Genomic DNA, 56,971 nt, shown 5'->3' with positions numbered 1-56,971 from the left:
ATTGCCCAGCCATCCACTTCCACCCAGCAATGAAAGTTTTCACCGGCTCCGGTTACAAAACCGTCCTCGCGGTGATCGGCAAAAAGGATGACGGTTCCGCCAAGATTATAGGCCGCCAAACCACCCTTCGGTGTCGCATCCAGCTTATAGTGCTGTTTTAGGATAAAGGCTCCGAATGTGCTGAAATACATGGAAGCTGTTGCGGGGTCAGCATTTTCATTAACAAGAAGGCTGTTGATGACCCTGTAGATTCGATGATAGTCGCTCTGCTTGATCAGCATTCGGTGGCCCTTCAAATCTGCTAATTCGGGGGCTGATAGCGTATCGCCCGACAATCGAATTCTCTTGGGAAATAAGACACTCAGGCCATCAGGCGCCGCAGTGTTCGTTGTGTGCAGACATCATCTACGACACAGCTAATGGGAAATGTATTCGCCCAATCAGCGGAAGGTCGACGTTCTTAAGCTCGCCGGGAGCTGAATATCTGAACCCGCCTTCGGAAATGATGCCGCGTTTTTGCACGCGACATCATCTATTCCGTCAAAGAATCCGCTTACAGCGGGTTGACGTTCTCAGCCTTCGACTTGCCGGTCTTGCGATCCTGGCCCAGTTCGTAGCTGACCTTCTGGCCGTCACGCAGAGCGGCGCCGTAGGCTACTGCCGAAATGTGCACGAACACGTCCGCGCCGCCATTTTCAGGCGTGATAAAGCCGAAGCCCTTGTCTTGGTTGAAAAATTTAACTGTGCCGGTCGCCATCAGAAATCCCTGTTCACTTGGGGAACTCGCCCCACCATTTTATATGGCGACGCTGAAAGCCTCGCCATACAGATACCACGCCGCAAGACGCTTAATCGTTACATATCCCGAACTGGGTGCTCAGGTAAACCGTTTGAACGCTTCCTCTAGCAAAATCCGTTCAGCTTCAGGATTTTATGCGCCTCGATTGACGCTCGAAGCAGGTCTTCTGAATTGCGATTGCCCTGATTTGCATCAGGATGGTGCATCTTCAGACGTTCCTTGTAACGGGTTCTGATTTCCTCAGGCGTCGCATCCTCCGAAAGTCCGAGCACCTCGAAAGCTTTTGCTTCGAGGACTTTCAGCTTGCGCGCTTGAGTTTGTCGTTTCTCAAGCAGGCGCTGCGCTGCGGACTTGCGGGCGTTGATCGACTTGGCCGAGCCGGACCGGGCGGTGGAAGGAAGCGGAGCCTCTTTCGCCTCGGTAAAGGCCGTGCCGGATGTTACCCGGCTGCCTGCCGCAGCTTCCTTTTGGTAACGGGCAACTTCAGGCGTGGAGAGGGCCGGGGAGTAATTATAGCCCTTGTTGTATTCCTTCACATGCTCGATACAGAAGGACAGATACAACCCATCTGCCGCGCCGCCGACAGGCGCGCGATGCGGAGCGACCTTGTCGCAACCATCCCACTGACACTTGGGGCCAACGGGTTCAGCAGGCTTGGCAGCCCGCTTCTTAGTGGACTTCAGGCTTACGAAAATTTTTGAATCAGACGTCATGGCCCGTATATGACGACAACAGGTCGGCATGGCAAGAATGGTCTTCCATGCCGACGCCATTGATCCGTGATCAACAGCTCGAGTGTTGCGAATGTGTTCGGATATGGTCAGCCCGCAGGGGTCGGCTCGCCGATCGAGAGCATCAGCCTGTTTGCCCAGTTGAAGAACGCGGCGCCATGAACGACGTCGGAAATTTCTTCGTCTGACAATCCGGCTTCACGTAGACGCTTTGCGTGGTCTGCAGTGAAGCTGGGCGGCGTGGTGCTGAGCGCCACCGAAGCCGAGACGATTGCGTTCCAGCGTTCGCCAAGATCGGCCCCCACTCCTTCGTCCAGCAGCTTCTGCACATCCGCTTCACGCTTGGAATATTGCGAGGCAAAGCGCGAATGGACCGAAGCGCAGAGAATGCAACCGTTCAGCCTTGAGGCAGCCGTTGCAGCAAGCTCCCGCTCTGCGCGCGGCAATCCATCCTTGGTGTTGTAGAAGATGTCGTTGTCCGTCTTGGTGCGGGCTTCGAGAATATCCGGATCGCGGACCAGAAGCGCGAAATAGGCAGACTTGGCGCGCGCCTTGTCGACCAGCGCCTCATAATGGCGGTCGGTGAGTTCGCCCTCTGCCAGTGGCTGAAGCCAAGCGGTCCAGCCAATCTTGTCCTGGGTGAAGACAACCGGTGGGTTTTCGACGGTGGGTTCAATAACGGTATCAGACATGGAAGGTTCTCCGTTAGGCCGCAGCCAGGACCCGAAGGCCGGCGACGACGCGGATCTGGAAGGCGAGGAAGGAGACGAGCTGGGATAGCGTGACCACGCCCGTCGTGCTCCATCCGGCTGAAAGCAGTTTTTGCAGTTCCGCGGGGCTGGCGTCCCGAGGGTGGTATGTCAGCAAATAGGCGTGTTCGAGCGCTGCGGAGAGCCGATCCCCGAGGATGGCGCGATCGGTGGGGCCGATATCAAGAGCCGGCCCATCGGTGTTTTCCGCGCTCAAAGGCCCTTCGGGATAATGACCATAGGGGCCTTTCGCCGCATTGAGCTCGGCCAGAGCCTTCACGGTCGCGAGAATGACCGTACCGTTTTCGAGCCCTGCCAGTTTTGTCCCGTAAAATTCCTTGATGCTTTTGTCGCCATGCAGGACTGTAACAAAGACTGCGACGGCAAAACGCTCGACAAGCGATGCCTGGCTTTCATCTACGGGTTCGAAAAGAGCCGTCCAGCTTTTCTGTGCGTGCTCCTTGGTGATCGGGCGCCGGCTGCGCAGCGCGTCGGCAGGCGCGCCCGGCGTGATCCCGACGAGGTGGTCGATAACGTCGATCGTATCGGTCATGAATGTCTCTTTCGATTATCGGCTATTACTGGGCGGCAACGAGCTGCGGCGCTGAAGACCGCGTCCAGCCCAGGGCCGGCGCGACTTCCGCAGCGATCAGTTCGATCGAGCGCAGGATTTCTGCATGAGGCGGGTCGATGGAATGGACCTGGAAAACGATGTCCGTCGCGCGTGCAAGGGCCGTGTCCTTCTTCAGCGATGCGATAACATCGTCCGGCGTGCCGACGTGGCTGTCGAGCGCCTTGATCAGGTCTTCGAGCCTGTCTCCTGCAATCCGGTGGCCGGCGGCTGCGAAACGATCGGCGACACGTCGGAGGCCGGTTTCGGCAAAGGCGAGCGCTCGTTTGCGATCGTCGGCGACGAACAGGCTGCGCGAGCCGAGAATGCGCGGTGCGCGGCCCTGAGGCAGGCCGGCAAGATAGGCGTCGATGATCGGGTTCTGGATGTCGTCCAGCGTCGCATCGGGATTGTCGGCCGGGCGGGGCTGGGTTCTCGACAGCATCAGGCCATCGCCGCTAAGTCCCGCGAGGCGTGCGCCATTGGCGGAGAAGGTGGCGAGCCAGACCCGATCGAGCAGATGCGGGGCATCGGGATAAAGGCGGTTGCCGCCATGCAGAACCTTTCCGGCCCAGGCATCGCGAACCACGGTGAGGTTTTCGGCATAGACTTCTCCGCGACGATCAGCGTCGATGCCGAAAGCCTCGAAGGATTCCTTCGTGCCACCGGTGCCGAAGCCCACTTCCAGCCGCCGGCCTGAAAGCAGATCTAGCACGGCAGTATCTTCGGCCACGCGCAGCGCATTTTCCATCGGTAGCGTGATCACGCCGGTACCGAGGCGGATGGTCGATGTGCGGGCAGCGACATGCGAGAGGAAGACCGCGGGGGAGGGAAGCCCGCCTTCTTCCGCGTGAAAATGGTGCTGCGCGATCCAGGCGCTGTCAAAACCGTTTTCTTCGGCATGGATGATCTGTTCCGCCGCCAGCCGATAACGTTCGCCGGCCGGAACATCGTCGAGTAGACGGGTGAAAAAGCCGAGACGTTTGGGGGCAATCTTGCTGGTCATGATAAAAGTCCTGTTTTTATAGGCTGGCGCGATATCTCGGCGCGTGGAAATTTCTGTCCGGGAATGGCTTCGATGAGTTCGCGCGTGTAGGCGGTCGAGGTTGAGGAGAAGACCTCGTCAACGGTGCCGTAATCGACCTGCCTGCCATTGTGCAGGACGGAAACCGTGTCGGCGATCTGCCGCACGACCGCGAGGTCATGGGAGACGAAGACATAGGTAAGGCCGAGATCCCGCTGCAATTCTGCAAGCAGTTCGAGGATCTGCGCCTGCACGGTCACGTCGAGTGCAGAGACGGCTTCGTCAAGCACCACGACCTCAGGCTCCAGAACCAGCGCGCGGGCGATTGCCACACGCTGGCGCTGGCCGCCGGAAAGGGCGTGCGGCAGACGGGAGAGAACCGTGGCGGGCAGGCCGACGCGCTCGATGATGGCGCGGACGCGCGCTTCTCGCTCGGCCCGTGGTAACGGGTCGAAATTGAGCAGCGGTTCCTCGACGATCGCCTGCACCGTCTGGCGCGGATCGAGTGATGCCCAGGGGTTCTGGTAGACGAGCTGCACCTTGCGCCGAAACTGCCGCAAGGCCTCGGAACGCAGGCTTGCGACATCGAGATCGCCGATGCGGATCTCGCCGGATGTCGGTTTCTGGAAACCGGCGATCGAACGGATCGTCGTGGTTTTTCCCGAGCCGCTTTCGCCTACCACCGCATGGGTCGTGCCACGCGCGACACTGAAGGAAATGTTATCGACGGCGCGAAAATTCTTAGCCGTCGGCAGCGAAAAATCCTGAACCAGATTGGTGACAGTCAGCGCGGCTGGCCGGCTCGGCTCGACCGGCGGGCGCGGCTTGGCAACAGAAAGCGATGGAGCATCGGAAAGCAGCTTGCGGGTATAGGCGCTTTGCGGCGAGGCCAGCACGTCTGCGGTCTTGCCCTGTTCCTGAATACGCCCGCCCTGCAGTACTATGAGCCGGTCCGACCGGTCCGCGGCAACGCCGAGATCGTGGGTGACAAGCAGGACCGAGGTACCGTGTTCGCGGCGCAGATCGTCGATCAGGTCGAGGATACGGCGCTGTACGGTGACGTCGAGTGCGGATGTGGGTTCGTCGGCTATGATCAGCGCCGGACGCAGAGCGATGGCAATGGCGATCAGCACCCGCTGCTTCATGCCACCGGAAAGCTCGTGGGGATATTGGTGTATCCGCAGTTCCGGCTGGGAGATTCCGACATTGGTGAGAAGCTCGATAACCTTGCGATCGGCTGTGCGGCGATCGAGCCGTCCGTGAATTTGGAGGATCTCGCGCACCTGCGCGCCGATAGTGAGGACAGGATTGAGGGAACTGCCCGGATCCTGCGGAACGAGGCTGACGACGGCGCCGCGGATCGATCGCAGGCGCCTTGCGCTCCAGCGGCTGATATCCTCGCCATTGAGGAGAATGGAACCGCTTTCGACCCGACCGTTCTCTGCAAGCAGGCCGATGACGGCCTGTGCGGTCGAAGTCTTGCCGGATCCGCTTTCGCCGACCAGAGCCACGACTTCGCCCGGCTCAACGGTGAAGGAAACGCCATGCACGACCGTCGGGCGCTCCTCGCCCTGGCTGTAGGAAATGTGCAGGTCACGGACGTCGAGTACGGAATTTGGGGAGGTGCTCATCGTGTGCTCCTTCCGATGGACTGGCTGATGCGGTTGGCCGACAGAACGACGGCAACGACGATCAGGCCGGGGGCGGCGGTCAGCCACCAGGCGGTTGCGAGGTAGTTGCGGCCTTCGGCAATCAGCAGGCCCCATTCCGGCGTCGGCGGCGGTGCGCCATAGCCAAGGAAGCCGAGGGTGGAGATCTGCAGGATCGCCCAGCCGAACTGCACGGCGGTATAGGCTACGACCGAGGTCAGCGAATTGGGCAGGATATGCCGCCACAAAACCTTGCCGAACGTGCCGCCGCTTCCGAAGGCCGCCTCGACGAATTCGGCATTGCGCACGCGTACGACTTCCGACCGCATGAGGCGGGCGAAACCGGCAATTGCCGTTGCGCCGACGGCGATTGCTGCATTGAGCGTGCCGAAGCCGAGCAGGATGATGATGCTGAGCGAAAGCAAGAGGGTCGGGATAGACAGGAGCACATCGACCAGCCGCATCAGGACTTCATCGACACGTCCGCGGACCGAACCTGCGATCAGGCCGAGCCCGCTGCCGACGACAAGCCCGACGCCGACGGCAGCAATGGCTCCCGAAAGCGAATGAACCGCGCCGTAGACGATGCGGGCGAAGAGATCGCGGCCAAGCGAATCCGTGCCCAGAATATGCAGGGCTGAGGGCGCCTTGAGCTGGCCGCCGGGCGTGCCCTGCAGCGGATCATAGCTGGTAAATACCCAAGGCACGGTTGCCCACAGAAGCACAAGGGCAAGCACCAGCCAGGCAAGCGCGAGACCATAAGGGAAGTTGCGCAGGACGCTCAGCACGTCGCGACGATTGCCGGGGCGGCTCGCGGTCTCGGCAGCCACCGTTGGAGTGAGGTGAACGAAAGTGTCGAGGCTGGTCATGCTGCAGCTCCCTGTCCGGTCCGGAGGCGTGGGTCGAGCAACGGATAGGCAAGGTCGACCGCGAGATTGATGGTGACAAAAGCGGCAGCGGAGATGACGACGACTGCCTGAAGCACCGAGAGATCCTGATTGCCGACCGCCTTTTCTGTAAGGCCGCCGATACCGTTGAGGCCGAAAACGGTTTCGGTGACGACCGCGCCGGCGATCAGTTCGCCGAAGAGCACGCCGGCGATCGTCAGCGTCGGGAGGATGGCATTGCGGGCGACATGCCGCCAGAGCAGCCGCGTCTCGCTGGCGCCCTTGGCGCGGGCGACGGACACGAAGGGACGAGTGCGGATTTCATCGATATTGCGGATAAGGATCTGCGCCAGCGGCGCGGCGATCGGAACGGCAAGCGTTGCGACCGGCAGAACAAGGCTTTCCCACGGGCCGGGATTGATGACCGACACCAGCCGGAAGCGAAAGGAGAATATCTGGATCAGCATGATCGCCAGCCAGAAGACCGGGACCGAGATGAACAGCGACGGCAGTGACTGGATGGCGTTTCTCAGCCACGCGAAAGGCGCCATCGAGGAGAGAAAGGCGATGAAGACGGCAAGCAGGGTCGCCGCAAGAAAGCCGAGGCCGGCAAGCTTCAATGTCGGTGGCAGGTTGGTGGCAAGCTGGGCTGAGACCGGAACGCCCGCCTGCAGCGAATAACCAAAATCGCCTTGCAGGAAATTGACGAGTGTGTGTCCGTATTGCACGACCACGCTGGAATCCACCGCATAGGCGGCGCGGATTTCCGCGACCTGATCGGCGCTCAGGCCGAATTCCGGATTGAGGAACTTGATCAGCACCGCATCGCCGGGCATGGCCTGCAGCAGGATGAAGGACAGCGTGAAGGCCGCCCAGAGAACGAGCAGCGCCTGGCTGATCCGTCCTATGACATATCGCGTCATTTCATATCTCCAGCAAAGGGTGGATGGCAGCCCTTAAGGCTGCCATCCGTGCGGCTTGGGAGGCCTGTTGGTTATCGGCGCTTACTTGTCGAGCCAGGTGCTATAGAAGGCCGGGCGACCGACCGCTTCGAAGGCGACGCCCTTGACGTAGGGTGCTCCAGCGAAGGCCTGCGGCTCCTCGAAAATCGGAACGGCATAGGCCTGATCGAGAACATAGGCCTGCGCATCCGCCACCGCCTTCAGGCGCTTTTCGCGATCCGGCTGCGAGGCGATTTCGTTCAGGATGGCGTTCAGCTTGTCGTCGGAGAAGGTCTTTACCTTGTCGCTGACGCCGCCCTTCTGCACCAGCACGTTGCGGTTGGTCGGATAATACTGGCTCTTGATCACGTCCGGATCTGCACGGCCGACCATGGCGACGGCGACCGGCGTTTTCAGCGGATCGAGTTCATCGACCACTTTGCTGCCGGCGTCACCGGCCAACACGTTCAGCTTGACGCCGAGTTTCGACCATTGCTGTGCAATCAGCTGCAGAACCGCACGGCTCTGCGGCTGTGGCAGCGATTCATAGGAAGTCAGGACGAGCTTCTGGCCATCCTTGGCGCGGATGCCGTCTGCACCGAGCTTGTAGCCGGCTTCGTCGAGCAGCGCTTCCGCCTTTTCCGGATCATAGCCGAGCTTGTCTTCCTGCGGTACGTAACCGATTGCGGTCGATGCGATGATCGAGGTCGCCTTCGGGTAGTTCTTCGAGAAGATCGTCGAGAGAATCTCGTCGCGGTTGACCGCGAGCGACAGCGCCTTGCGCACCTTGAGGTCTGCGACCAGTGGATTATCCGGGCGGAATACGATCGAGTTGTTCACGCCGCGCGTGCCGGGCGCATAGATGGTAAAACTCTGCGCCTCGACCTGGCCTTCGTCATAGGCCTGGATCTGACGAATGAAATCGGCCTGACCGGCGAGAAGAGCGCCGATACGCACGCTGTCTTCGGCGGTGATGATGTAGTTGATCTCGTCGAGATAGGCGCGGCCCTGATGTTCGAGCTTCGCCGGTCCCCAGTTATAGTCCTCGCGAACCTTCAGATCGAGCGACTTGCCCAGCGTCTCGGCATTGACCACGAAGGGGCCGGAGCCGATGATCTTCGTTGCATCGCCAAGCTGCTCGAAGGGCAGCGCCAGGGTCGAGAGCGAGACGATGCCGGAGCCGATCACCGACGTGCCCTGCAGGAAGCCGGGGGAGGGCTTCTTGAAGGTGAACTTTACCGTCAGCGGATCGATGACTTCGCTACGCTCGTAATTGTTGACCACTTCGGAAACCGGCTGTTTCAACTCCTTGTTGCCGAGGCCGTAGGTGTCGAAGTTCTTCGCGACGGCTGCGGCATCAACCGGTGTGCCATCGGAGAAGGTGACGCCGGGACGGAGCTTGAACGTGTATTCGGTGGCGTTGTCGTTGACCGTCCAGGATTCCGCCAGCCAGGGCTCGATCTCCAGCGTCTTCGGGTTCTGGTAGGTCAGTTTGTCGGTGATCTGGTTGAGAATACCACCGTTGGGGTAAAAGCCGCCCGCCGGCGGGTAGAGATTGGTGTGGGCTTGCTGCTCAAGATAGACGAGCGTGCCGCCCTTGACCGGCGCGTCTGCCGCGAGGCTGGCCGTTGCAAGTGTCGTGGCAGCCAGCAATCCGAGGCTGAGAGAAAGAAGTTTCCGATAGCGCGTCATAGGTCCGGTCTCGCGGTTGATCGATGACCATGAGCCTATCCAGTTGCTTCAGATTTCTATGGATTTGCTATTCTATTTTGAAGGCAAGCGCGGAAGTTTCTTTGCTGTCTGGAGGCTGTTAGAACAATCGCATTCCGGTCTTGCTGCCGCTGCGTTACATCCACTCAGGCGGACGCCGGACGAAAATCCGCGGTGACGACGTGGCGATTGCCGGGATAGGTCATGCGCACCCAGGTCACCGCTCCCGATGTATTCCAGGTGCGGCGCTCGATGACGAGGCAGGCATTTTTCGGGGTGAGATTGAGGAGCTTGTGTTCCTTGCGGTCGGCAGGCACGGCCTGGATGCGGTGCTGGGCGGTGATCCAGGGAATTTGCGAAGAGAGCCAGGGGCCGGGTGCGACCGAGATGAAATCGGTTTCGAGCGCGGCCGGTACGGTGACAAGATTGATTGCGCGCTCTTCGAGGCAGAACGGCTGGCCTGCGGCAAGATGCAGGCAGGTGACGAAGAGGACGTCGCCGGGCGTGCCGGTAGCAAACCATGCTAGCTCTTCCCCGATCGCCTTGCGGCGGGTGATCGACAACCGCTGATAGGAATATTCAAGGTTGAGGGAGCGCACCTCGTCGGCAATATCGTGGATCTCCAGCACGGCTGATTGTGCCTTGGGCTGGGATACGAAACTTCCGCCCTTCTTTCGGCGCTCGATCAGGCCAGCCTGTGCCAGTTGGCCCATCACCTTGTTCACAGTCATCCGCGAGACGTCGTAATGCGCGGCAAGATCGACCTCGAAAGGGATCCGGTGGCCGGGCGGCCATGTGCCGGAAACGATCTTTCCCTCGATATCCGCCAGAATCTTGCGGTGAAGGGTCAGGGTTTTGGAAATGCGGGCGGTCTCCGGTTGGGCAGTGTCGATGCAGGTCTACACTTCACGCCGAGCCCGTCAATCGCCGCTTATCTGCGCTCTCAACAGTTTCGGTTCGGGCGGCTTTGGATCTAGCGCCTTCTCCGGAGGTATAGGCGTTGGGAGACCATTTCGACACACCACTGTTTCACCATTCGGTCAACGCGCTCTCGTTGACAACCGAAGATGAGCAAGTGATCCCGGTGGCTTATAAGGTCATCGGAGCCATTGAGGTAATGGGCGATAAAATCTCACCCGAGCACATTTCCGTTGCCGGCGGGTTAAGGTCAGTCTATCTGCGCCGCTTCGCTTTTAGATAAGCGCTCGGATGCGGATTTTTTCTGAATAAATTTCTTGGCCTGTTGCCCTATAAGTTGGGCAACGAAGTTTTGCTCACTGCGCCGTATTATTCTGCCGCTCGGGATGTCTCAGGTTACTAAACAACATCAGCGCCAGTGCAGTATTTTTTGCAATTGCGGCTTCTCAGTCATCTCTTGCCACATTGCTGAGCGGCGATGCGCCGCCATCCGCAAAGCCGCGATAGCGCAGATGGCTTCGGTTCAAGTGCGCCCGCATGGCCTCACGCGCCTTTTCCGGGCTTCCGGTGCTGATCGCCTCGCAAATTGCACGGTGTTCGACAACGGTGTTCTGCACATAGTCAGACGTTATGAGCGCAGGGTTCAGCTCTTTGGAAAAAGCGGGCTGCGGCAGGATCTGCAGGCTCATGAGGCTGAAGAATTCGATGAAGGCGCCGTTGTTGGTCGCTTCCGCAATGGAGCGGTGGAAGATGAAATCGAGATGATCGAGTGCAGCCTCGTCATCCAATGAAGCCTCGAACTGACGCGCGGCATTCCATATGTTCGATTCCTGCGCCCAAGAGCGCCGGACGGCGGCGAGGCCTGCCGCATGCACCTCGAATGCCATCCTGAGTTCGAGAAGATCCATGAAGGATGTCTTGAGCCGAGATAAAGGGGCGAGGGCAACGTCAGCATCGAATGTGCCCGGGTCTTCGGCGCCGGCACGTGGGATATCGCGGACAAACACGCCGACGCCATGCCGTGCTTCGACGACACCTTCAGAACGCAGCGCCGAGACCGCCTCTCGGATAACGGTTCTGCTCACTCCGAATTGCTGTGACAGCTCGTTGAGTGAGCCGAGCTTTATGCCGGCCGAAAGCTGGTTGTCGCTGATATGCGTTTTCAGTGCCTGTATGGTTCGGCCCGTCAAAGTGTCCAAAAATCACCCGTCTTGTGAAGCGCTGGCGGTCTGCGCATGTCTTGATAAGCAGCAAGGTAGCACGACCTATCGTAGTGATGCTATCTCTTTAATGCATCTTTTGTTTGATAGAGTGCGCACACTGGATTTTTCCGTGTGTTTCGATCCCTGCGATAGCAGTAAAAAGAATCCGATAAATGCTTTAAATGATGCAATCTTCATGTCGTATTATCACGTCTAAATACATATAAATCAGATAGTTAGATTTGATAAATCGCCTGAATTCACCAAGTGATAGCATCACTAATTTTCTTATTGACAAGAGATAGTATTTCAATAATCTCAAACCATAAGAAGTGAGCAGGCGATCAGCCAAGGCCATCAAGCCTATGACGACCTGCTCCGGGAACATGGTTGCGCTTCTGGCGCATCTTTAAAAATCGGATGGAAAGTCGCTATGGGTGTCGTCTCCGCACGCCTCTCAGAGCTCGGTATCGTATTGCCTACGATTGCGCCAGCCTCTGGGAATTACATATCGCATCGCATCGTTGGGAGCCTTCTCTTCGTATCAGGTCAGATACCAAGGATCGATGGCGTCGAGCATTATGTCGGTGTCGTCGGCAAAGACCTCTTGCCCGAAGATGGCTACAAGGCTGCCCGGCTTTGCGCACTGAATATCGTGGCACGCGTCAATGCGGCGCTGGAGGGAAATCTGGATCGGGTCGTTGCGTGCGTCCAGCTGCGCGGCTTCGTCAATGCACCGGCGGACTTCAAAGGACATCCCGCGGTCATCGATGGTGCGTCCGATCTTCTCGTCGAGATCTTTGGCGACAAGGGTCGCCATGTACGCACGGCGCTCGGTGCCGGTTCGCTGCCGCGCGGATCATCCGTCGAAGTCGATGCGATCTTCGAAATCGCACCTGAAGCCTGACAAAAAGGGGAACTGGCCATGAACGAGACCAGCATTTCGGAAAAAGCCATCTCCATGAGCGGCGTCAACAAGTGGTACGGCCACCTGCAGGTGCTGAAGGGGATCAACCTTGAAGTCGGGCGCGGCGAGCATATCGTGCTTTGCGGCCCATCCGGATCCGGTAAGTCGACGCTGATCCGCTGCATCAACCATCTGGAGGAAATCCAGGAAGGCAGCATCGCCGTCAACGGCACGACGCTCAGCCAGAAGGGCTCCAATGCCGACCACATCCGCCGCGATGTCGGCATGGTGTTCCAGCAGTTCAATCTCTTCCCGCATTTGACGGTATTGCAGAACTGCATGCTGGCGCAGCGCCGCGTGCGCAAGGCTTCCGCAGCAGAGGCAAAGGACAAGGCGATGCGCCATCTGGAACGGGTGCATATTGCCGAGCAGGCACAGAAATATCCCGCTCAGCTCTCCGGTGGCCAGCAGCAGCGCGTCGCAATCGCTCGGGCGCTTTGCATGGATCCACAGATCATGCTGTTCGATGAGCCGACATCGGCGCTCGATCCGGAAATGGTCAAGGAAGTGCTCGACACGATGATCTCGCTTGCAGACGATGGCATCACGATGATCTGCGTGACGCATGAAATGGGCTTTGCCCGCGCCGTGGCGCACCGCGTCATCTTCATGGATCGCGGAGAGATCATTGAAAGCGCCAAGCCGGATGTGTTCTTCAGCAATCCGAGCCATGAGCGTACCAAGACCTTCCTCAGCCAGATCCTCAATCACTGAGGGGCGGGTGATGAATTACACATTCGACTTCGCCCCCGTGTTTGCAGCCTGGCCGTCGCTGGTCGATGGCGTGATCGGTACTCTGAAGATGTCGTCGCTATCGATGATCTTCGGCCTGTCGCTCGGCATCGTCTTCATGATGATGCGGATGAGCAAGAAGCCGGCGCTGAAAGCAATCGCCGTCGGCTACATCGAGATGATCCGCAACACGCCGATCCTCGTGCAGGTGTTCTTCGTCTTCTTCGGCATGCCGGCGATCGGCATTCGCCTGAGCGGCGAACAGGCCGCAATCCTTGCAATGACGCTCAACTGTGCGGCCTATGCGGCCGAGATCGTCCGCGGCGGCGTCCAGTCCATTCGCCCCGGCCAGATCGAGGCGGGTAGGGCGCTCGGCATGCATGCGGTCGACATCTACCGCTTCATCGTGTTTCGCCCGGCGATCCGCGCTGTCTATCCGGCTCTGTGCAGCCAGTTCATCCTCATGATGTTGAACTCCAGCCTGATGTCATCGGTTTCCGCCGAAGAACTGACCTATTTCGCCCAGACGCTCGATGCCCAGACATTCCGCAGCTTCGAGATCTATCTGACGCTCGGCGTCATATACCTGGCGCTGTCGCAGTTCTTCTCCATCGCTCTCGGCGTGATCGGCCGGGTCTATTTCTCCTATCCGGCAAAGTGAGGCAGCGAGATGATCCGTCAATTCGGTTGGGGTGAGTTCCTCTTTCTGCTCGAAGGCGCACGCTGGACGGTTGTCCTGTCGCTGCTTGCCTTCACCCTCGGCGGCGCGCTCGGGCTTGCCGTGGCACTCGGGCGAACCAGCAAATGGGGCTGGCTGCGCATCCTGATGGCGACCTATATCCAGATCTTTCAGGGCACGCCGCTGCTGATCCAGCTCTTCTTCGTCTATTTCGGCCTGCCGCTTCTGGGGCTCAAAGTGGATATCTGGGTGGCGCTGACGATCGGCCTGTCCTTGCACACGAGCGCCTTTCTCGGCGAAATCTGGCGCGGCAGCATCCAGGCGGTGCCGGATGGTCAAAGCGAAGCGGCGCGAGCGCTCGGCATCGGCTACATGCACCGGATGATCGATGTGGTCCTGCCGCAAGCCTTCCGCATCGGCCTGCCGGCGACCATCAGCTTCCTCGTAAACCTGATCAAGGGCACGGCGCTCGCCGCCCTGCTTGGCCTCACCGAGCTTACCCGATCGGGGCAGCTGATGGCCAACATCACCTTTCAGCCGCTGCAGGTCTATGGGGCGGTCGCACTGATCTACTTCATCATCTGCGTACCCCTGACCTATTGCAGCGCAAAGATCGAAAGGCGCCTCAACGCCGCTCGGTAAAACAAGAACGCATGAAAAGAAACCAACCAGAGGTGACCACATGTTCAATACAGCATTGACCCTTGCGCGTTCGAAAGTCATGGGCGGGTTCGCCGCCGTGCTTCTGGCTGCGACCTCCTTTGCCACAACGGCTTTCGCCGTGACGCCGGAAGAGATCAAGGCCAAGGGTACTGCCACGATCGGTGTGCAGATGGATCAGTTTCCATGGGGCTTCATCGATCCCAAGGGCCAGAACGACGGGTTTGACATCGAGATCGCCAAGCTGATCGGCAAAGAACTCGGCGTCGAGGTGAAGTTCGAGCGCATCACCGGCCAGAACCGCATTCCGCTGCTGGTCAACGGCAATGTCGATTTCCTCGTGCCGTCCATGACGATCACCGAGGAACGCGCCAAGGTGATCCAGTATGTCATTCCCTACTCGTCGAACGACATCACCGTCTGGGGTAAGAAGGACGCGGCCATAAAGGCCAATGAGGATCTCGGCAAATACGTGATCGGCGTCAATCGCGGCAGCGCCTTCGATCCGCTTCTCGTCAAGGTCGCCCCGCCGAATACGCAGATCAAGCGTTTCGATGATGACGCGACGACGGTTCAGTCGCTGCTGTCCGGCCAGGTCGACGCTATCGTCGGCAGCATTACCTACGGCCTCGTCATCAAGCAGGCTGGTTATGATGCGCAGTTCGAGCGCAAGTACAAGGTTGCCGACAACTTTCAGGGCATGGCAGTTCGCAAGGGCGACCAGGAAATGCTCGCCTTCCTCACCGATTTCGTGACCCGTCACACCGCTGACGGCACGCTCGACGCGCTCTACAAGAAGTGGATCGGCGTCGATCGCGCAAAACTCCCGACCACGCTGCCGGGCGTCGACTTTACAGGCAAGCAGTAACATCTCGATCCAGCGCGACCGCTGAAGGCCGCCGCGCCGGACAGAAAACATCAACAACTGAAGAGCTCTTGGCCCCCGCCTGTTCGCGCGGGCGGGGACAGGTCGCTGCACGCCGAAAAACGGGTTTTCGGGCAGCACGCAACAACAGCTCGCTTATGGAGCATGAGACAGACAATGGCGAAAGATGGCAAGCAGATCAGGGTCGGTGTCGATATCGGTGGCACCTTCACCGACGTTGCGATGGAGGTAGGCATCACGCTCCATTCGATCAAAGTGCTGACCGACTATTCCTATCCCGAAAATGCGATCGTCAAGGGCATTCGGCAGGTCGCCGAAGTCGCCGGTGTCGAGCTTTCCGAAATCGATACGATCATTCACGGCACGACGCTCGCCACCAATGCGCTGATCGAGCGGCGCGGCGCCCGCACCGCCTTCGTCACCACCAAGGGCTTTCGCGACGTCATCGAAATGCGCACCGAAAGCCGTTTCGAACAGTATGATCTTGATATCGTTCTGCCGGCGCCGCTCGTGCCGCGCAACGAACGGTTTGTCGTCGATGAACGTATCGGCGCCGATGGTCTCGTGCTGAAGCCGCTTGATCTCGATGAGGTCGATGCCCTGTGCGATCACATCATCGCCGCCGGCTATGAGAGCGTCGCCATCGGCTTCATTCACTCCTATCTGAACGGCACGCACGAGAAGATCGTGAGAGACCGGCTTCTCGCCAAGAAGGCAGACATTTCGGTTTCGATCTCCTCTGAAGTTTCGCCGCAGATGCGCGAGTTCCAGCGTTTCAACACCGTCTGCGCCAATGCTTTCGTCAAGCCGCTGATGGCGTCCTATCTGAATCGCCTCGTCGGTCGCCTGACCGAAGAGGGCACGCGTTGCCCGGTCTTCATGATCCACTCGGGCGGCGGCATCATCAGCGTTGAAAGCGCCATCGAATTTCCGGTACGCCTGCTTGAATCCGGCCCGGCCGGCGGCGCGATCTTCGCAGCCCATATCGCCAGCAGCTATGGTCTCGATCAGGTGCTCTCCTACGACATGGGTGGCACCACGGCAAAAATCTGCCTGATCGAAAAGCAGACGCCGAAAACCTCAAAGACCTTCGAAGTGGCACGTACCTGGCGCTTCAAGAAGGGCAGCGGCATGCCGATCTCTATTCCCGTCATCGAAATGGTGGAAATCGGCGCAGGCGGCGGCTCGATCGCAACGATCGACAGCATGCGCCAGATCCGCGTCGGCCCGCATAGTGCTGGCTCCGAACCGGGTCCGGCCTGCTACGGCCGCGGTGGCGCAAACCCGACCGTCACCGATGCCGACCTCATCCTTGGCCGTCTGGATGCCGACGAGTTTGCCGGCGGCGCGATGAAGCTCGACCGCCCGGCATCTGACAAGGCGATAGATACGGATCTTGCCTCCAAGCTCGATACCGATATCGCCACAGCCGCCTATGGCCTCAGCGAGGTGGTCGACGAAAACATGAGCAATGCGGCACGCATGCACGCCGTGGAAAACGGCAAGGAACTCTCCGAGTTCACCATGATCGCCTTCGGCGGTGCTGCCCCCATCCACGCCGCGCGCCTTTGCGAAAAGCTCGGCATGGCCGAACTTCTGATCCCGCCGGGCGCGGGTGTCGGCTCGGCTATCGGCTTCCTGCGAGCACCCTTCGGTTTCGAAAGCGTTCGCAGCGCTTATAGCCGCCTCAGCCGCTTCGATGCGGCCGCGATCAACCATACGGTGTCTGAGCTGATCGCGGAAGCGACATCCTTCGTGCGCTCCGGCGCGCCAGATGCCGATCCGGATCTCGAATGCATCGCCTACATGCGCTACGTCGGTCAGGGCTGGGAAGTGCCGGTGACGATCGAAGTTCGTGACTATGCGGATGCCGATGGCGACCTGTTCCGCAAACTGTTCGACGAGCAATACGAACACTTCTTCGGTCGCGTCATCGACGGGCTCGATGTCGAGATCGTCAGCTGGTCGCTGCGGGCCACATCCAAGGTCGCGCCGCCGGAGCGGATCGGAAAGACGGCAAAGGCCGGCGCGGCAAAGGTTCGTGGTACACGCGACATCTTCGATGTGCAGGAAGGCAGCTTCCAGAATGCTTCGATCGTCGACCGCACAGACATGAAACCGGGCGATTTCGTCTCGGGGCCTGCCGTGATCACCGAACGCGAAACCTCGACCATCATCACCGCCAGCCGCGAAGTCATCATGCAGGCCGATGGCTGCCTGCTCGTACGCGTCAAGCAGAGCGCTTGAACGGAGGATACTATCCATGAAAACCAATGCACTTTCCGACGTTCACATGCAGATCATGTGGAACCGGCTGATCTCCGTCGTTGAAGAGCAGGCCGTCACCCTCATCCGCACGGCATTCTCCACCAGCGTGCGTGAATCGGGCGACTTGTCCGCCGGCGTCTTCAACCGCGGCGGCCTGATGATCGCCCAGGCGGTCACCGGCACGCCCGGCCATGTCAACGCGATGGCGGAAGCCGTCGGTCACTTCATCCGCGATATCGGGCCTGAAAACATTTTCGAAGGCGATGTCTTTATCACCAACGATCCATGGAAGGGCACCGGCCACCTGCACGACTTCACCGTCGTTTCGCCGAGCTTCCGCAACGGCGCGCTTGTCGGTTATTTCGCCTGCACGGCACACGTGGTCGATGTCGGTGGTCGCGGTTTCGGGCCGGATGCGAACGAGGTCTATGAAGAGGGTATCTTCGTTCCGATCATGAAATTTGCCGAGCGCGGCAAGGTCAACAAGGATCTCGTCAACATCCTGCACAACAATGTGCGTGAGAGCCATCAGGTGGTCGGTGACGTCTATTCGCTGGCCGCCTGCAACGAGATCGGCCATCGCCGGCTGATGGACATGATGGAAGAGTTCGAGCTCGACGATCTGGAGACGCTCGGCGAATTCATTTTCAAGCGCAGTTATGACGCCACGATCGAGCGAATTGCTGCCTTACCGAAGGGCTCCTATTCCAACACGATGCGGGTCGATGGTTACGGTTCACCGATCGATATCGCGGTACGTCTAGATGTCGAAGGCGATCATATTCTCGCTGATTTTGACGGGACCTCGCCGCCGAGCCCGAAGGGCATCAATTGCCCGATCATCTATTCGGCAGCTTATGCATGCTACGGCATGAAGGTCGCGATCGCACCCGATATTCCAAATAACCACTATTCGCTCCTGCCGTTCCGCGTCGTGGCACCGAAGAATTGCATCCTGAATGCCCAGCATCCGGCGCCTGTCTCGGTGCGCCACGTACTTGGCCATCTGGTGCCCGATGCAGTGCTCGGCGCCGTGCACAAGATGTTGCCGGGCAAGGTGCCGGCGGAAGGTGCTGGCGCGCTGTGGAACCTGCATGTCAGCGTTCGCCCGCTTCAGGGCGACAAGGCTCCGGCTGATGGCGGCCAGCGTGCCGAGGTTCTGCTGTTCAACAGCGGTGGCTCCGGCGCACGCCCGACGCTCGACGGCATGAGCGCAACGGCATTCCCGAGCGGCGTGCATTCGATGTCGATCGAGGCGACAGAACATGTCGGTCCGGTCATCTTCTGGCGCAAGGAACTGCGCGACGGGTCCGGCGGTGCCGGTCAGTTCCGCGGCGGTCTCGGTCAGGTGGTGGAAATCTCGCCGACCGAGGGTCACGAGATGCACTTCAACGCCATGTTCGACCGTGTCGATCATCCCCCGCGCGGTCGCGAAGGTGGTGAAAACGGTGCCGCCGGTGCCGTGATGCTGGATGACGGAACCCGTCTCGCTTCCAAGGGTCGCCAGCATGTTCCGGCCGGTCGCAGGCTAATCCTGCAGCTTCCGGGCGGCGGCGGTTACGGGTCGGCTGACAAACGGGATGTCGCTGCGGCAGAACGCGATATCGCCTTTGACTACGTCGCTTCGAAATAACTCTCCCAAGAGTGTCGGGCGAGGCAGAGGCCCCGCCCGGTTTCGATCAAGTCAAATCCTCCAGGGAAGCCGAAAATGAGTTTCGAGAACCGCCGTGCCGCGGGCATCAAGTCGTCTCGGAGCATGGCGATTGCCATGGCGGCAAAGAAGCTGGCATCAGAAGGTCACGACATTATCGACCTGTCGCTCGGCGAGCCGGATTTCGAACCGCCGCCGCATGTTGCGGAAGCGGCCGTCGAAGCGATCCGCAAGGGCGGTATCCGCTATGGCGCGCCCGCGGGAATGGAAAGCCTGCGTCAGGCGATCGTGAAGAAGTTCAAGACGGAAAACGGACTGGATTATTCCACCGACGAGGTGATGGTTGCCAATGGCGCCAAGCAGATCCTGTTCGACGTGTTTCTCGCAACGCTGGAAGCGGGCGATGAAGTCATCATTCCCACACCTTGCTGGGTATCCTACGGAGACATCGTCTCGCTGCATGGGGGCACACCGGTCTATCTGACCTGCGGTGCGGATGCCGGTTTCAAGTTATCGGCCGAGCAGCTCGAAGCAGCGATCACGCCGAAGACCAGATGGCTGATGCTGAATTCTCCGTCCAATCCGACAGGAGCGATCTATTCCGGCGAAGAATATCGCAAGCTTGCAGATGTGCTGGCGCGCCATCCGCGTGTGCTCATCGTCTCCGACGAGATCTACGAGCATGTGCTGTTGAACGACACGCCCTTTGTCTCCTTCGGCGAGGCCTGCCCGCAGTTGCGGGACCGGACGCTGATCGTCAACGGCGTCTCCAAGGCTTACGCCATGACGGGTTGGCGGCTGGGTTATGCCGCCGGTCCGAAAGCGCTGATTTCGACGCTCAACAAGATGCAGTCGCAAAGCGTCTCATGCGTGTCGCCGGTCGCTCAGGCGGCAGCAATCGCGGCCCTCACCGGAGATCAGACTTTTGTCAGCGAGGGTGCCCGAACATTTGCCGGGCGCGCGAAGATCGTGGCCGGCCGGCTGGCCGAGATCGAGGGTATCGATTTCATAGCGCCCGATGGAGCCTTTTACGCTTTCATCGGCGTGCAGCAACTGATTGGCCGCAAGACTGCCGATGGTGTCGTTCTCGGCGACGATACGGCGTTTGCGGCGTGTCTGTTGCAGACATTCGGCCTGTCGAGTGTGCCGGGGGCTGCGTTTGCGGCGCACGGATTTATTCGGCTATCGATCGCGGCATCCGAACCTGAACTCGAAAGTGCCTGCGAAAGGCTGGCCAATATGGTGCGCTCGCTCAAACCTTGAGACGCAAATCCCCCGGATGGCGCAGATTGTGAAATGGTGGGCATGCCGCCCTTGATTGGTGTGGCGTAGCGTTGGCGAAAGAGGAAAGCTGACGCCGGGACATGATGATGCCTCGGGATGAGGCGGAATGAAGCGGGAGCGGCGACGGAGGAGGATACACCGCTCCCGCGAACCGATAGTTCAGGCTGCGATGCCCATCACGCCTGGAACCTTCGGCATTAACAGTTTGGCTTCCGACGCGGCGACAATTTGTTCGACTGTCACGCCCGGCGCTGTCTCGAGAAGCACGAGGCCTTCTTCTGTTGGCTGGATGACGCCCATCTCCGTGACAATCAGGTCAACGCGGCGAACGGATGTCAGCGGCAAGGTGCATCTCTTCAGGATCTTGGGTTCGCCCTTGGCGGTATGCGTCATCGCAACGATGACGCGCTTGGCGCCGGATACGAGATCCATTGCGCCGCCCATGCCCGGCACGATCTTGCCGGGCACCATCCAGTTGGCAAGGTGTCCTTCTTCGTCGACCTGAAGCCCCCCCAGCACAGTGACATCGAGATGGCCGCCGCGAACCAGTGCGAACGACATGGCGCTGTCGAAGGCACAGGCTCCCGGCAACGCGCCTGCAGGTGTCCCTCCGGCATCCGTGAGATTGCTTCCGGCAAGACCCGGATCAGGCAAGGCGCTCATGCCGATAATGCCGTTTTCCGACTGGAACGAAACGTCGAGCCCGGCAGGCAGGTAGGATGCGACCATGGTGGGCAAGCCGATCCCGAGATTGACAAGTGTGCCGGCCTTGAGTTCCTGAGCAACCCGCCTCGCGATGATCTCTTTGTCGTTCATATCGTGGCTCCCTTCGCAATCAGCAAGTCAACAAGAACATGCGGCGTGACGACGGCATCGGGCTCGATGCAACCAACCGGCACGATTTCGTCCGGCTCCGCGATAACGATTTCAGCAGCCATGGCCATCAGCGGATTGAAATTACGCGATGTCAGCGAATAGCGGAGGTTCCCGGAGTAATCCGCGCTGCGTGCCTTGATCAAGGCGAAGTCAGCCTTGAGCGCCGTTTCCAACAGATAGGGGATACCGTTGATTTCGATCGTTTCCTTGCCGATCGCCGCATCCGTGCCGACACCGGTTGGCGTCAACACGCCGCCAAGCCCGGAACCTCCGGCGCGTACCCGCTCGGCGAGCGTGCCCTGCGGAACCAGTTCGACCTCTATCGCTCCGCCGATCATCTGCTTCTGCGTGACCGGATTGGTGCCGATGTGGCTGACGATGGCCTTTTTCACCAGCCCGGCGTCGATCAGCTTGCCAACGCCCACATTCGGGCGCGCTGTATCGTTGGCGATGAGCGTCAGATCCTTCTTTCCCTGACGCACCAGTTCATCGACAAGATCCTGAGGCGTCCCGATGCCGACGAAGCCACCGATCATCAGGACGACTCCATCTGGTATCCGTCGCACGGCTTCCTCGGCGGTATTCACCTTGTACATTTTTGAGACCTTTGATTTCTAAAGAGCTGAAGCTTTGCAGCCGTGCTGGAACGCCCGCCCGAGGCAGCGCCTTGCGCACTTTCGAACAGGCACATTCCAGGAGAGGGCCGACTGCTGCCAGCCTGGCCCTCTCCCGCTGGATTACCGGGTGCCCGGCATTGGATAGTCGGCATCGTTCAAAACCCAGCCGGGCTTAAGCGAAAAGTCCACGCGCGGCGGGCAGAAGATATCGACCAGATCGTTGTTGCCGTCGCTGCTGGCCCGCGTCGTGTGAATGACCGGAGGCGGGATGACGAGCACCGATGGCGAGCCGACATCAATCGCCTTGTCCTCGCGCCAGTCGGCCATATCGGTCGTCCAGGCCCAGCGCAGGTAGTGGGTAAAGCTCCCGCCCAATGCCAGCGAGCACTGTTCGAAATCGTCGTGATGATGCGGCGACATCTTTGCCGGATCGCGCGGTCCGACCTGCGACGGAAGCGCATTCACCATGAATGTCGTGCAGCGGAAGATTCGCCCGAAACGACCCGGCTCATCGGGAACGTTCAGCGAATACTGGCGTACTTTCCACCCACCCACGGGTTCCGGCCAGGGCTCGAATGCGGGGATGTGCTGGCGCGGCACATCGTAAGCGTCGGCATTGGGGCATGCCTTGACCAGATCCTTCGAGGCCGTGGTGAAAAGCCGTGCGAGCTTGCCGCCAGACGGCAGGACGATCCGGCTGTCGCCCGGCGGTATGAAGGTGACGGAATAACCCGCAACCTCGACCTTCTGACCACCCCACTCGACGATCGCCCTGTCGGCCGGATTGGCAAGATAAAGAACGTATTCGTCAGCTTGTCCCTTGCGCTCCAGGGTCGCCCCGTCCTTCGTTTCGGAATAAGCGAGGACGAAATTACAACCCCTGACATACCAGGTGCGGCTTCCATTATGCTCATCCTGCGGTGGCGTATCATAGAAGGTCACCAGTTGCTCTTCTGCAACCAAACCCGTTGCCGGCGGCTTTGCCGCCGCGGCGAAGAGATCTGCGCGCGGATCCTTGTCGTTGTACATGTTTCACTCCTTCTCGGTTTTTGCTGTGATCATCATCTGGGTGGCGGATTTGCGCAGAAGCGCCTGATCGGAGCCGCAGACGAAGACGGTCACGCCAAGGGCGTGCCATTTGGCGATATGGGCGGGATCGCCGACGAACAGGCCGATTGCGATGCCCGCCTTCTTGCCGGCTGCGATGATCTGGTCGATGGCGGCATCCAGTTCCGGCGAGGGATAACTGACCCCCATCGATTGCGAGAGGTCTGCCGGCCCGATGAACAGTAGATCGACATCCGGCTCGCCGGCGATCTCATCGAGATGATCGAGCGCCGACTTGTCCTCGATCTGCACCATAACGACACTCTCCGCGTCGCATTTGACACGATAGTCGGCGATGCCGATGCCACCGTAATTGCCGGCCCGTGGTGATGGCGAAAGGCCACGTTTCCCACGAGAGAAACGCACTGCATCGCAGACGGCACGGGCACCTTCGGCATTCAGCACGTGCGGCACCATCACTCCGGCAAGTCCGAGGTCGAGCAGCGGAGAGATCCAGTCGACCGAGGCACCCCAGCGACGGGACAGGAGCGGCAGGCCGATCGCCTTGCCGGCAAGTGCCAGCATGTCCACCTGGGCGATGCCGATCGGCGCATGTTCCTGGTCGATCACCGCAAAATCCAGTTTCGCATGACCAAGGATTTCTATCACATGCGGGGAAGGCGTCTTGATGAATGACCCGACAAGCAGCTCACCTGCGTGGATCCGTGTTCGCAAATTCGAAGTCATTTTTTCCTCCTTGAAGTCTACGCGCGATTGGCCAGGCAATTCTCGATAACAAGAGCGATCCCCTGCCCACCGCCGATGCACATGGTGACGAGACCGTAGCGGCCGCCGATGCGCTCCAGTTCATAAAGAGCCTTGACCGTCAGGATGACGCCGGTCGCGCCCAGCGGATGCCCGAGCGCGATTGCACCGCCATTCGGATTGACCTTTTCGAGAGGCAGACCGAGCAGCCGGTTCACGGCAATCGCCTGCGCGGCGAATGCCTCGTTTGATTCGATCACGTCGATCTGCGCGAGATCGAGGCCCGCGCGCTGCAGCGCCAGCGGAACGGCATGAGCCGGGCCGATACCCATGATTTCCGGCGGAACGCCGGCAACGGCCCACGAGAGCAATTTTCCACGCGGACGAAGATTTCGGGCAGCAACTTCTGCGCCGCTTGCCAGCACGACGGCTGCAGCACCATCATTGATGCCGCTCGCATTACCGGCAGTCACCGTACCGTCCTTGCGAAAGGTCGGTCGCAGAGATGAAAGGCCTTCGAGCGTCGTATCCGCGCGGGGATGCTCGTCTTGCGTGACGATCTGCTCCCCTTTCCGGGTCTTGACCGTGACCGGAACGATCTGAGACGCGAACCGCTGCCCGGCGATCGCGCGCACTGCCTTCTGCTGGCTGTCGAGTGCGAAGACATCCTGCTCGCTGCGGCCGATATCGTATTTGGCAGCAATGTTTTCCGCCGTGATGCCCATTCCCCCACAGCCAAACGGATCGGTAAGCGATCCGAGCAACCAATCGGTCAGCCCGGCATCCCCCATCTTCTGGCCCTTGCGCAGGCTGTCGATCGAATAGGGGGCACGGCTCATGACTTCGGAGCCTACGGCGAGCGAGAGCCTGCTTTCGCCGGCCCGGATCATCGAAGCTGCCGTTGCGATTGCCTGGGCGCCGGAGCCGCAGAGCCGGTTAAGCGTGAGGCCCGGTGCAGAGGCAGGCAAGCCGCTTTCCATGCCGATCACGCGCCCGAGGTAAAGATCGCGAGGCGAGTTCGGAATGACATTGCCGGCGACGGCATTGTCGAGATCGGCAGCGGCAACACCCGAGCGTTCAATCGCTGATTTTGCGGCAATCACGCCGAGTTCCGCCGGTGTAAAGGTGCTCAATGCCCCCCCGAACGTACCGATCGCGGTACGGGCCCCATCGAGAATGAATATGTCCTGTTCCATTTTTAACTCCAATCAGAGGTGACGAGGCAGGCTCGTTCCAAATGTATCCTTGCCGACGTCATCGGCCTCTCGCCCATGCTCCGTCCTCAACCAGAGACAGCGGGTCGGCGGGATAAAGCGATTTGTCCGTGGGAAGCCTGGCGATCTCGAGCACCTGTTTCGCCCAGAGCGACAGATGGGTCTGGCGATCCTCCTCGCTCATGCGTGGTGCGCCGTAGCAAACGAAGGATGGCGCGACTTCGAAGCCCATATATTCCAGCGCACCGCGCTTAATCGGGCGCAGGAGTTGTTCAATCGGTCCATAAACGCCATCGTCGCTGAAACGGGCGGGTGTTCCGCCTGTGGTCACCGACAGGATCGCATGCCTGCCGCGAAAGAGGCCGGTGTCAAATCGATAACCGTCCACATAGGCGAAGCCATAGGCCAGAACCCGGTCGAGCCAGCCCTTTAGGATGGCGGGCGGCCCTCCCCACCAGAGCGGGAATTGAAAGATGACGACATCGGCGGCAGCAAGCTTGGCCTGTTCGCGTGCTATGTCGGGCGCGAAGGATTTGGTGCGAACCGCATTGGTCTGTTCGTTCTGATAGTGCAGGTGATCGGCATCCGCACGGGCGGTGAAATCGCCAGGTCCGGAGGAGGCGCCGAAATTTTCGGCATAAAGATCCGAAACCACGACATCATGTCCGGCGGAACGCAGCGCAGCGGCGGCGCTTTCGGTCAACGCATGATTGAAGGACCGTTGTTCAGGGTGAGCGGTAACGATCAGGATGTTTCGATTCTGAATTGTCATGGTGGTCACGCATTTCAGCTGAGATGTTGAGATTCCGGGTGTCGCGCACTACCGACCCCCAACGGCCTGAGGCCGTTGGGAATTTCAGATTGCGTTTGACGGTATTGTTAAGGGTTGGCTTCGTTTGGCTGTCCGCTCGGCGCGACGGGCGTCGCATCGACTTTTCCATCCGTCGTGGTCAGATCCCGGCCGTTGGTCTCCGGCAGGATTGCGACGGCTAGCAACACGAAGACGTAAGCGGACATTGCCGTCACACCCATTGCGCTGTGCAAGGGCAGCAGTTCAGCGGATGCCAGCATGCCGACGATGGCCGGGTAGAAGGCACCCACGGCTCTGCCGAAATTGTAGCTGAAAGCCTGCCCGTTCGCACGGATGAGACTGGGGAACAACTCGGTGAAATAAGGGCCAAGCGCACTGTAGATACCGAGCAGCGAGAAGCCGAGCAGGAAGATGAGCAGCAGCGACACCGCACCCATTTCCGGCACGAACAGGAACACCGGAATGATGATCCAGTTCAGGATGGTGAAGACGAAGAAGCTGAGCCGGCGGCCGATGGAATCGCAGAGATAAGCAGCGACGATATAGCCGACGAACGATCCGAAGGTCAGTACGAAGACATAGTAACCGACTTCGACCGAGGTGAGGTGATAGTTGCTCTTGAGGAACGACGGCAGCCACATGACGATCGAGAATGCGCCGCCCTGTACCCCCAGAGCAAGCAGCGAGCACAGGATCGTCGTCTTCAGGTAACGTGGTGCGAAGATGACCAGCGGATTGACACGTTCGCCACGGGCGTGCTGTTCCTTCTTGGCTTTGAGGAAGACTTCCGGTTCCTCCACGCCGCGCAGTGCCCAGAAAACCCAGACGGCAGGAAGTGCGCCGATCCAGAACATCCAGCGCCAGGCCTCGGACGGTTCGATCGTGGCGAAGAGCACCGAAGACAGGATGGCCGCAAATCCGTATCCGAGTGCATAGGCGCTCTGAACGCTACCGACGGCCTTGCCGCGATAGGCAGGGCGAATGACTTCACCCATGAGAACTGCGCCTGCGGCCCATTCGCCACCGAAGCCGAGGCCGGAGAGAATGCGGGCAATCAGAAGGTGCTCATAGGAATCGGCAAAGCCGCTTGCGATGGTAAATACGGTGAACCATGCGATGGCGATCTTCATGACCTTCACGCGACCGATGCGATCACAAAGAATGCCGGCGACCCAACCACCGACTGAAGAGGAGATCAAAGCGGATGTGCCGAGCCAGCCGGCTTCGGCATTGGTAATCGACCAGAACGCAACAAGTGTCGGAATAAGAAAGCTGAAGAGCTGTGTGTCGAGCGCATCGGTCGCCCACCCGGCAAAGCAAGCATAGAACGTCTTTCGTTCTTTGCTGTTAAGCTCATGATACCATTGTAACATTTTTTCCTCCAGAAAAGCTGCTTCGGATTCCCGGTCCGAAGCAGACAGCGCTAATAATTTTGAAATACGCTTTCAGGCCAACCTTTTGGCTTGATAGCAAGTATCAAATGGTCAGCCGGTGAGGCCGAGGACATTCGCCGCATTGGTCGCCACCATTTCGTGGATCTGGCTGTCGGAGTAGCCAAGCTTGATGCAGGCGAGAACGCCATTTCGGAAACCTTCAATCGGTGTGAATGTGCCGACTTGTCCGAGATCAGAACACAAGATTGTCCGATCTACGCCAACGATATCGATATGAGCCTTAAGCTCTTCTTCCTTGCGCGTCTGGAACTTCGAACCGTTCAGGAAGAAGGCGAGCGAATGCTCTACATAGGCCCCCATTCCGGCGAGTTCGCGGGCGTCTTCCAGGGACGCACCGACGATGTCTTCCGGATGAGTGAATATGAGGTGTTCTACGCCCCGCTTTATAGCCTCCGCGAATATCACCTTTGTCTCTGAGACGTGGATGTGGCCGCTGGCTAAGGCCATGCCAGTTGCTGCAACGACATCGAGAACATCAAGCACTGGTTCGAGAAGCTTGCCGTCGCTGTCGAAAAGCGGAACCGCGGTCGCTGGGCGGATTTTCTGCGTCGATGCAGGATGAACCCAGCCCGATGATTTTTCCCATTTAAGATGGTTTTCGGCGGCAAGTGTCGGCAACCAGACAATTTTCCCGCCCATGGCAGCGGTGTGCTCGACCGCATAAGGATTGAAGCCACCCACCACGTTATTCAGTACGATGCCTGAATAAACCTTTGTCGAAAGTTCGGGGTGATGCTTGCGGATCATCTCCGTTGGCACGACGCCGGAGTAGTCGTGATCCTTGGTGACGGCCGCAATGAAGCCCGCATCCGAGAGTTGTCTGGCCAGTTCCAGATGATCGACAGCCCGAGCTGCGATCGATGGGCCGCTGTGAACATGCGGGTCGACGCCCCCGCGCAATATCTCATCGACACGGGCGTCAAGTTCCGAGGTCCTTGAGGCAATTTCAGCCATTTATATTCCTCCATTCTCCTCTGGCGGCATCTTCACGTCACCAGCTCGATTTCCGTTATTCCAAGACGGACCTCCAGAAGAGGGATGCCATTCCATCAATCACGGCACCGCATTCTTTTGTTCCGCTGAAAGAAACGGTGTTCTGATTTATTTGCTTTCCGCGATCATTCGTCAAGCGGTTGATTGGGGACGGCTTGCGCGTCAAACGGACGCGGCGGTCAATATTTCTGGGATTTAAACGCCGATAGAAGGCTTGCTGTTTCGCAAGCGGAAAGCCAAATACCTTGATTTCTCAGAACTTTGTTCTTACCAGTTTATGTTCGCGAATGAGCGGTTACGCCCGTGGACGAAATTGCGCACGAGTGTTTTGCGGCGTCTTGGGAGGGAATGAATTTTCTGAAAGACGCTCCAGCAGAGCGTTCCGGAATGGAAAAATGGCAGGCTGCTATTGTTTCAGACTCGACCAGAAATCTCGGATGCCTGGATTTAGCATGCTTCGGAAGCACAAAGCGGCTCCGATTATTTTATGGACGTTTGGATGAGTTTTAAAGGTGTAACGGCAGATGACTGATACTGAAGACAAAAATTCAGATGGCCTCCAGTCCGTCATCCTTACGATGAATATTATCGAGCAGGTCGTCCGCACTCCCAAGGGTGTAGGTGTGACCAGCCTCGCCAATACGCTAGGGACAAGCAAAAGCCGTATCCACCGCCATCTCCAGACGCTTGTTCAGCAGGGATATGTATTTCAGCAGGATGATTCCGAACGATATGAATTAGGCTCCAAGCTGCTATCTCTCGGCCAATCCGTTTTCGACAATATGGGTCTTATTCGTGCCTCCAACGATCCGCTTCTCGATCTTCGGGATGCGCTGGGCCACTCTGCTGTCGCATCCCAACTGACGCCGGAAGGCATGCTTGTCATTGCGACCGTTCCTGGGCGGGCTTCGATTGAAATCGGGGTTCGGGTCGGATCGATCCTGTCATTTCACGGGTCTGCTCAGGGCAAAGTCGCAACTGCCTTTTCCTCGCAGGCTTTTCAGGCGCGTGTATTACGAAACCGGCTTGAGCTTTTCACCCCTGAGACAATCGTTTCGCCGACCGTGCTGGCGCAAGAATACGAAATCATCCGGCGGCAGGGCTGGGCTGTCGCGCCCAATCAGGCCGCTCTCGGTTTGAACACGCTCGCCAGCCCGATATTCAACGCAGCAGGCATGGTCTGTGGCGCTGTGGGCATCGTCGACATGATCCAGTTCCTCGGCGAGGTTCCATCAGAAGAACATATCGAAAAGACGAAGAGCACCGCCGTGCGAATTTCGCGGCTTCTGGGGTATTCGGGGTAACAGACTGCCTGGCCCGGCATAACCGATGTGAAGCCGGGTGGTCATGATTTCGCGAACACCCACGGGTGAACAATTCAAGGCGGTCCAAGCCCGGTGCTTTCTCAAGGATGGCGTGCCCGCTCACAACAAGCGAGCGATGCTGTTTCGCCGGTACGGATCATATCTCCGCCAAAATTTAAGCATGAGACGACCTGTCGGCGCATAGCGTTCAAATTCCGGCAAACCGTAAGAGAGAGCTGTATCTCCCCGCAGCCAAATCCGCTGAGCTATTTAAGAGCAACGCAGGTCGATCAAGCCACGATGAGCGGAAATTGCTTTTCGCATTGCGGGAATGGTGTCGTTTCCCTCGCGAAACAGGTTGATGACGATCGCCGCTGCCAACTCTGCCTCAGGACTTTGTTTTTCAACTTTTGCTTGATCAACCCATTCGCTGAAAGCAGCCTCAACAATGGCAAGTTCGGTCGGGCCGAACGTCTTTTCTAGAAATGTTGTCATGCTATGCATCTTGTCCTGATCGCCGGGGATGTGGGTCGGGGAGGTGGGTTCGTCAAGATCGTTCACGAACCTCTTTTCCCGTCTACCTCCAGGTTACCGCCAGCCTATCCATAGCTGAGCAAGGTTGTTGCATTGTCGCCTCAAGCTCGGAAGGCTAAACGCGTCGCCGTTCACGTCGTGCGAGAGCTCAGATGAACGGATGTGCCAGGCGTACTAATCGCTCATCCGGCCAGCAGCAAAAATAACCGAGACGAGACCAGCTGCCAGGCTGACAGCGACAAGGCAGCTGGGTATTCCGGTGTCGAAATTGCGCAAGACCAAGCTTGCAACGATGAGGGCTGCACCAACCGTCAATGTCCGGTTGCCGGTTACTTTCAGAATGTCTTTCATGGATCTCTCTGGGAAAACGAGTTTGTCGAGCGCGGGCGTGACGCCGACGACCAAGTTTGGCACTTGGTCTGTCGTCGTCAGGCAGCAATCGGCCTTGAGGATCTGAGATGGTCGCTGATCGCGGCCCTCAGTTCGCCAAGCGTTGCAAAACGCTGATCATCGAGATCGATGACATGAAACTTCACAGCTATAAAACGCAGCTTCCCGCTATCCGGAATAGCTATACCGACCGGCAACCCACCATGCTCAACGACTTGCTTCTGCATGTCCTTCACTCCAATCTCGCAATCTTTCCTCAATGTTCTCGGCCGTAATGGGCGCAATACACATCTGCATTCGCGAGTGAAGGTGGCATCGGGAAACGGACGAACCCACAAACTGGCTGGTTTTGGCTTGGCCTGCAGTGATGAAGTTTTTCATGTCCGACTTCCATTCGTTCTGTATTCGATTTCTGTAAATTACCGGATCATGTTGCGCGCAACGAGGCAAATTAATCTATCTTTCTGGTAGATTTTGGATGAGCTTTCGCCGACGCAACGTGACCGCCCGCCTATCTTCTACAAGCGTTAGAAACGTAATGAGGCGGTTATGATCCAGACGCTTGTCATTCCGGGTTTGAATGGCTCTTCCGATGAGCATTGGCAGCGACACTGGGTACGCGAGCAAGTATCCGCGTCGGTCGTGGAACAAGAGAACTGGACCTGTCCGGTTCTTGCGCATTGGCAGGCGAAGCTCGATGAGGCGCTGTCGAACACCGATGGCGCCTTTCTCGTTGCACACAGTCTCGGTTGCCTCCTTGCAGCAAGCTATGCCAGCCGCCGTGGGGCAGGCCTTATCCGTGGCGCGCTACTGGTCGCTCCTTGTTCGCTGGAAACAACCATGCAGATGCATCCCTGTATGATTGAATTTGGTGCCGAACCGCTCGAGCATCTTCCCTTTCCAAGTCTCGTTGTCGGTAGCCTCAACGATCCCTACATGAGCGTCCCGCAGTTGGAACGTCATGTGAAAGCCTGGGGAAGCGATCTGGTGACGATCGGGTTTTCCGGCCACATCAATGTTGCAAGCGGTTTTGGGCGCTGGCCTGAAGGATATGAATTCTTTGAGCGGCTGGTGCGGCGTTCTCTATTGACGGAGCAGTGGGCATCCCCCACCGCGTCGCCATCTGGACAGCTCGTCGAGGCTTTAGGCCGAAGCTATAGATAATCGGCATGCCTGCTTTCAGCATCCGGCGATCGCCTGTTCAGAATTGGCCGTTCGGCCTGGGAAGCCTGCCATTGAGGTGAAAGTCGCCGATGGCGTGATATTTCCAGCGTACCGGATCATGAACCGTGTGGGTTCGTGCATTTCGCCAGTGGCGATCGAGATTGAAATCCTCGCCTGTCGCGGACGTTCCTGCAAGCTCGAAAAGCGCGTTGGCGGCCTCGAGCGCGGCTTCGGTCGTCAGGATTTTGGCAGTTGCCACGGCCAGAGAGGCATCCGAGGCTGCGGATGCAGACGGAGATACCTGGGCTACGTCCACTTTTCGGCCAGCGCGCTCGATCATTGCTTCCGCCGCTTCGATCTTGACGGCGATCGATCCCGTTTTTGCGATCGCCAGAGGGTCGGTGCTCGTGCTTTCGATGTCGAGATTTCGATTGCCCCGTGATCTGGTCTGGACGAAATCGATCATGTCGGCAAAGGCCGCACGGGCAATGCCGAGATCGACGGCTGCGTGCAGCAACTGGCCAAGCGATCCCAGCGTTGCCGGTTGTTCGAGAGCCCTGTCGTGAGCGATAACGGAATCTGCCGATACATACATGTTGTCGATGATCACGGAGCCACTTGCCGTCGTCCTTTGGCCGAAGCCTGCCCAATCATCGATGATAGTCAGCCCCTCGGTGTCGCGAGGGACTATCGCCATGACAAGATGCTCACGATCGTCCTGCGCGAAGACGGCAATCCAGTCGGCAAACAAGGCGCCGGTGGAGTAATATTTCTGGCCGGAAATACGATAACCGATCCCATCCGGCACGAGGCGGGTGGTTATCAGTCCTGCCGCCTCGGTATTTCTTTCGGCAAGGGCGTTGGCAAAGTGATCGCCTGCCAATGCCCTGATGAAGAAATACCGCTTCTGCTCTTCTGTACCGGCAAGGCGGAGTATCTCAAGGATTTGGAAATGGCTCTGGGGGATCTGCCCGATGGAACTGTCCGCCTCGGACAGGATCGCCAGCACTTCGGCCAGAAACGGGTTCGAGATATCGGCTCCGCCATATTCAGCCGGAACCGTGATGCCCAGAATGCCGGATTGAGCGACACGCTCCAGTTCGTGATGGGGTAGGATACGTTGCCGGTCACGACGGCTGGCGCCGCTGCGAATTTCATTCGCTAGGGCTTTTGCAACCTCAATCGCTTCATCTTCAGTTCTTATATAAGGGGAAACGGCCCTGAGCGTTCCTGCCAAGTTGATGACCTTGCTCATCGCACCCTCCTGCACAAGGGCGATATTCAGCCATGGTCCTCATCGCGATAGAAGGAACAAAGCATTAAATAACGCGACTAGCGGAGCGTTTTTTTCTCTCAGTACTGCACCAGGAAGTTTATCAGTCATGCAAACCTTCTTGCGGTCACTTGTACGAAGCCGCGCTGAGTTTTGCGAACCCCGCTCCGGCGAGGTCACTCCGTCACTCTGTTGCGAAGCCTGCCCTCATCGAACAACAGCTTTACCGTTTTTGCTGCATTCGTGCGCATCTCTATGGCTGCGTGATCGGAGTAAAATGCATTGTGCGGCGTGATGACCAGGCGGCCTGCGAGCCAATCCTCACGGTTGCGCCATGCTTCCAACAGAGGGTGATTTCCCGGCGGTTCACGCAGTAACGTGTCGATTGCTGCCGCTGCGACCTGCCCGCTCCGAAGCGCTGCTTCAAGCGCATCGAGATCTTCGATCAATTCCCCTCGCGCAGTGTTGACGACAATCGTGCCGTGTTTCAACCGGGCGAGGCCTTCAGCGTTCAGAATGCCGCGTGTCTGCGCTGTTGCCGGGCAATGAAGGGTGACGATATCCGACTGGGCGAAAACGTCATCCAGTCGCTCGGCCCGTTGATAACCGATGGCTTTCTCGTGCCCGGGTGGCTGGCCGGGATCGTAACCAAGCATGCGAAATCCGAAAGGCTTCAATCTGTTGATGACTGCCGTTCCGATTCTGCCGACGCCAATGACCCCGACCGTAGCACGGTTCGAGCGGGAAAGCGGCTTCAAACTGTGGATTTGCCAACCGGAACTATATCCTCGGGCGCGTTCGTCATGTTCCCAGAGACGCCGATGCAGGGAAAGGATCATCGCAAGCGCATGATCGGCAACTTCCTCTGTCCCATAGTCGGGATTATTGGCAAAGGGGATGCCAGCAGCGGCAAGGGCCGCAAGATCGATCTTTTCGTAACCGACGCCGTAACGAACTACGCCCTTGCAGCGGGTCAGGTGGTTTATGGTCTTGGGTCCAAGCCGCGCGCCCCATACCATCAGCGCATCAAGCCTGGCCAGACGACCGGGGTCAAACGACGTCTCGTCCGTGCTGGCGAAGAAGTCGATTCGACGTCATCACCAAGCACTTCCGCTTCGAGATCGGGCCGGCCGATCATGTGATCGGTAATCCCGACCACATATTTTTTGGCTGTCATCCCGTCTGTCCCTATGCCGCTGGCTTATCTTCCGGATCCGAGGCCAGCGAACCCGCGGCCTATTCGGCTGCAATCGCCGCAGAGATCGAACGAGCGCTGATCAGCAAAGACGCTTCGGCAAGCGCCTGGTTCACGCGACCGAGGATGGCCGGTGAGGGAGCACCTTCGACGAAATCACGGCCCGAAGCGTAGATTGCAGTCGGTGTGACAAAGGCTTCGAAGAAGGCAAAGAGCGGTCGCAACTGATGTTCGACCACAAGCGAGTGCCGGTCCCCGCCACCGGTAGCGGTTAGAACGATCGGCTTGCCGCGCAGGTCGGAAGGATCCAGCAGGTCGATCACATGCTTGAAGAGACCGGTGTAACTTCCCTTATAGGTCGGCGAACCGATGACGAGGGCTTCTGCCTCGATAATCGTCCTGATCACCTTGCGGGCGGCTGGATCTAGATCCGTGACCGATCTGGCGGTCGCCAGCGATGGGCCGAGGTCCTCAACATCGAAGACCACGTGCTGAAAACCGGCTTGCGCCGCCAACGCTTCCGTCACATTCTCCACGAAGCGTCGCGTACCTGAAGGGCGCGAGATGTTGCCCGAGAAGCCGACAATAAGATTGTTACTCATTCAAATCCCTTTCAGAAATGCGGTCACAGGCTGTTAGCCGTCAGTGAGGTTTCTCTCGCTTGCTCAGGCGGTCTTGAGGATCGCAACATTGGTCACATCGTCGGACCGGCCGGCATTGCTTCTTTTCCACTTATCGAAAGCGGCGCGTCCAAGGATGGAGACGGTAGTATCCTCCTGCGGCGCGTGGACCAGTACGGATTGGATATCCCGGAAATGACGTTCAAGGCCCAGGTCCGAGCTCAGGCCCGGATTGCCGATGCCGCGTACCGCAATCTCGACAGCGTCCCGGATCTGCCGGCCGGCAAGTAGTCTTGCCCTTATCAGTGCCTCCGCGTCGTCACTATTGTGATCCAGCGTGCCGAATATGATCTGGCGGGCGCCTGAAATGGCCAGATCAATTTCCCCTGAGAGCGTAACAAACCGCTCTGTCCGAGCGATGGGATGGCCGAGGTTGGCCGGTATGCGTTCATGCGCGAACTGGATGAAGACAGCTTGGGCCGCTTCGGCTGCGCCGAGATAGATAGCAGTCAATGCCAGATTGATCGCAGCATGAGCTCGGTTATCCTGTTGGGCGATAGAAGGATCAACCAGGTCCAGCGCGTTTTCTGTCGGAATTTCAACATCCGTGTATGCGACGTCATGGGACCCGGTCGCTCGCATGCCGAGGCTTTTCCAGTTCTCGATGACCTCAATACCCGGAAGGCCGTTTGGCACGACGAAGGTTCCGACGCGCGCCGGCACTTCGTCCGTATGTGCCCAGACGAGAAAATGCGTCAGGCCATGGGCACCCGTCACGAAACGTTTTCGGCCAGAGATCGACCATCCGTTTGCCGTGCGGCGCGCGATCGTTGCAGGCAGGCCGCCGCGTGCGGGCGAACCGAGTTCAGGCTCCACGCGAGCCGCGTTAAGCAGCAAGGGGCGTTGTTTGGCCTCTTCCAGCAGTTGCCTATAGAGGCCATCCGGCCAATGGCTCTTTGTCGCCTGGCCGAGATGGTTAAAGATCGTCATGGCACTGATCAGTGCCACCGAAGGATCGCCACGACCAAGTGCTGCCAGAATATGCGCGGCATCACTCAGCGTTGATCCTTCACCGCCATAACGGCTGGCCACGGTGCTTTCCAGCAAACCCGCCTCATGAACGGCACGGATACCGACCCATGGGAACTGGCCGGTCTGATCCGCATCGGGTGCGGCTTCTGCAAGGATGCGTGCCGTTGCATCTAGGAGAGTTGGATCATAGGACATGCAGCTCTGGGCTTTCCGGATTGCAGGGAATATCTCCCCGAAGAAGCGATTGAGTTCGCTGTTTTACCTGAAGTGGGTGAAGATCCGGCAAGGTGCCGGACCTTCCAGGTTTACGCGGCCGTCTTGCGCTTGGCCTCTTCCCGCTCGCGAATGCCTTCGCGCACGAGTGGAAGCACGTAGCGTCCGTAATCGACGGCATCGTTGTAATTGTCGTAGCCGCGGATCGAGATCAGATCGGCGCCGAGATCGATATAATCGAGGATCGAGTCCGCGATCGTACGTGGTGAACCGACGAGTGCCGTGGTCGCGCCGCTGGCATTGGTCGCGGTGACTGTCGGATACCAGAGGGCGCGGTCATGCACGTCGCCACGCTTGGCGATTTCCAGTAGTCGCTGCGAGCCGACATTGGCCGGCGGCGGAGCGTTTACCGGAGCACGATGAAGACCCTTCTGGCGGTTCTCGTTCAACTGGTCGAGAACCCTGTGCGCCTTTTGCCACGCAAGTTCGTCGGTTTCGGCGACGATGGGACGGAAGGTGACCCAGATGCGCGGGCGATCTGTCCGGCCGGCCTTTGCCGCTTCCGCATAGATCCGTTCGATCTGCTGTTTTGTTTCGGCAAGCGGTTCGCCCCAAAGGCCGAAGATATCGCAGAGGGAGCCGCCGATGCGATAAGCCGCGTCGGACGAACCGCCCAGCGAGATCGGGATCAGCCCGTTGGTCGGGCGCACGGCACTGCGAAACTGCTTGAACTGGTAATATTTCCCGTCGAAATCGAAGGGTTCCTTCGATGTCCAGGCGAGGCGCAGGATGCGGATATACTCTTCCTGCCGCTCGTAGCGCTCTTCCTTGTTGAGGAAGTCACCCTCGCGCGCCTGCTCCTCATCGCTGCCGCCGGCGATGAAGTGGACGACGACGCGACCGCCGCTCAGCTGGTCGAGCGTAGCGAGCGATTTTGCCGCAACGGTCGGGTAGACAGTGTTTGGCCGCAGCGCCACGATGATCTTGATGTGCTTGGTATGTGCCAGCACCGTTGCGCCCAGCGTGAAGGGATCGAATGACGACGAGGAATAGGGGATCAGCGTATAGTTGAAGCCGTAATCATCCAGCGAACGAGAGTAGCGTTCGAGGAACCGTGGATCCACAGGGGCGTCGGGAATGGGGTGCAGATCATTCGACGCATTGGGAAAGCTTACGCTGATAAATTCCGCGGTCATGTGAGCTCCTTAAGTTTGGCAGCCGATGCGCAAAGGTTAAGCAGCGGCAGATGGATGAGGAAGACAGGTCGTTCTTTTTCTATGGAGTATGTAGAAAATATTCTCTGCGGTTGATGATGCTTTAGACGGTGTTACCGCGACCCTGACCGTTCTTAGTGCTGCAGGGCGGGCGACCAGCCGAATGCCGGGGCTACGGTTTGGGCAAGGTCGCTCAATAGCCGGATGTTTTCGGTGAGCCCGAAGGCTGGTGGCAAAAAGAGGACCAGCTCGTCAGCTGCGCTGAGACCTGGATCGTTAAAGATGGATTCGATCACCTGATCGGGTGTTCCCTGGAAAACGGGAGATATGAGTGCTCCGACCGGCTGGCTGGCGGGTGCGAGCGCGCCCTTGGGACGTGATGCGGCAATGCCATTGGTCCGACGATCCAGATCATACGCGGCATATTTTTCGCGAAGCTCGGCGGTTGTGCCAACAAGAACAGAGGCGGCGACGGCTACCGGCGGTGGCTCGGTTGCCCAGAGCTTGCGCCAGGTCGTGCGGTAGGCTTCGATGATCCGAGCCTGATAGTCGCCGAAGGTCTCGCCTTCGGACTGATCGTGCAGCACGGTCCCGGAAATCAGCCCGATACCGAGTTCGGCAGCCTGGATCGCTGAGCCGAGGCTGGCTGAACCCTGCCGGATACGGCTGCGCAGGGTCGGGCTATGTGGGGTGACCCGTAGCTCGGCTCCCAGTGATGCCCCCTGAACCGGCTCGGTGACGGTATGCAGGATTTCGCCGGAAACAGCCGAGAGGAAACGTGCCTGGCGGCGTTTGGCCTCCGTGCGGGCGTCGGTATCGACGGTGCCGAAGACAGCATCGAAAGCCCCATTGGTCCCGGTCGAGATGGCAAGCTCAAGCCGGCCGCCGATCAGAAGGTCCGTCGTACTGGCAGCTTCTGCGAGAAGGATGGGATCCTGATAACGCATCGGGATGACGGCTGATCCGAGCGTGATATGCCGCGTATGCTGGCCGACGGCTGCGAAAAATGGAAGCGGTGAGGACAGGTAATGATCGAAATGACGCTGATAGGCCCAACCCGACTGGTAACCGAGTTGCTCGGCCTGTCTGAACAGCTTCAGTCCGTCGCGCAGTCCTTGAGCTGGTCCGGCATCGTCATTGAATGACACGCGTGTGTTGAAACCGAGCCGCTGCTTGGGACGGAATGAGCCGGGTAGGCTTTTGGCCGGAACGGCGATGGTCATGCGATCTGTTCCTTTCTAAAGACTTCCCGAGGTTTCGGCTGGGTGGTGTTGGCCAGATTGGTAATGCCCGCCGGGATCGATTCCAGGAGGGTCGCCGTGTAGGGATGCTGCGGATTGCCAAAAATATCCGCGACGCTGCCATGTTCGACGATGCTGCCTCGCTGCATGACGGAGACAGTGTGGGCGAGCTGGCGGACAAGCGCGAGGTCATGCGAGACGAAGACATAGGTGAGGCCCAGCTTGGCCTGCAGCGACAGAAGAACCTCGACGATATCCGCCTGGACACTGACATCGAGTGCCGATGTCGGTTCATCGAGAACAATCACATCGGGTTTGAGGACAAGCGCTCTCGCGATTGCCACACGCTGCCTTTGCCCGCCTGAAAGTGCACCCGGCTTGCGGGTAAGCAGGTGTTCAGCCAAGCCGACATTGGCGAGCGCCTCGCGTACCCGTTCTGCACGCTCTTTCGGTGTTCCAACTTTGAAACGGTCCAGAGGTTCGCCCACCAGATGCTCGACGGTCCAGGTCGGATCGAGTGAGGTGAAGGGGTTCTGGTAGACGAGCTGGAGGTGCCGCCATACGGCACGCAATGATGCGTGCGAGCGGCCGGACAGTCTTTCACCAGCAACTGAGATCTCGCCCGCGTCCGGCTCTTCAAGCCCGAGCAACAGCCGGATGGTTGTCGTCTTGCCGGAACCCGACTCTCCGACCAGTGCATGAGTTGTACCGGGAGCGACGGCAAAAGAGATATCGTTGACAGCTGTCAGTGTCCTGCCGTCAACCGTAAAGCTCTTTCTTACCGCGTTGACCTCGATCTTCGGAGCCTCGTCGGCACTGCGCAAACGCAAGCCCGTCTCCCTTAGCCTCGCGTACCGATCCGGATTGAGAGCCGGTACATCGGCATGCAATTTCCGCGCATAGGCCGAGGTCGGGGACGAAAATACCGAGGACGTCTTTCCGGCTTCCTGCACCACACCGTTCTTCAGCACGACGAGACTGTCCGTCCTTTCGGAAGCGATGGCGAGATCGTGGGTGATGAGCAGCAGGCTAATATTCAGATCATGCTGCAACCGGGAGAGAAGATCGAGAATCCGCTTCTGGATGGTTACATCGAGCGCGGATGTCGGCTCGTCGGCAATCAGAAGCGCCGGCCGAGGCAGAACGGCGAGTCCGATCAGCACACGTTGCAGCATGCCACCAGAGAGCTGGTGAGAGTAGGAAGAGAAAACCCGTTGAGGATTTTCGAGCCCCACCTGGGCAAAGGTTTCGAGGACGAGAGCTTTGCGGATCGAGGCATTCGGCTCGTCCGTCAGCTCTGCCGCTTCCATCGCCTGTGCGCCGATCGTACGCACCGGGTTGAGTGCATTGCCGGGATCCTGAGGGACAAAGCCGATCTGGCGTCCGCGCAGTGGTCGGAAACGGCGCTCGGGAAGGGCCAGCAGGTTGTCTCCGCCAAACCGAACGGCGCCGGAGGCTGTCGCACCGCTCGGCAACAACCGCAGAATGGCGCGGGCAATCGTCGATTTTCCGGAGCCGGACTCGCCGATCAGGGCGAGGCTTTTGCCACGTCCGAGTTCGAACCCAACATCGTGCACGACATCCTGCCGTCCATAGGACACAGACAGATTGTCCACACTCAGCAGAGGGGTGACGGGTTGCGGCGCCGGAGCGACCGTAATTGCGTGAATGAGAGCGGCGCTCAGTCTGTCTTGCGAAGCCATCGGCTGATCCTGTTCACTGAGAGTACGGTTACGATCGTGATGAAGGCGGGCGCATAAACGAGCCATGGCCATTTGAGGTAATCCTTGCCGATCGAGATCAGCAGGCCCCAGTCTGAGGCAGGCGGCGGGTCGCCGTATCCAAGGAAGGCAAGGCTGGCGATGACCAGAATGGATTCGCCGAACTGCAGCACCGCAAGCGGCAGCACCGAGCGCGAAGCATTCGGCAGGATATGCCGCCAGAGGATGTACCAGCGCGAACCGCCGGACAGGAATGCGGCCTCGACAAATGTCGCCTGTCTGGTCTTGATGACCTCTGCGCGGGTGACGCGTGCAAAGATCGCCACAGCCGATACGCCCGTCGCTATTGCAGCATTGATCGTCTCGAAGCCGATCGCGGTGACGACGATGACGGCGAGCAGGAATTTCGGGATGGAAAGCAGGACATCGACGAGACGAGCCAGAACGACATCGACCCAGCCGCCAAGGAAACCTGCCAGCAGCCCGATCAGTCCGCCTGCCAGAACGCCGATCACCACGGCAACCAATGCGCTCGATACCGAGGAGGCCGTGCCGTAGACAACGCGAGCGTAAAGGTCGCGCCCGAGGTGATCTGTGCCGAACCAGTGCGCGGCACTGGGGCCGAGCAATTTGTCTGCCGGAACACCCACGACCGGACTGTATGTGGTGAATAGCTGCGGCGCGATTGACCAGGCAATGATGGTCGCGGTGATCAAGAAGGAGAGCGCAACAATCGGCGGCATTCGAAGCGCTTCCGCCCAGCCGCTTCGGCTTCCGCGTGAAAGTGTGGAATTCGCGACAAAGGTCATGGCATCACCACTCTGGTGGGGCCGATCGATGTCTCGTCCGCAGTGGTCGGCTGGCGTTTCCGCCCGCCCAGAATTTTCACGCGCGGATCGAGGAGGGGGTAGAGAAGGTCCGCAACGAGATTGACAAGAACGAAGATCACGGCGCCGAGCGAGACAATGGCCTGCAGGACGGGCAGGTCCTGTGTGCTGACCGATCGTTGTACGAGACTGCCGATACCGGTTCGCCCGAATACCGTTTCTGTAATCAGAGAACCGCCGAGAAGTTCACCGATCGTAAGGGCGATGACGGTGACGACGGGGAGCGAAGCCGGCTTCAGCAGGTGGCTTACGAAGAGACGCGCCTGACCGAGGCCGCGGCTGCGGGCGACGGTGGCATATTCCTGCTCCGCCTCCTTATCGAGATTGGCGATGAGGACTTCTGCGATCTGTGCGGAAATCGGGATGCCGAGCGCGATTGCCGCAAACAGGGTTGCCCAGAAACTATCCGGATTGATCACCCGGAACAGCCCGAGCTGGAAACCGAACAGGTGGATCAACACCAGGCCGATGACGAAATTCGGTACAGACAGGAACAGCGAGGGAAACCCGCGAAGCAGGCCCTGCCCGTATCGCTTGGGAACAAAACGGGTGCCATAGGCAACAAGCATGGCCAGGACCAGCGCGACGGCGAGACCCGCCGATGCCAGAATAAGCGTCGAGGGCAGGACCTCGGCAATCAGCGTCGAGACGGGCCGGTTGGACCGCATCGAGATGCCGAGGTCGCCGGTCAGGAAGCCGGACAGCGAATGCCAGAGCTGGACGATGATCGGCTTGTCCAGCCCCTGTGCGGCGATGATCTCGGCGATTTCTTCTTCACTGAAGCCGTTCTGCGGGTTGCGCAGAACGCTGGTGATCGGATCGCCGGGAAGAATGCTGACGACCACGAAGGTGAACACATAGGCCAGCAGGATGACGACGACCGCCTGGCCGAGCCGTTTTGCGGCATAGGTTAGGTAGGCATTGCTCATGCCGGTGCCTCGCATTGGTTGGTTGCTTTATGCGTCAATCGGCAATAAAGGCCGTGTAGTAGCTGGCATAGGCAACGCCGTTATAGACCTCGCCTTTCAGCGTCGGCGATTGCACATAGATGCGCTGGACGATCTGCGTGCGCGGGATGAAATATCCCTGGTCGAGAACGTATTGCTGCAGGTCATTCAGCAGCGGGTTGCGCTCATCGAAAGTGCCTGCCCCCGCGATTTTGTCGCGCAGATCGTTGAGCCTGGCATCGCGGTCATCGAGTGCGAACCAGTTCTCGCCATTGTTGGCATTTGTCAGGATACCGGCAACCGTTCCGGCGTCGATGAAGCTGCGTGTTACTTCGTATGTCGGGATGGCAGGACCGCCATATTTCACCTTTTCTCCATAGGTCACGACGTCATAAGCACGGATAGCGACCTTCCAGCCAAGCTTGCCGAGCTGCTGGGCGATAAGCTCGTCCACAGACTTGGAGGTGGCGAGATAGGGATTGGAATGGAGCGTCAGCGTAAGCGGTTTGCCGTCCTTGGTGCGAACACCGTCTGCGCCCTTTGCCCATCCCGCCTCGTCGAGCAGCTTTTCGGCTCTGTCGGGATTGTAAGCTAAAAGGCCGCTCTGGTCGGTCGCGCCGGGCACGTTGCTCTGGATGAAAGAGGTCGGCAGCTTCCAGTCGGGCGTGTAGACCGTATCGATGATTTCCTGACGGTTGATACCGGCCTGCAGCGCCTGGCGAACTTTTACGTCGTCATAGGGGGCGATCTTCGTATTGACTGCCCAGCCATTGACGAAACCGAGATATCGCGGCGTTGCAATCGTATAACCTTCTTCCTTGAGCGACTTTAGCTCTTGGGGGGAGGCATTATAGGCGACATCTGCCTGACCGGACTGGACCGAGGCGACCCGGAGCGAGGGTTCTGACACAAGCTTGTAGGTGATTGAGTCGAGGAAGGCCGGACCGGTATGGCCGACGGCGGCCGGTCCCCAGTTGTAATCCTTGCGCTTGACCAGCGTAACGTGATCGCCTTCCTTCCAGCTCTCGACCACATAGGGTCCGCTGCCGGCAGTCTTGCTCAGGTCGGCTTGTTCGGAAGCCGGTTGGGCCAGGCTTTTGGGCGATACCAGGATCGAGCCGTGATAGCCCAGCGTCGGAATAAAGCCCAGTGTAGGCTTCTTGAAGAACACCTTGACGGTGGACGGGTCGATAACCTCGGCGCGATCGTAAGTCTTGGGGAAAAGGCCGATCGGGTTGATGCCTTCGTTCTTTCGGCCTGCATACCAGATGTCGAGATTGGCAACGACCGCGGCGGAATCGAGCGGTGCACCATCGGAGAAGGTCACACCGTTCTTGAGGTGTAGCGTGAATTCCGTGGCATTGTCATTCTGCTCCCAGCGTTCGGCGAGCCAGGGGCTGACCTTGCCTTCAGCATCAACATAAAGAAGCTTGTCGGTGACATGCCCCCAGATATGTCCTTGGAAGCTGGAGATGGCGCTGTTGTTGGGGATCCAGGTATCACCGAGAGAGTCAATCAGGAAGGTTATGTCGCCACCATCTTTCGGCGTTTCGGCGGCCTGAGCCGGATTGAAGCCCGTTGTCGAGACCAGAAGAGCCGCCGCAACCGTAGCCGATGTCGTGATCAGCAGGCGGCGCCGGGAGAGATTGAGAAGAGAAGATCGTTCGGTCATGGGGTGATCCTGATGTTTCGGGGTGTAGGTTGTGTTTCGATGTTCTGCGAGCGCGCATGCTGGTCCGCAATAAGCGGAAACTGCGCGCGTCAAGCCGTTGCCGCTGCGGTTCCGTGCCGAGCGGGCGAATAGGAAAATGCAAATTCCGATGACTGGACTTCGGCGGAGCCGCTGTTAGCTGGTCCTGGCAGGCCGTATCGCGCGCAGAGCGCGCTCGGCGCTACATATTCCGTTCATGACGCGGTCCTCCGTTGTTCAGCAAGAAGATCATGACACACAGCCTATCAGCGCAGCGCCAAGGAGAAAGACTGGTTATTCTTTTTCCATGGAATTAGTGGATTAATTTGTCACAGTTTGGGAAGCGTTTGGGATTGATGTTTCAAACGTGGTGACGGGGAATGGGGAAGGCCTGAACGCCGGATTGCGAGGCAGGCGGTGAGAAATGGAAAATGCAGCGAACTGCCGGCCTACATCTTGGTCGAGGCCGCATACGAGAGATGATCGGCCGGCACAAAGGTGGGGATTTGCGGTCCGGGTTTATGTCTCGGAACCATTCTCATTCGTCACGAATGTCATGCCCTGGAGGACTCGGACCGGTGGAGTGTCGCCGGAAAACCGCTCGACCTCCACTTTGGTGATCTGACCGGTGCAGCCTTGGGCCAATCTGGAAGTGCCTATATCCTGCGTGAGGATATTCGGATTTCCATGGATGCACATCGGGTGTTCCGACTTCGGATCATCCGGCTCGAACCACGCACCTGTCGAAAGCTGCATCACGCCTTGCCTTACGTCTTCGCTCAATATCGCTGCTGCAAGGCAGCTGCCACGATTGTTGAAAAGCCTGACGATATCGCCATCCTTTATATCGCGCGCTGCCGCATCTGTCGGGTTGATGCGGACCGGCTCGCGGTCCTTGATCTTCGTCGAGCGGCTGAAGTCACCATAATCAAGCTGGCTGTGCAGCCGCTGGTGCGGCTGGTTGCAAACCAGATGCAGCGGGTAGATCGTTTTATCGACCGCCGTTTCGGCTCTTGCCGGATACCAATATGGATGACCACCGCAATCGTCATAGTCGAAAGCTGCGATCGTCTTTGAGAATATCTCTATCTTACCGGATGGGGTCTGCAGGGGAGATGCAGACGGGTCGTCACGGAAGGTACGTGCTGGGCCGCCATCATCGGGTTTGATCGGCAGCCGCAGTTCACCGCGTTCCCAGAACTCTTCGAAATCCGGAGCATCATGGCCGCCGGCTGCGAGCGCCCGACGTGTCGTCTCGAACAGGAATGAGAGCCATTCCCGGGCAGTGCGGTTCTCGGTAAACGCGTCGAATTTCCCGAGATGCCGGGCGATGGCGGAAAAAATCTCATAGTCGTCGCGTGCTTCGCCGACCGGTTCGATCAATTTCTTCATCGCGACCATCAGATCGTCGCGGTCTGCTGCGCCGATATCGTCCCGTTCGATCGTCGTTGTTGCGGGCAGAACGATGTCCGCGTGACGCGCGGTGGACGTCCAGGCCGTCTCATGAACGATGATTGTCTCGGGTCGCCTGAATGCGGCGCGCAGCCTGTTGAGATCCTGATGGTGATGAAACGGATTGCCGCCTGCCCAATAGACGAGGCGAATATCCGGATAGTGCAGATCATTGCCATTATACTGGAATTCGCCGCCCGGATTGAGCAGCATGTCAGCGATACGGGCGACGGGGATATAGTCCGCCAGAGGATTCCTGAACTGGCTGAGTGTCGGCAGCGGCACGGCCAGCTGGCGTTTTCCGATATTGCCAAGCGCTCCGAGCGAATAGGAATATCCGCCTCCATCAAGACCGATCTGGCCGAGCATCGCGGCAAGCACAATACCCATCCAGACTGGTTGTTCGCCGTAGTCGGCTCGCTGGAGCGAATGACTGACGGTCACCAACGTCCGCAAGCGTGCCATTGCCCGCGCCAAATCCCTGATTGTTTCTGCGCTTATGCCGCAGATTTCCGCTGCCCATTCGGCCGTTTTCGGCAATCCATCGTTGCGGCCAAGCAGATAGTCCTCGAAGCGCTCATATCCGACCGTATAGCGCTCAAGAAACTCGCGGTTATGCAGTCCTTCTGCCGCCAGCACATGTGCTATTCCCAGCATGAGCGCAACGTCGGTGCCCGGAATGATCGCCAGCCATTCAGAATTCACTTCAGAAGGAAAGTCGTCCTTAAGCGGGGTGATGGAGACGAACCGGGCGCCGCGAGCGCTGGCGCCCGACAGTTTCGGCCGCACGATATGGGCACCTATACCACCGCCATGCACGTCGGCGTTCTTGATCGCCATTCCGCCGAAGGCGACGACGAGTTCTGTGCTGCGCTCGATTGCATCCCAGGTGACGCTCTTGCGGTCGACCGTGTCATAAGGCCCCAATACATGCGGGATGATGACCGATGCCGCGCCGGAACTGTAGGTGTTGACGGATCGCACGTAACCGCCGAGCACATTTAGAAAACGATGGATCTGGCTCTGGGCATGATGAAAACGGCCGGCACTCGACCAACCATAGGAACCGCCGAATACGGCTTGCGGGCCAAAATCCCGGTAAACGCGGTGAAGTTCGTTTGCGACCAGCTCCACCGCTTGGGGCCAGCTAACTTCAATATAATCATCGGCGCCACGTTTTTTTGCGTGAGCAGGTGCTTGCTCAAGCCAGCCACGCCGGATGGCGGGGCGTCTGACACGAGCAGGACTATCGGCAATCGCCGGAATGTTGCCCAGCAGGGGAGACGGGTGCGGATCGTCGGGATGAGGCCGGATGTGGAGGGTGCCGTTTTCATATCTGCCTGAAAAGGCGCCCCAATGTGAGCTGTGAGGCTTGAACGAGCTCATGGCGGGTATCCTCGGCGATCAATGTGTTTCAGCTGTCGGTCAAGGGCTAATTTGGCAAAACCTTGCCAGGGTTCATGATGCCCGCCGGATCGATAGCATTCTTGATGACGGCCATGAGATCAACGGCATCACCATGCTCAGCCCGAAGATAGGCAATCTTGCCCGTGCCGACCCCATGCTCGCCTGTCGATGTACCGCCGACAGAGATGGCATATTGCACCATCTTCTTATTAATTGAAGCGACTTCGTCGAGTTCCTGCCGGTTGTTCGGATCGACGGCGAAGACGACGTGGTAATTGCCGTCCCCAACGTGTCCGAGAATGGCTGCCGGGACACTGCAATCCTTCAGAAGTTCGCGTGTCTTCAGGATGCAGCCACTTAATTCGGAGACAGGCACGCAGACATCGGACGACCAGCCCTTGGCGTTTTCTCGCTGGGAGACGACAGCATAAAAGGCGCTATGACGCGCCTTCCAAAGCCGGTTTCGCTCTTCTGCTGCATTTGCCCATTCAAAATCCCGACCGTCGTTTTCCGCGACGATTGCGGCAACCATTTCGACCTGTTCCTGCACGCCGGCCGGTGAGCCGTGAAATTCGAAGGCGAGCGTATCCTCGATCTTCAGCGACAGGCTGGAGTAGGCGTTGACTGCCTTGATCAGGCCGCGGTCCATCAGTTCCATACGGGCAACGGGAATGCCGAGCTGGACTACCTGAATTGCAGCGGCTACCGCCTGTTCGACGCTTTCGAAAGAGCAGAGCGCAGCAGAGATCGTCTCGGGAATACCGTAGAGACGCAATGTGACCTCAGTAATGATGCCAAGCGTGCCCTCCGAGCCGACGAAGAGCCGGGTCAGGTCGTAACCTGCGGAGGACTTGCGCGCCCGGCCACCGGTGCGGATGATCTGGCCATTCGGCAATACGACGGTTAGCCCAAGCACGTTTTCACGCATGGTACCGTAGCGCACGGCATTGGTTCCGGAAGCGCGTGTAGCCGTCATGCCGCCTATCGAGGCATTGGCACCCGGATCGATCGGGAAGAACAGACCCATGTCACGCAGATGGGTGTTCAACTGTTCACGCGTAACGCCCGCCTCGACGGTGCAGTCGAGATCCTCGGAGCTGATGCGGGTGATCTTCGCCATGCGCGACAGATCGATGGAAATACCACCGCGCACTGCGGTCAAGTGGCCTTCCAGCGATGTTCCCGCGCCAAAGGCGATGACCGGAACGCTTTCGGCAGCGCATAGCCGCACGATATCGGCCACCTCTTGTGTGTTCTCCGCAAAAACGACGGCATCCGGGATGGCAGGCGTGTGATGGGATTCACCGCGACCATGCTGTTCGCGCAGGGCCTGCGATATCGAATAACGATCACCGAAGCGTTTGCTCAGCGCTTCGGAAAGGGAGAGCGGAAGCGCGCTCATTTTCCGTCTCCGGTCTCAACAGGTGTATCGCCTTGCTGCCCCCATTCTGTCCAGGCTCCGTCGTAGATCGCCACGTCGTCCTTGCCTGCAAGATGAAGGCCGAAGGCAAGCGCTGCTGCAGTTACACCTGAGCCGCAGCTTGCGATGACAGGTTCGGAAAGATCGAGCCCGGCCTGTTCAAAAGCCTTCGCGATGCTTGGGGTATCGAGAAGTTCGCCGGTCTGGGGATCGGTCAGCGCATTGAATGGCAGATTGAGGCTGCCCGGAATATGACCGGAGCGAAGACCCGGGCGGGCTTCCTTTTCTGTCGCGGTGAAGCGTCCGGCGGAGCGGGCATCGATTACCTGTTCTGCCTGGCTTGCGATATTATCGAGGACCTGTGCTTTCGAACGCACCGCCCCGGGATTGAAATGCGCCTTAAAAACGCCTCTGGAGAATGGTGCAACCTCCTCGGTTACCGGTCGACCTTCTGCCAGCCACTTCCGCAGGCCACCGTCTAGAACTGCGACCTTGTCGTGTCCGAAAGTCCGCAATGTCCACCAGACGCGGCCAGCCGACATAAGGCCGGGCGTGTCATAGACCACTACGATGCTGCCGTTCGAAATGCCGAGATCCGCCGCATATTGCTCGAAAGCTTCGGGCGAGGGTAGCATATGCGGCAACGACGTTTCGTGGTCGGCAATCTTGTCGATATCGAAAAACCGCGCCTTCGGAATGTGCCGGGCGGCAAAATCGTCAGCCGCGATCGGGGTGGCGCCCGGCAGTTTGAAAGATCCATCGAGAATGACGAGATCCGGCTGGTCAATATGCGCTGCAAGCCATTCGGTGGTGACAAGAGAGCCGGGCAGGGAAAGAGACATTGGGAAACTCCGAAAATATAAGCGGATAAACAAACCTGTGCCGCGTCTGCGGCGCATGAGGTCGCTTGAGTGAAAATCAGGCGACCAGCTTTTCGCCCTTCAGATGGCGTTCAAGGAAAGGCAGGCTGTCCTGGCCCCAATAAAGCTCGCCGTCATACAGGAAGGTCGGTAGCCCGAAGACGCCGGCAGCCTTTGCAGTCTCGTAGCTGGATGTGCGGCGTGCCTGCACGGCTTCGCCCTGGCCCAGGTCATCCAGTGCTGCTGCATCAAAGCCCGCTGCCGTCGCAATCGACCGGCGGATCTCGGTATCGCCAATATCTTCGCCACGTCCCCAGAACGCTTCCTGAAGCGCTTTCGTCAGCTTGAGCCAGTCCTGATTGGCCTCGATCGCGGCGACGACCATCAGACCGGCCGGTGCTGGATCGGAAAGTGCGGTGCGATTGTCGAAGTTGAGCGTCTTGCCTCTCAACGCCGCCCAACGTTTCAGGTCTTTCGTCCAGTAGGCGCGGCGCGCTTCGGGTCGATTGCGGGAGTAGATACCGCCATTGTCCTCGACCAGCGGAATGACGTGAGGACGGATCGTGGCGCCATGTTCAGCTGCCAGCGTGGCAAATGGTTCCAACCCGATAAAGGCCCAGGGTGAGCCAATGCTGAAGAAGAAATCGATCGTTTTTGTCATGGTCTGCTATCGCTTTCAGGAGGGCTGCTTGGTGGACACTGCCATATCGAAGACGGAAAGTGCGCAATCACGGGCAATGAGTACGGCACTCGGGTCGCGTCCGACTGCCACGGTAGCCAGCGCGCCTTCGTAAAGAAGGGAAAGATGGGCGGACGCCTGTTGAGATCCGCTGTTGGCCTTTGACATAATGGCAGAGAATATGTCCCGAACCATTGTTTTGTGAGTTCGAGCTACAGAGACGACACGTTCGGAATCGCCGTGTTCCGCGACTGCCAACGCAAATGCACACCCGCGAAACTCCGGGCTGTCTGCCTTTTCGTGCAAGCGTTCGAAGATCAGCTTTATCTTGTCTCTTGGGGCCATCGCGGCTTCGGTGACGTCTTCGAGAGATCGGATAACTCGATCGTGGCGGGCCTGAAGGTAGGCTGCGACCAGATGGTCCTTGGAAGGGAAGTGCCGATAAAGCGTCGCCTTGGCGACATTCGCTTCTTCTATGATGCGGTCAATTCCCACCGCTCGAATGCCTTCTTTATAGAAAAGTGTTCCGGCAGCAGTGAGGATCTGGTCAGGTATGGCTTCTCTCATGGCATCGCTTTAAATTTTGGGCCTATTACTTCGATGATCCATAGACGGTCCCAAATCGACGGAAGCAAGACCGGTCTGTCTCTCGTTGCTGGAGTTGTCAACGATTGACGGGATTACGTCAAGCGGTCCGCAGCCCTCTCACGCATGAAGTGGCAGAAAATCGCATGATCTTGATGTATTGTAGGATTTATTCAATATCCTGTTATGGCTTTGGCTGCTGAAAAACCATACTTGCTTGTCGAAGTGCTTCGGTCATTTCTATTCGTGCCGCGCCGATAAGGTGTGCCATGGCATGGTGCGCTGCCTCGGGTCGTCGCATGCGAATGGCCTCCAATACAACCTGATGGCTCAAGATCGCCTGTTCGTGTGATTGGCTGGCACGGTTGGTGAGCCGGAAGCTCGCGAGCAGCGCTGCCTGGATGGCGCTTGCGAACTGCCGGTAGACCCAGTTTCCGCTGGCATTGATGATTGCGGTATGGAATTCCAGATCGGCCCGACTCCAGGCCTCTGTATCTCGGGAGTTGGCCTCGACCATGTCCTCGAATGCTTTTGAAATCTGGTAGAGCTGGCGCGCGTTGGCATTGGCGGCCGCTTGCGCGGCTGCTGCAGGTTCTAACAGTTGTCTCGCGTCGATCAGCGAGGAATAAAAGGCGTCGTCAGCTCCCACCGACAGTATGACCTCAAGGACGATCGGATCAAGATAGTTCCAGTTTTCCTTCGGCAGGATGGTAGTGCCGGCCCTTGTTCGCGATCGAACCATGCCGAGGGCAGAGAGATATTGCATGGCTTCCCGCAGGCTGGTGCGGCTGACGCCAAAACGTTCGGTAAGCTCGGCCTCGTTAGGCAGGGTGGAGTTTTCGGCAAACGCTCCCGATACGATCATTTCGATGAGACAGTGAAGCAGCGCTTCTCGGACAGTTCGTTTTCCGCGCTGTGCGATCGGTTCACCGTCCTCTGTCAGCACCCGTGTCATCGAAGCGTTTCTCAGCAGAGAGCCCTCTTTTGTCATTGCTCGATCTCTCTCCTGAGGGGTGCCGTTTGTCGTTTGCAATTCATAGTATGGAACGATCTTATTTTTGGATCAAATCCAGAAATAAATCATATTTATATTGACATCCATCCTATGAATTTTAATCCTTGTCAGCAGAGGATTAGATCGCCTGGTGCCGACCGTTTCTGGAGCAAAAGGAACACCATAGTCCGCGCTATAGTCGGCAATGCAGCCGCACGACTTCATATTTGGAGCACTTTGATGAAGATTACCAAGCTTACCACCTACATCGTCCCGCCGCGCTGGCTGTTTTTGAAGATCGAGACCGACGAAGGCATCGTCGGTTGGGGTGAGCCGGTGGTCGAGGGCAGAGCACTGACGGTCGAGGCCGCCGTGCATGAGATGTCCGATTACCTGATCGGCAAGGACCCGTTTCTGATCGAGGATCACTGGACTGTTCTTTATCGCGGCGGGTTCTATCGGGGAGGGGCCGTTCACATGTCGGCGCTCGCCGGCATCGACCAGGCGCTCTGGGACATCAAGGGCAAGGCGTTGGGCCAGCCGGTCCATTCGCTCCTGGGCGGCCAGGTAAGGGATCGGATCAAAGTCTATTCTTGGATCGGCGGCGACCGCCCGTCGGATGTCGCCAACAATGCAAAGGACGTGGTTGCCCGCGGGTTCAAGGCCATCAAGCTCAACGGCTGCGAGGAAATGCAGATCGTCGATACAAATGAAAAGGTTGAAAAGGCCGTCGAGACGATCGCCATCATACGTGAAGCCGTTGGCCCGCATATCGGCATCGGCGTCGATTTCCATGGCCGTGTCCACAAGCCGATGGCAAAAGTCCTTGCCAAGGAACTCGAGCCCTACAAACTGATGTTCATTGAGGAACCGGTGCTTTCCGAGAACCGCGAGACGCTGAAAGAGATCGCCAACCATTGCTCGACACCGATCGCGCTCGGTGAGCGGCTGTTCTCACGCTGGGATTTCAAGCAGGTTCTGTCGGACGGTTATGTCGACATCATCCAGCCGGATCTATCGCATGCTGGCGGGATTACCGAATGCCGCAAGATAGCCGCCATGGCGGAAGCCTATGATGTGGCGTTGGCGCCACATTGCCCGCTCGGCCCGATTGCGCTTGCCGCCTGCCTGCAGGTCGATGCCGTCTCCTATAACGCGTTCATTCAGGAACAGAGCCTCGGCATCCATTATAACCAGGGCAATGACATCCTCGACTATATCTCAAACAAGGAAGTCTTCCATTACGCCGATGGCTTTGTCAGCATTCCACAGGGGCCGGGCCTCGGTGTTGAAGTCGACGAAGCCTATGTGATTGAACGATCCAAGGAAGGCCATCGTTGGCGCAATCCGATCTGGCGCCATGAGGATGGAAGCTTCGCCGAGTGGTAAGGTAGTTTCCTCAAGCAATACGCGTCCGGCTCGTTTAGGGCCGGGCGGTGTTTATCCGATGAAATCGGAAATCGTCGACGACCGCATATTCTGAAACACGCTGTCTCCGTAGTCGGGAAAGTCGTGCAGCACGCTTCCAAACTGAAGGCCCAAAACCCAGGCACCCAAGGCGAAAATCGACAGGAGGATCGAGAATGACGGTCCAAAGTCCGTGAGCACGATGTGGCCTAAGCGTAAAAGGTTGCTTGCGTTGGGCATATCATCAATCCTCGGACATCAAGCTTGTGGTGAGAGAAAGAACGAGGGCGTAATGCCTGTCAGGGCTTCCGGTTCCGACGATGGCTCGGTTTTTTGATGAAATTGCGAAAACGTTTCCAAGAGTACGGAGGATCAGTGTCCCGCGCCGGATGACTGGGGCTGCTGCCCCTCTCGATCCGATAATGACATCAAGCCTTCATGACGCCACGGGCCGCCCAGATAACTCCATAGATCGAGCCCGGTCATGCGGATGGATTTCGGTTCGAACCGGCTGGTCAGCTCGAAAAACAACTGGTCGGCTTTTGCCCGCGATACCTTGTTCTGGATCGTGATATGCGGGCGGAATTTCGGCAGATCCTGCGGGCCGGGCCAGGAGCCGAAACGACGGGAGAGTTCGGCTCGCAGCTCCTGCAGTTCGGGGCTTTCGATCTTGAATGCGACGCCTGCTCCCAGATGCTGAATGCCGCTGACGGTTGCGAGGAAATCTGTCCGCTCCAGCAGCGTTTCGGCCAAGATCTCCTTGACCGCCGCGAGCCGCTGGCCGGGGAGATGGTGGAAGATGGTGACATGCGCCTTGAGGAAATTGCGGGCAGGCGGAAAATGCTCCTGTCGGAGACGATCGAATGGCTCCATGTCGTCAAGCTCGACATGAGCGGTTATGATCAATGGCGGCAATGTCACCCGGCGATCAGATCATTCGAATTCGATGATCAATTCGTCCACGGCAAGGCTTTGGCCTTGTGTGGCGGCAACGCGTTTGACAAGCGCCGCTTTCTCGGCCTTCAGAACGTTTTCCATCTTCATCGCCTCGACCGTGGCAAGCGTCTGGCCGGCCTCCACCTTGTCACCCGCGCTCACTGCGATCGAAGTGATGACCCCGGGCATCGGGCAAAGCAGCATTTTCGACGTGTCCGGCGGCAGCTTGACCGGCATGAGCTTGGCAAGCTCGGCAATGCGCGGCGAGCGCACCCGCGCCAGAATATCCATGCCGTGCCAGCGCAGCCGGATGGCCGACCCCACCAGATCAACCTTCACCATCAGGCTCTCACCGCCGACATGGAAATCCCCAAGACTCTGCCCCGGAAACCAGCCGGTCGCAGCAGAGATATGATGGGCATCGTCGAAACGCACGAAGGCTCCATCGGCCGCCGTATCGAGCGTGACCGGGCCTTCGAATGTGGACTTTGCCCCGGCCGAAAGTGTCACGACCCAGTCCTTCGCCACCGCCCGGCGGCGTTTGGACAGCGTGCCGGAAATCCAGCTTGCGCGTTCCTCCAAAGCCTGGTTGACCAGCACTGCAATGACCGCAAGCTTGCGCGCGTCGCCGACATCGGGCTCCACACCGGAAAAGCCATCCGGAAACTCTTCAGCGATATAGGCGGTCGTCAGCTCGCCGGAGCGGAACCTTTCCTGCCCCATCACGGCAGACAGGAAGGGAAGGTTGTGACCGATCCCTTCCACCTCGAACGCATCGAGAGCCGTCCCCATGGCGTCTATTGCGGCTTTCCGGTCCTCGGCCCAGCTGCAGAGCTTGGCGATCATCGGATCATAATACATCGATATCTCGCCGCCTTCGAAAACACCGGTATCGTTGCGGATAACGGCGCCGCTATCTTGCAGCCCCTCGACCGGCGGGCGGTAACGGGAAAGCCGGCCGATCGACGGCAGAAAATTGCGATAGGGGTCTTCGGCATAAAGTCGGCTTTCGATCGCCCATCCCCTGAGTGATACGTCCTTCTGCTTGAACGAAAGCTTTTCGCCAGCTGCAACGCGGATCATCTGCTCGACGAGGTCGATGCCGGTGACGAGTTCGGTCACCGGATGCTCCACCTGCAGGCGGGTATTCATTTCGAGGAAATAGAAATTCCGGTTGCCGTCGACGATGAATTCGACCGTGCCCGCGGAGAAATAACCGACGGCCTTTGCAAGTGCTACCGCCTGTTCCCCCATCGCCTTGCGGGTCGCATCATCGAGGAAAGGCGAGGGGGCTTCCTCGATGACCTTCTGGTTGCGCCGCTGGATGGAGCATTCGCGTTCGCCGAGATAAAGCGTGTTTTTATGCTGGTCGCCCAGAACCTGGATCTCGATATGGCGCGGCTGGTCGACGAACTTCTCGATGAAGATACGGTCGTCGCCGAACGAGCTTTTCGCCTCGTTGCGGGACGACTGGAAACCCTCGCGGGCTTCCGCGTCGTTCCAGGCGATGCGCATGCCCTTGCCGCCGCCGCCTGCGGAGGCCTTGATCATGACCGGATAGCCGATCGAAGAGGAAATCTTCACCGCCTCGTCGGCATCTTCGATCAGGCCCATATGCCCGGGCACGGTCGAGACACCGGCCTTCGAAGCGATCTTTTTCGAGGTGATCTTGTCGCCCATTGCCTCGATGGCCTTCACGGGCGGGCCGATGAAGGTGACATCGGCTTTTTCGAGAGCGGCGGCGAAAGCGGCATTTTCCGACAGAAAGCCATAACCCGGATGTACGGCATCCGCACCGGTCCGGGCGATCGCATCGAGTATCTTGTCGATGACGATATAGGACTGGTTGGAAGGTGCGGGGCCGATATGCACCGCCTCGTCGGCCATCGACAAATGCAGGGCATTCGCATCGGCGTCCGAATAGACGGCGACGGTTGCGATGCCCATCTTCTGCGCTGTTCTGATAACCCGGCAGGCGATTTCGCCACGATTGGCGATGAGGATTTTCTTGAACATGGTTGCGGGCCTTCAGAGCGGTATCGTGTCGTGTTTTTTCCAATGCGTCGTTACCTGCTTGTTGCGCAGCGAGGCAAAGGCGCGGGCGATACGGCGACGGGACGAATGCGGCATGATCACCTCGTCGATGAAACCGCGCTCGGCGGCAACGAAGGGATTGGCGAAACGTTCCTCGTATTCCTTCGTGCGGGCCGCGATCTTGTCCGGGTCTGAAAGTTCGGAGCGATAGAGAATTTCGGTCGCCCCCTTGGCGCCCATCACCGCGATCTCAGCTGTTGGCCATGCATAGTTGATATCGGCGCCGATATGTTTTGATGCCATCACGTCATAGGCGCCGCCATAGGCCTTGCGGGTGATCAGCGTCACCATCGGTACAGTCGCCTCCGAATAGGCAAACAGCAGTTTTGCGCCATGCTTGATGACACCACCATATTCCTGCGCGGTGCCCGGCAGGAAACCGGGGACGTCGACCAGCGTCAGGATAGGAATGGAAAAGGCATCGCAGAAACGGACGAACCGCGCCGCCTTGCGCGATGAATCGATGTCCAGGCAGCCGGCCAGAACCATCGGCTGGTTGGCAACGACGCCGACCGTCTGGCCTTCGATGCGGATGAAGCCGGTGACGATGTTTTTCGCGAAGGCCTGCTGGATCTCGAAGAAATCGCCTTCGTCCGCAAGTGCCGTTATCAGTTCCTTCATGTCATAGGGTTTGGCCGCGCTGTCCGGCACCAGCGTGTCGAGCCGCATTTCGACCCGTGATGGGTCGTCGTGAACCGGCCTGATCGGAACCCTGTCGCGATTGTTGAGCGGTAGGAAATCGAAAAGCCGGCGAACCGCTTCCAGCGCCTCGATATCGTTTTCAAATGCCGCGTCGGCCACGGATGACTTTTGCGTGTGGGTGGCTGCGCCTCCCAGTTCTTCCGCGGTCACGATCTCGTTTGTCACCGTTTTCACCACATCCGGGCCGGTGACGAACATGTAGGACGAATCCCGGACCATGAAGATGAAATCGGTCATGGCAGGCGAATAGACGGCGCCGCCGGCGCAGGGGCCCATGATCACGGAAATCTGCGGAATGACGCCGGATGCCTCGGCATTGCGGCGAAACACTTCGGCATAACCGGCAAGCGAGGCGACACCTTCCTGGATGCGCGCGCCGCCTGAATCGTTCAAGCCGATCACCGGTGCGCCGACCCGCACCGCCATATCCATGATCTTGCAGATCTTTTGCGCATGGGTTTCCGACAGCGAGCCGCCGAGTACGGTGAAATCCTGGGAAAAGACGTAGACCTGCCGGCCGTTGATCGTGCCCCACCCTGTGACTACGCCATCACCGGCGACTTTCTGGTCCGCCATGCCGAAATCTACGGCGCGATGGGTGACATACATGTCGAATTCTTCGAACGAACCCTCGTCGAGCAGCACCTCGATCCGTTCGCGGGCCGTCAGCTTGCCTTTGGCATGCTGGGCCTCGATCCGCCTGACGCCGCCGCCCAGCCTCGCCTCCGCGCGACGCTTCTCGACCTCGTTCAACATTGCCCACATATTTCCTCCCAAAGAATGTGCGAATGCAGACACATATAAAGATAGCAAAACCGGAGCGAGGGAAAGGCCGGTTTCAGTCTTAAGACCATGAAGGAAAATGTGATGGCGACCGGAAAACATG

Annotated in this window: 54 protein-coding genes (1 of these 54 cut by a window edge); 11 read left to right on the top strand and 43 right to left on the bottom strand. The window is 58.7% G+C overall.

What is annotated here, in order from left to right; translation table 11 throughout:
* From ACI3K0_RS14205 to ACI3K0_RS14150, 12 genes are all read right to left on the bottom strand, one after another.
* On the bottom strand, positions 1-281 hold the 5' portion of the coding sequence (locus ACI3K0_RS14205) for a DUF2026 family protein (RefSeq protein WP_206827301.1). It extends 328 nt beyond the left edge of the window; the window shows 281 of its 609 coding nt (coding positions 1-281); the start codon lies at positions 279-281; its stop codon lies beyond the left edge, outside the window.
* 272 nt (positions 282-553) lie between these two features.
* The gene (locus ACI3K0_RS14200) at positions 554-757 is read right to left on the bottom strand and encodes a cold-shock protein (protein ID WP_112456227.1); all 204 of its coding nucleotides are present in this window, start codon (positions 755-757) and stop codon (positions 554-556) included.
* Between the two features lie 146 nt (positions 758-903).
* Positions 904-1,512, bottom strand: a complete 609-nt coding sequence (locus tag ACI3K0_RS14195) for a J domain-containing protein (protein WP_183825220.1) — start codon at positions 1,510-1,512, stop codon at positions 904-906.
* A gap of 107 nt (positions 1,513-1,619) precedes the next feature.
* Positions 1,620-2,222, bottom strand: coding sequence for an alkylhydroperoxidase domain protein (locus ACI3K0_RS14190; RefSeq protein WP_148144559.1), 603 nt, complete (start codon positions 2,220-2,222; stop codon positions 1,620-1,622).
* Positions 2,223-2,235: 13 nt separating this feature from the next.
* Positions 2,236-2,832 (bottom strand): CMD domain protein, encoded by a 597-nt coding sequence (locus ACI3K0_RS14185; RefSeq protein ID WP_206827224.1) that lies wholly within the window; start codon positions 2,830-2,832, stop codon positions 2,236-2,238.
* A 25-nt stretch (positions 2,833-2,857) separates the two neighbouring features.
* The gene (locus tag ACI3K0_RS14180; protein WP_148144561.1) at positions 2,858-3,895 is read right to left on the bottom strand and encodes a putative FMN-dependent luciferase-like monooxygenase; all 1,038 of its coding nucleotides are present in this window, start codon (positions 3,893-3,895) and stop codon (positions 2,858-2,860) included.
* Positions 3,892-5,544 (bottom strand): ABC transporter ATP-binding protein, encoded by a 1,653-nt coding sequence (locus ACI3K0_RS14175; RefSeq protein WP_206827226.1) that lies wholly within the window; start codon positions 5,542-5,544, stop codon positions 3,892-3,894. Before ACI3K0_RS14175 ends, ACI3K0_RS14180 begins: the two co-directional genes overlap by 4 nt.
* Positions 5,541-6,431, bottom strand: coding sequence for an ABC transporter permease (locus ACI3K0_RS14170; RefSeq protein ID WP_148144563.1), 891 nt, complete (start codon positions 6,429-6,431; stop codon positions 5,541-5,543). Before ACI3K0_RS14170 ends, ACI3K0_RS14175 begins: the two co-directional genes overlap by 4 nt.
* Positions 6,428-7,372, bottom strand: coding sequence for an ABC transporter permease (locus tag ACI3K0_RS14165; protein WP_206827227.1), 945 nt, complete (start codon positions 7,370-7,372; stop codon positions 6,428-6,430). The genes ACI3K0_RS14170 and ACI3K0_RS14165 overlap by 4 nt, the downstream gene beginning before the upstream one ends.
* A gap of 81 nt (positions 7,373-7,453) precedes the next feature.
* Positions 7,454-9,082, bottom strand: coding sequence for a TIGR04028 family ABC transporter substrate-binding protein (locus ACI3K0_RS14160; protein WP_148144565.1), 1,629 nt, complete (start codon positions 9,080-9,082; stop codon positions 7,454-7,456).
* Positions 9,083-9,246: 164 nt separating this feature from the next.
* On the bottom strand, positions 9,247-9,963 hold the full coding sequence (hutC, locus tag ACI3K0_RS14155) for a histidine utilization repressor (RefSeq protein WP_206827303.1): 717 nt from the start codon (positions 9,961-9,963) through the stop codon (positions 9,247-9,249).
* 501 nt (positions 9,964-10,464) lie between these two features.
* Complete coding sequence (locus ACI3K0_RS14150; protein WP_404945482.1) at positions 10,465-11,217, bottom strand: FadR/GntR family transcriptional regulator; 753 nt, start codon at positions 11,215-11,217, stop codon at positions 10,465-10,467.
* A gap of 436 nt (positions 11,218-11,653) precedes the next feature.
* Here ACI3K0_RS14150 and ACI3K0_RS14145 point away from each other — a divergent pair, with 436 nt between their 5' ends.
* The 8 genes from ACI3K0_RS14145 (at position 11,654) to ACI3K0_RS14110 (ending at position 20,326) form a co-directional block, all read left to right on the top strand.
* The gene (locus ACI3K0_RS14145; protein WP_148144568.1) at positions 11,654-12,127 is read left to right on the top strand and encodes a RidA family protein; all 474 of its coding nucleotides are present in this window, start codon (positions 11,654-11,656) and stop codon (positions 12,125-12,127) included.
* An 18-nt stretch (positions 12,128-12,145) separates the two neighbouring features.
* Positions 12,146-12,901, top strand: coding sequence for an amino acid ABC transporter ATP-binding protein (locus ACI3K0_RS14140; protein ID WP_148144569.1), 756 nt, complete (start codon positions 12,146-12,148; stop codon positions 12,899-12,901).
* A 10-nt stretch (positions 12,902-12,911) separates the two neighbouring features.
* Positions 12,912-13,580, top strand: coding sequence for an amino acid ABC transporter permease (locus ACI3K0_RS14135; protein WP_148144570.1), 669 nt, complete (start codon positions 12,912-12,914; stop codon positions 13,578-13,580).
* A 9-nt stretch (positions 13,581-13,589) separates the two neighbouring features.
* Entirely contained in the window at positions 13,590-14,240 is a 651-nt protein-coding gene (locus ACI3K0_RS14130; protein WP_148144571.1) for an amino acid ABC transporter permease, read from the top strand.
* Between the two features lie 40 nt (positions 14,241-14,280).
* Entirely contained in the window at positions 14,281-15,126 is an 846-nt protein-coding gene (locus tag ACI3K0_RS14125) for a transporter substrate-binding domain-containing protein (RefSeq protein ID WP_148144572.1), read from the top strand.
* A 174-nt stretch (positions 15,127-15,300) separates the two neighbouring features.
* The gene (locus ACI3K0_RS14120) at positions 15,301-17,391 is read left to right on the top strand and encodes a hydantoinase/oxoprolinase family protein (protein WP_206827228.1); all 2,091 of its coding nucleotides are present in this window, start codon (positions 15,301-15,303) and stop codon (positions 17,389-17,391) included.
* 16 nt (positions 17,392-17,407) lie between these two features.
* Entirely contained in the window at positions 17,408-19,045 is a 1,638-nt protein-coding gene (locus ACI3K0_RS14115; protein ID WP_148144574.1) for a hydantoinase B/oxoprolinase family protein, read from the top strand.
* 75 nt (positions 19,046-19,120) lie between these two features.
* On the top strand, positions 19,121-20,326 hold the full coding sequence (locus tag ACI3K0_RS14110) for a pyridoxal phosphate-dependent aminotransferase (RefSeq protein WP_404945481.1): 1,206 nt from the start codon (positions 19,121-19,123) through the stop codon (positions 20,324-20,326).
* A gap of 180 nt (positions 20,327-20,506) precedes the next feature.
* On the opposite strand, the gene ACI3K0_RS14105 is transcribed toward ACI3K0_RS14110, so the two are convergent.
* From ACI3K0_RS14105 to ACI3K0_RS14070, 8 genes are all read right to left on the bottom strand, one after another.
* Positions 20,507-21,163, bottom strand: coding sequence for a 3-oxoacid CoA-transferase subunit B (locus ACI3K0_RS14105; RefSeq protein WP_148144576.1), 657 nt, complete (start codon positions 21,161-21,163; stop codon positions 20,507-20,509).
* A complete protein-coding gene (locus ACI3K0_RS14100; RefSeq protein ID WP_206827231.1) occupies positions 21,160-21,819 on the bottom strand; it encodes a CoA transferase subunit A in 660 nt (219 codons plus the stop codon). Before ACI3K0_RS14100 ends, ACI3K0_RS14105 begins: the two co-directional genes overlap by 4 nt.
* A 141-nt stretch (positions 21,820-21,960) precedes the next feature.
* Complete coding sequence (locus ACI3K0_RS14095; RefSeq protein WP_206827233.1) at positions 21,961-22,869, bottom strand: hypothetical protein; 909 nt, start codon at positions 22,867-22,869, stop codon at positions 21,961-21,963.
* 3 nt (positions 22,870-22,872) lie between these two features.
* Positions 22,873-23,634 carry an HpcH/HpaI aldolase/citrate lyase family protein gene (locus ACI3K0_RS14090; RefSeq protein ID WP_206827235.1) on the bottom strand — a complete coding sequence of 254 codons (762 nt, stop codon included), beginning with the start codon at positions 23,632-23,634 and terminating at the stop codon, positions 22,873-22,875.
* 17 nt (positions 23,635-23,651) lie between these two features.
* A complete protein-coding gene (gene bktB, locus ACI3K0_RS14085) occupies positions 23,652-24,848 on the bottom strand; it encodes a beta-ketothiolase BktB (RefSeq protein WP_404945480.1) in 1,197 nt (398 codons plus the stop codon).
* A 58-nt stretch (positions 24,849-24,906) separates the two neighbouring features.
* Positions 24,907-25,638 (bottom strand): NAD(P)H-dependent oxidoreductase, encoded by a 732-nt coding sequence (locus ACI3K0_RS14080; RefSeq protein ID WP_148144581.1) that lies wholly within the window; start codon positions 25,636-25,638, stop codon positions 24,907-24,909.
* A gap of 107 nt (positions 25,639-25,745) precedes the next feature.
* Entirely contained in the window at positions 25,746-27,050 is a 1,305-nt protein-coding gene (locus ACI3K0_RS14075; protein ID WP_404945479.1) for an MFS transporter, read from the bottom strand.
* Between the two features lie 111 nt (positions 27,051-27,161).
* Positions 27,162-28,085 carry a DUF6282 family protein gene (locus ACI3K0_RS14070; RefSeq protein WP_206827239.1) on the bottom strand — a complete coding sequence of 308 codons (924 nt, stop codon included), beginning with the start codon at positions 28,083-28,085 and terminating at the stop codon, positions 27,162-27,164.
* 563 nt (positions 28,086-28,648) lie between these two features.
* Here ACI3K0_RS14070 and ACI3K0_RS14065 point away from each other — a divergent pair.
* A complete protein-coding gene (locus ACI3K0_RS14065; protein WP_148144584.1) occupies positions 28,649-29,428 on the top strand; it encodes an IclR family transcriptional regulator in 780 nt (259 codons plus the stop codon).
* Between the two features lie 270 nt (positions 29,429-29,698).
* Here ACI3K0_RS14065 and ACI3K0_RS14060 read toward each other — a convergent pair whose 3' ends face one another.
* The 3 genes from ACI3K0_RS14060 to ACI3K0_RS14050 all read right to left on the bottom strand — a co-directional run bounded on the left by ACI3K0_RS14060 (position 29,699) and on the right by ACI3K0_RS14050 (position 30,579).
* Positions 29,699-29,989, bottom strand: a complete 291-nt coding sequence (locus ACI3K0_RS14060) for a hypothetical protein (protein ID WP_148144585.1) — start codon at positions 29,987-29,989, stop codon at positions 29,699-29,701.
* 147 nt (positions 29,990-30,136) lie between these two features.
* Positions 30,137-30,313: a hypothetical protein gene (locus tag ACI3K0_RS14055; RefSeq protein ID WP_183825147.1), complete on the bottom strand. Its 177-nt coding sequence runs from the start codon at positions 30,311-30,313 to the stop codon at positions 30,137-30,139.
* Between the two features lie 77 nt (positions 30,314-30,390).
* Entirely contained in the window at positions 30,391-30,579 is a 189-nt protein-coding gene (locus ACI3K0_RS14050) for a hypothetical protein (RefSeq protein ID WP_148144586.1), read from the bottom strand.
* Positions 30,580-30,901: 322 nt separating this feature from the next.
* On the opposite strand from ACI3K0_RS14050, the gene ACI3K0_RS14045 reads away from it, so the two are divergent.
* Positions 30,902-31,516 (top strand): alpha/beta hydrolase, encoded by a 615-nt coding sequence (locus ACI3K0_RS14045; RefSeq protein ID WP_183685417.1) that lies wholly within the window; start codon positions 30,902-30,904, stop codon positions 31,514-31,516.
* Positions 31,517-31,553: 37 nt separating this feature from the next.
* Here ACI3K0_RS14045 and ACI3K0_RS14040 read toward each other — a convergent pair whose 3' ends face one another.
* The 17 genes from ACI3K0_RS14040 to ACI3K0_RS13960 all read right to left on the bottom strand — a co-directional run bounded on the left by ACI3K0_RS14040 (position 31,554) and on the right by ACI3K0_RS13960 (position 50,907).
* On the bottom strand, positions 31,554-32,771 hold the full coding sequence (locus ACI3K0_RS14040; RefSeq protein WP_404945478.1) for an SfnB family sulfur acquisition oxidoreductase: 1,218 nt from the start codon (positions 32,769-32,771) through the stop codon (positions 31,554-31,556).
* 194 nt (positions 32,772-32,965) lie between these two features.
* Positions 32,966-33,808, bottom strand: coding sequence for a C-terminal binding protein (locus ACI3K0_RS14035; protein WP_404945477.1), 843 nt, complete (start codon positions 33,806-33,808; stop codon positions 32,966-32,968).
* Positions 33,808-33,966, bottom strand: coding sequence for a hypothetical protein (locus ACI3K0_RS14030; protein WP_404945476.1), 159 nt, complete (start codon positions 33,964-33,966; stop codon positions 33,808-33,810). Before ACI3K0_RS14030 ends, ACI3K0_RS14035 begins: the two co-directional genes overlap by 1 nt.
* 59 nt (positions 33,967-34,025) lie before the next feature.
* Positions 34,026-34,586 carry an FMN reductase gene (gene msuE / locus ACI3K0_RS14025; protein WP_148144590.1) on the bottom strand — a complete coding sequence of 187 codons (561 nt, stop codon included), beginning with the start codon at positions 34,584-34,586 and terminating at the stop codon, positions 34,026-34,028.
* 63 nt (positions 34,587-34,649) lie between these two features.
* A complete protein-coding gene (locus tag ACI3K0_RS14020; protein ID WP_148144591.1) occupies positions 34,650-35,831 on the bottom strand; it encodes an acyl-CoA dehydrogenase family protein in 1,182 nt (393 codons plus the stop codon).
* 110 nt (positions 35,832-35,941) lie between these two features.
* Complete coding sequence (locus ACI3K0_RS14015) at positions 35,942-37,045, bottom strand: LLM class flavin-dependent oxidoreductase (protein ID WP_148144592.1); 1,104 nt, start codon at positions 37,043-37,045, stop codon at positions 35,942-35,944.
* A gap of 152 nt (positions 37,046-37,197) precedes the next feature.
* Positions 37,198-38,286: an LLM class flavin-dependent oxidoreductase gene (locus tag ACI3K0_RS14010; protein WP_183685413.1), complete on the bottom strand. Its 1,089-nt coding sequence runs from the start codon at positions 38,284-38,286 to the stop codon at positions 37,198-37,200.
* Complete coding sequence (locus ACI3K0_RS14005; protein WP_404945475.1) at positions 38,283-40,007, bottom strand: dipeptide ABC transporter ATP-binding protein; 1,725 nt, start codon at positions 40,005-40,007, stop codon at positions 38,283-38,285. Before ACI3K0_RS14005 ends, ACI3K0_RS14010 begins: the two co-directional genes overlap by 4 nt.
* Positions 39,986-40,834, bottom strand: a complete 849-nt coding sequence (locus tag ACI3K0_RS14000; RefSeq protein WP_148144595.1) for an ABC transporter permease — start codon at positions 40,832-40,834, stop codon at positions 39,986-39,988. The genes ACI3K0_RS14005 and ACI3K0_RS14000 overlap by 22 nt, the downstream gene beginning before the upstream one ends.
* Positions 40,831-41,841: an ABC transporter permease gene (locus tag ACI3K0_RS13995; protein ID WP_206827243.1), complete on the bottom strand. Its 1,011-nt coding sequence runs from the start codon at positions 41,839-41,841 to the stop codon at positions 40,831-40,833. The genes ACI3K0_RS14000 and ACI3K0_RS13995 overlap by 4 nt, the downstream gene beginning before the upstream one ends.
* A gap of 34 nt (positions 41,842-41,875) precedes the next feature.
* On the bottom strand, positions 41,876-43,531 hold the full coding sequence (locus ACI3K0_RS13990; RefSeq protein WP_183825107.1) for an ABC transporter substrate-binding protein: 1,656 nt from the start codon (positions 43,529-43,531) through the stop codon (positions 41,876-41,878).
* 537 nt (positions 43,532-44,068) lie between these two features.
* A complete protein-coding gene (locus tag ACI3K0_RS13985; protein WP_206827245.1) occupies positions 44,069-46,387 on the bottom strand; it encodes a molybdopterin guanine dinucleotide-containing S/N-oxide reductase in 2,319 nt (772 codons plus the stop codon).
* A gap of 46 nt (positions 46,388-46,433) precedes the next feature.
* Positions 46,434-47,810 carry an FAD-binding oxidoreductase gene (locus ACI3K0_RS13980; RefSeq protein WP_206827247.1) on the bottom strand — a complete coding sequence of 459 codons (1,377 nt, stop codon included), beginning with the start codon at positions 47,808-47,810 and terminating at the stop codon, positions 46,434-46,436.
* Entirely contained in the window at positions 47,807-48,670 is an 864-nt protein-coding gene (sseA, locus tag ACI3K0_RS13975; RefSeq protein ID WP_206827248.1) for a 3-mercaptopyruvate sulfurtransferase, read from the bottom strand. The genes ACI3K0_RS13980 and sseA overlap by 4 nt, the downstream gene beginning before the upstream one ends.
* 76 nt (positions 48,671-48,746) lie before the next feature.
* The gene (locus ACI3K0_RS13970; RefSeq protein WP_148144601.1) at positions 48,747-49,349 is read right to left on the bottom strand and encodes a 2-hydroxychromene-2-carboxylate isomerase; all 603 of its coding nucleotides are present in this window, start codon (positions 49,347-49,349) and stop codon (positions 48,747-48,749) included.
* 15 nt (positions 49,350-49,364) lie between these two features.
* On the bottom strand, positions 49,365-49,934 hold the full coding sequence (locus ACI3K0_RS13965) for a TetR/AcrR family transcriptional regulator (RefSeq protein ID WP_404945474.1): 570 nt from the start codon (positions 49,932-49,934) through the stop codon (positions 49,365-49,367).
* A gap of 202 nt (positions 49,935-50,136) precedes the next feature.
* Entirely contained in the window at positions 50,137-50,907 is a 771-nt protein-coding gene (locus ACI3K0_RS13960; protein ID WP_148144753.1) for a FadR/GntR family transcriptional regulator, read from the bottom strand.
* 279 nt (positions 50,908-51,186) lie between these two features.
* Here ACI3K0_RS13960 and dgoD point away from each other — a divergent pair, with 279 nt between their 5' ends.
* Entirely contained in the window at positions 51,187-52,335 is a 1,149-nt protein-coding gene (gene dgoD, locus ACI3K0_RS13955; RefSeq protein WP_148144603.1) for a galactonate dehydratase, read from the top strand.
* Between the two features lie 390 nt (positions 52,336-52,725).
* Here dgoD and ACI3K0_RS13950 read toward each other — a convergent pair whose 3' ends face one another.
* The 3 genes from ACI3K0_RS13950 to ACI3K0_RS13940 are packed head-to-tail and all read right to left on the bottom strand — an operon-like array spanning position 52,726 to position 56,841.
* The gene (locus tag ACI3K0_RS13950; protein WP_404945473.1) at positions 52,726-53,259 is read right to left on the bottom strand and encodes a 2'-5' RNA ligase family protein; all 534 of its coding nucleotides are present in this window, start codon (positions 53,257-53,259) and stop codon (positions 52,726-52,728) included.
* 27 nt (positions 53,260-53,286) lie between these two features.
* Positions 53,287-55,305, bottom strand: coding sequence for an acetyl-CoA carboxylase biotin carboxylase subunit (locus tag ACI3K0_RS13945; RefSeq protein ID WP_404945472.1), 2,019 nt, complete (start codon positions 55,303-55,305; stop codon positions 53,287-53,289).
* 12 nt (positions 55,306-55,317) lie between these two features.
* On the bottom strand, positions 55,318-56,841 hold the full coding sequence (locus ACI3K0_RS13940) for an acyl-CoA carboxylase subunit beta (RefSeq protein ID WP_404945471.1): 1,524 nt from the start codon (positions 56,839-56,841) through the stop codon (positions 55,318-55,320).
* Positions 56,842-56,971: the final 130 nt, after the last annotated feature.

The organism is Rhizobium sp. ZW T2_16 (genome assembly GCF_044987325.1).
GTDB classification, from domain to species: domain Bacteria; phylum Pseudomonadota; class Alphaproteobacteria; order Rhizobiales; family Rhizobiaceae; genus Neorhizobium; species Neorhizobium cellulosilyticum.
This window is presented reverse-complemented; position numbering and strand designations above follow the sequence as displayed.

Bases quoted from the DNA above. Each gene is read 5' to 3' on its own strand.
- ACI3K0_RS14000 (WP_148144595.1), bottom strand. From the start codon at position 40,834: ATGACCTTTGTCGCGAATTCCACACTTTCACGCGGAAGCCGAAGCGGC.
- ACI3K0_RS14145 (WP_148144568.1), top strand. From the start codon at position 11,654: ATGGGTGTCGTCTCCGCACGCCTCTCAGAGCTCGGTATCGTATTGCCT.
- ACI3K0_RS14090 (WP_206827235.1), bottom strand. From the start codon at position 23,634: ATGACTTCGAATTTGCGAACACGGATCCACGCAGGTGAGCTGCTTGTC.
- ACI3K0_RS14185 (WP_206827224.1), bottom strand. From the start codon at position 2,832: ATGACCGATACGATCGACGTTATCGACCACCTCGTCGGGATCACGCCG.
- ACI3K0_RS14195 (WP_183825220.1), bottom strand. From the start codon at position 1,512: ATGACGTCTGATTCAAAAATTTTCGTAAGCCTGAAGTCCACTAAGAAG.
- ACI3K0_RS14160 (WP_148144565.1), bottom strand. From the start codon at position 9,082: ATGACGCGCTATCGGAAACTTCTTTCTCTCAGCCTCGGATTGCTGGCT.
- ACI3K0_RS14030 (WP_404945476.1), bottom strand. From the start codon at position 33,966: ATGACAGCCAAAAAATATGTGGTCGGGATTACCGATCACATGATCGGC.
- ACI3K0_RS13960 (WP_148144753.1), bottom strand. From the start codon at position 50,907: ATGACACGGGTGCTGACAGAGGACGGTGAACCGATCGCACAGCGCGGA.
- ACI3K0_RS14135 (WP_148144570.1), top strand. From the start codon at position 12,912: ATGAATTACACATTCGACTTCGCCCCCGTGTTTGCAGCCTGGCCGTCG.
- ACI3K0_RS13995 (WP_206827243.1), bottom strand. From the start codon at position 41,841: ATGAGCAATGCCTACCTAACCTATGCCGCAAAACGGCTCGGCCAGGCG.
- ACI3K0_RS13980 (WP_206827247.1), bottom strand. From the start codon at position 47,810: ATGAGCGCGCTTCCGCTCTCCCTTTCCGAAGCGCTGAGCAAACGCTTC.
- ACI3K0_RS14130 (WP_148144571.1), top strand. From the start codon at position 13,590: ATGATCCGTCAATTCGGTTGGGGTGAGTTCCTCTTTCTGCTCGAAGGC.
- ACI3K0_RS14015 (WP_148144592.1), bottom strand. From the start codon at position 37,045: ATGACCGCGGAATTTATCAGCGTAAGCTTTCCCAATGCGTCGAATGAT.
- ACI3K0_RS14140 (WP_148144569.1), top strand. From the start codon at position 12,146: ATGAACGAGACCAGCATTTCGGAAAAAGCCATCTCCATGAGCGGCGTC.
- ACI3K0_RS14080 (WP_148144581.1), bottom strand. From the start codon at position 25,638: ATGACAATTCAGAATCGAAACATCCTGATCGTTACCGCTCACCCTGAA.
- ACI3K0_RS14105 (WP_148144576.1), bottom strand. From the start codon at position 21,163: ATGAACGACAAAGAGATCATCGCGAGGCGGGTTGCTCAGGAACTCAAG.
- ACI3K0_RS14055 (WP_183825147.1), bottom strand. From the start codon at position 30,313: ATGAAAGACATTCTGAAAGTAACCGGCAACCGGACATTGACGGTTGGT.
- ACI3K0_RS14010 (WP_183685413.1), bottom strand. From the start codon at position 38,286: ATGACCATCGCCGTTCCGGCCAAAAGCCTACCCGGCTCATTCCGTCCC.
- ACI3K0_RS14115 (WP_148144574.1), top strand. From the start codon at position 17,408: ATGAAAACCAATGCACTTTCCGACGTTCACATGCAGATCATGTGGAAC.
- ACI3K0_RS13990 (WP_183825107.1), bottom strand. From the start codon at position 43,531: ATGACCGAACGATCTTCTCTTCTCAATCTCTCCCGGCGCCGCCTGCTG.
- ACI3K0_RS14005 (WP_404945475.1), bottom strand. From the start codon at position 40,007: ATGGCTTCGCAAGACAGACTGAGCGCCGCTCTCATTCACGCAATTACG.
- ACI3K0_RS14095 (WP_206827233.1), bottom strand. From the start codon at position 22,869: ATGTACAACGACAAGGATCCGCGCGCAGATCTCTTCGCCGCGGCGGCA.
- ACI3K0_RS14125 (WP_148144572.1), top strand. From the start codon at position 14,281: ATGTTCAATACAGCATTGACCCTTGCGCGTTCGAAAGTCATGGGCGGG.
- ACI3K0_RS13945 (WP_404945472.1), bottom strand. From the start codon at position 55,305: ATGTTCAAGAAAATCCTCATCGCCAATCGTGGCGAAATCGCCTGCCGG.
- ACI3K0_RS14165 (WP_206827227.1), bottom strand. From the start codon at position 7,372: ATGACGCGATATGTCATAGGACGGATCAGCCAGGCGCTGCTCGTTCTC.
- ACI3K0_RS14170 (WP_148144563.1), bottom strand. From the start codon at position 6,431: ATGACCAGCCTCGACACTTTCGTTCACCTCACTCCAACGGTGGCTGCC.
- ACI3K0_RS14120 (WP_206827228.1), top strand. From the start codon at position 15,301: ATGGCGAAAGATGGCAAGCAGATCAGGGTCGGTGTCGATATCGGTGGC.
- ACI3K0_RS14050 (WP_148144586.1), bottom strand. From the start codon at position 30,579: ATGCAGAAGCAAGTCGTTGAGCATGGTGGGTTGCCGGTCGGTATAGCT.
- ACI3K0_RS14070 (WP_206827239.1), bottom strand. From the start codon at position 28,085: ATGGCTGAAATTGCCTCAAGGACCTCGGAACTTGACGCCCGTGTCGAT.
- msuE (WP_148144590.1), bottom strand. From the start codon at position 34,586: ATGAGTAACAATCTTATTGTCGGCTTCTCGGGCAACATCTCGCGCCCT.
- ACI3K0_RS14045 (WP_183685417.1), top strand. From the start codon at position 30,902: ATGATCCAGACGCTTGTCATTCCGGGTTTGAATGGCTCTTCCGATGAG.
- ACI3K0_RS14040 (WP_404945478.1), bottom strand. From the start codon at position 32,771: ATGAGCAAGGTCATCAACTTGGCAGGAACGCTCAGGGCCGTTTCCCCT.
- ACI3K0_RS14110 (WP_404945481.1), top strand. From the start codon at position 19,121: ATGAGTTTCGAGAACCGCCGTGCCGCGGGCATCAAGTCGTCTCGGAGC.
- sseA (WP_206827248.1), bottom strand. From the start codon at position 48,670: ATGTCTCTTTCCCTGCCCGGCTCTCTTGTCACCACCGAATGGCTTGCA.
- dgoD (WP_148144603.1), top strand. From the start codon at position 51,187: ATGAAGATTACCAAGCTTACCACCTACATCGTCCCGCCGCGCTGGCTG.
- bktB (WP_404945480.1), bottom strand. From the start codon at position 24,848: ATGGAACAGGACATATTCATTCTCGATGGGGCCCGTACCGCGATCGGT.
- ACI3K0_RS13965 (WP_404945474.1), bottom strand. From the start codon at position 49,934: ATGAGAGAAGCCATACCTGACCAGATCCTCACTGCTGCCGGAACACTT.
- ACI3K0_RS14190 (WP_148144559.1), bottom strand. From the start codon at position 2,222: ATGTCTGATACCGTTATTGAACCCACCGTCGAAAACCCACCGGTTGTC.
- ACI3K0_RS13940 (WP_404945471.1), bottom strand. From the start codon at position 56,841: ATGTTGAACGAGGTCGAGAAGCGTCGCGCGGAGGCGAGGCTGGGCGGC.
- ACI3K0_RS14200 (WP_112456227.1), bottom strand. From the start codon at position 757: ATGGCGACCGGCACAGTTAAATTTTTCAACCAAGACAAGGGCTTCGGC.
- ACI3K0_RS13970 (WP_148144601.1), bottom strand. From the start codon at position 49,349: ATGACAAAAACGATCGATTTCTTCTTCAGCATTGGCTCACCCTGGGCC.
- ACI3K0_RS14175 (WP_206827226.1), bottom strand. From the start codon at position 5,544: ATGAGCACCTCCCCAAATTCCGTACTCGACGTCCGTGACCTGCACATT.
- ACI3K0_RS14100 (WP_206827231.1), bottom strand. From the start codon at position 21,819: ATGTACAAGGTGAATACCGCCGAGGAAGCCGTGCGACGGATACCAGAT.
- ACI3K0_RS14075 (WP_404945479.1), bottom strand. From the start codon at position 27,050: ATGTTACAATGGTATCATGAGCTTAACAGCAAAGAACGAAAGACGTTC.
- ACI3K0_RS13985 (WP_206827245.1), bottom strand. From the start codon at position 46,387: ATGAGCTCGTTCAAGCCTCACAGCTCACATTGGGGCGCCTTTTCAGGC.
- ACI3K0_RS14065 (WP_148144584.1), top strand. From the start codon at position 28,649: ATGACTGATACTGAAGACAAAAATTCAGATGGCCTCCAGTCCGTCATC.
- ACI3K0_RS14180 (WP_148144561.1), bottom strand. From the start codon at position 3,895: ATGACCAGCAAGATTGCCCCCAAACGTCTCGGCTTTTTCACCCGTCTA.
- ACI3K0_RS14035 (WP_404945477.1), bottom strand. From the start codon at position 33,808: ATGGTATGGGGCGCGCGGCTTGGACCCAAGACCATAAACCACCTGACC.
- ACI3K0_RS14020 (WP_148144591.1), bottom strand. From the start codon at position 35,831: ATGTCCTATGATCCAACTCTCCTAGATGCAACGGCACGCATCCTTGCA.